Source organism: Streptomyces violens, from assembly GCF_000717745.1.
Classification (GTDB): domain Bacteria; phylum Actinomycetota; class Actinomycetes; order Streptomycetales; family Streptomycetaceae; genus Streptomyces; species Streptomyces violens.
The window spans coordinates 57,672-114,806 of sequence record NZ_JOBH01000002.1 but is presented as its reverse complement, the minus strand read 5'-3'; the positions used below and the strand labels follow the sequence as shown (position 1 = coordinate 114,806).

Here is a 57,135-nt window from a genome sequence, read left to right as displayed (position 1 = left end):
GCCCGGTCGACGACCTTGGGCGCGGCTGCGGTCGGATCGATGATCATGAGATTCTCCTTCGTCCCTGTGGACTGTCACCCCACCGACGAAGGGCGCCGCCCGGAATCGACATGGCGGCACGGAAATTCTCCGGATTTTTCAGAGGGCGCGGAGGCGGTTGGTCAGATACCGGCGCTCGGGCTCGGTCGGCGCCAGCTTCAGGGCCTCCTCGTACGCCGCCTTGGCCTCGGCGACCCGGCCGGCTCGGCGGAGCAGGTCGGCCCGGGTCGCGGGCAGCAGGTGGTACCGGTCGAGCCGGCCCGACGCCGTCAGCTCGTCGACCAGTGCCAGGCCGGCCGGAATCCCGTGCGCCATCGCGACCGCGACGGCACGGTTGAGCTCCACGACCGGGGAGGACACCAGCCGGCTGAGCTGCGCGTACAGCGTGGCGATCCCCGGCCAGTCCGTGCTCGCCGCGTCCGGTGCGGTGGCGTGGCAGGCGGCGATCGCAGCCTGCACCTGGTACGGCCCGGCACGCCGCATCGCCAGCGCCTCGTCGAGCGTCGCCACGCCCTCGGCGATCAGCGCCCGGTCCCACCGGGAACGGTCCTGGTCCTCCAGCGCGACCAGCACGCCGTCGACCGTACGCGTCGCGCGCCGGGCCTCGTGCAGCAGCATCAGCGCGAGCAGTCCGCGCGGCTCGGGTTCGGATGGCATCAGCCGGACCAGGACCCGGGTCAGCCGGATGGCCTCGGCGGCCGGTCCCCGGCGTAGGTCGCCCTCCCCGTCACTCTCGTGGAAGTCCTCGTCGTAGCCCTCGTTGAAGATCAGGTAGAGCACCGCGAGGACGGCGGCGAGCCGTTCCGGGAGGAGCTCGGCGGGCGGGACCCGGTAAGGGATTCCGGCCTCCTGGATCTTGCGCTTGGCGCGGACCAGGCGCTGCGCCATCGTGGGCTCGGTGGTCAGAAAGGCCCTGGCGATCTCGGCGGTGCTCAGGCCGGCCAGCGTACGCAGGGTGAGCGCGACCCGCGCCGGGAACGGCAGCGCCGGGTGGCAGCACGTGAAGATCAGCCGCAGCCGCTCGTCCGGGACGTCCGCCGTCGGCGCGCCTGTCGACGGATCCTGCGGGTCGCGGTCGCGTGCCAGCACGGCGAGTTGGCGCAGCTTGGCCGCGCCTGCCGCGTCGCGGCGCAGCCGGTCGAGCGCGCGGTTGCGGGCCGTCGTGGTGAGCCAGGCGCCCGGCCGGCGCGGCACGCCGTCGCGCGGCCAGCTCCCCAGCGCGGCGGCGAACGCGTCCTGCGCGCAGTCCTCGGCCAGGTCCCAGTCCCCTGTGAGCCCGATCAGGGTCGCGACGACTTGGCCCCACTCCTCCCGGTAGGCCGCCTCGACCGCCGCTCGTACCGGGTCGCCGGGCGCGGTCATTCCCAGACGGGGCGGATCTCGACCCCGCCCCACCGCGCGTACGGATGACCCGCGGCGATCTCGATCGCCTCGTCCAGGTCCGCGCACTCGACGATCACCACACCGCCGACGAAGTCCTTGGTCTCGGCGAACGGCCCGTCAGAAACCAGGGTTTCGCCCTCCCGGACCCGGACCGTGGTCGCGTCCACCACCGGACGCAACCGCGCGCCGACGAGCGCGCCACCACGCCGTTCCAGGTCGGCCAGCCACGCCTGATGTACGGGGTCCGCCGCAAGCTCCTCGTTGCTGGGGGAGACCGTCTCGCCGTCGCAGATCAGCAACACGTACTTCATGCGGTGGATTCTGCCGGACCGGATGGCTGCCCGGCGGCCCACGCGCGGGAGAACCCGCCGGAGGGCCACCGGGCGCCGGGCGACTCAGAGCCGGTCGAGGATCTTCTTCAGCTGCTCGACCTCGGTGGACTGGCCCTTGACCACGTCCGCCGCGAGCTTCTTGGCCGTGGCGTTCTTGCCGTTCTGCTGCTCGTCCTTGGCCATGTCGATCGCACCGTCGTGGTGGCCGATCATCATCTCCGCGAACTTCTTGTCGAAGTCCGTGCCCTTGGCGGCCTTCAGCTCCTTCATGTCCTTGGCGGTCATCATCCCGGACATCTCATGCGTCCCGCCGGAGCCGTGCTCCATGCCGCCGGAGCCGTGGTCCATGCCGGGCATGCTGCTGGGGGACTCGGGCTTGCCCCACGCCTTGAGCCAGGAGCGCATCTTCTCGATCTCCGGGCCCTGGGCCTTCGCGATCTCCGCGGCCAGTTCCTTGATCTCCGCGTCCTCGGCGCGCCCGTCGACCAGCTCGGACATCTCCATGGCCTGCTGGTGGTGGGGGATCATCATCTGCGCGAACATCACGTCCGCGTCGTTGAACTGCCCGGGGGCGGGGTTCTCACCCTTGTTCGGGGTGGCCGTTGCCGATGCCTTGCCGTCGTGGTGCTGCGAGTTGCCCGTGTCGCTGCCGCTGCCGCAGGCGGTGAGTACCAGCCCGGCGGTGACGGCTGTGGTCACCAGGGCGATACGGCGGAGCTGGGCACGGCGGCGCACACTGCGCTTGATGGTGGTCATGCGAAAACCTCGTGTGTCTGTTCTGCGGAGTGGTGTGACTCTGTACCGAACGGTGCGCGGGCAGCGAGAAGCGCGCCCGCGGTGGCGGTTCGGCCTATATCCGCAGGATCGACAGTTGGGCGAGGTCGGGTCGGGGCGGCGGGGCGTTCGGGCGGAGGGCGGCGACGAGGCCGGCGCGGAGTCGCACCAGCCAGTCGGCCCGGCTGCCGAGCGCGGCCCGGAGCAGCCCGATGAGGACGCCCGCGCCGAGGATCGCCACGCACAGGGAGGTCATGTCCATCCCCGTACCCGGCTTGTGCGACGACGGCTTCGTGCCGTCGTCATGGGAGGAGGGCGCTGCGTGCGCGACGGCCTGGACGTGTACCGATTCCGGCATCGATGCCGGTTCCGATACCGAGACCATGTCGTCGCGCGCGTGCGCGTCGTGCGAGGAGCCCTCGGGATGGCCCAGCGTGTGCATGACGAAGATGCCGAGCGCGAGCACCACGACCAGCAGCAGGTGCGCCCAGGCACCCGCTGCCCGGGTCCGCCGCCGCGCAGTCACAGTCATAACCTCCGTGACCGACCTTACCGAAGCCCGTTCACTGCCCGGCAGCCGCATATGCCTCGCTCTCGATCGGCGGGGCGCCGTCCCTACGGGGTCTTCGCGCCGACGATGCCGGTCTTCACGAGAGATTGACGGATGGCGATCGCATGCAGTGCCGTGGCCATGTCCGAGCGCTTCGGCAGGGTCGTGGTCACTTCCGAGCGCCTCCGGATACCGCCGCGCCGGATGGCGAGGGGGAGCCGCGGGGCCGCGGCGAGCGCGCTCGGTGCCGCGGTGGAGGCCGCGAGCGAGGGGTTCAGCAGGAGACGGGTGATGCCCAGCGGGGTGGTCAGGGCCCGTAGGGCCGGCTCGGAGAGCTTGATCCACGCCTGGCCGGGGCCGAGCGTGCTGACCAGCTGGGGCAGGGTGGTGAAGCCGACGGCGGTACGTTCGCCGAGCGGCGTACGGAACAGGCGGGCCGCATATCCGGCAGGCCCGGGCCGGACGGGTACGTACAGTGCTCCCGCCCGGCCCCGGCCACGCGTTTCCGGCTCTTCGGCCGGTGAGACGACGTCTGTCATGGCATTTCCTCCTTGAGGAGCAGGGGTCCTCCGGGGCGCGCCAGAAACCATGTGCCCGCTGGAGCGGAAAAACGTACGCGTCCTGACGTGTTGCTGACGGAAATCCGGCGTTCGGTGACGGGACGTCGACGAACGGCTGCGATGCGTGAACCCAAGGGGAGAGCTTGTGGCCTCTTCTGAGCGGCCTCGGGCACGTTCGCGTACGGTGGGAGAGCGGCAGCCCGTCCATGGCCCGGCACTGTCAACCCCCGGCAGTCGGCCAGAATTCGGGCGGAATCAGCCCTGCCGTATTGTCCGGTTCATGACAAGAGCGCGCGCGTGATCTCCTCGCGGCATGAGACCAGCCGGAAGCATCAGGATCACCGTCGCTGCCATGGCCGCCTCAGCCTTACTGGGCGCCCTCGGCAGCACCGCACAGGCCGCCGGGCCCGGTGCCGGCGAGGGCAGCCGCCTTCCCGGAGTACAGGTCGACCGTGACACCGCGAAGTCCAGTACGGTACGCGCCTACTGGACCCCCGAGCGCAGAGCCGAGGCCATGGCCAACCCCGCCGACGCGGGCACCGCCCACGCGCCCTCCGCGCAGCAGCAGAGAACCCCGAAGCAGAGAACCCCGGAGCGGAGCACCCCGACCGGCCGCGCCGACCTGCCCGACGTGTCGATGTCCGCCGGCCCGACGCCCCCGAAGGGCGCCACCGGGAGCGCGGACCGCAACGCGCGGCCGGCCGCCGACCCCGAGCTGTCCCGGTCGCTGCGCACGCCGTTCCCGCACCGGTGGCCGTGGCGGCAGACCGGACTCCTCCTGTTCCAGCAGGCCAACGGGAAGCCCGCACAGTGCACGGCGTCCGTCATCACGCACGAGAACCGCTCCACGCTGTGGACCGCCGCGCACTGCCTCTACGACAAGGAGAGCGGCGGCTGGACCAAGAACAGCATCTTCCTGCCGGGTTCCAAGGGCGGTGACGCCCCGTACGGCGTGTGGGTCAAGGACTACTCCGTCGTCCCCCAGCAGTGGATCGACGAACCCGACTACCGCTACGCGGACATGGGCGCGATGGTCGTCAAGAAGGACGAGCAGCGCGGTTACCTTCAGGACGAGGTCGGCGCCTACGGGTACGAGTTCCGCTCCAACTCCCCGGAGAACGACCTGGTCTTCTCCCTCGGCTACCCCGGCCGCGGCTACAACCGGCCGGACAGCGACTTCAGCGGCGAGGACCAGATGTACTGCGCCGGCGACACCGTGGATGCCTCCGAGTGGAATCCGCTGGACGATCGGCTCCGGATGGACTGCGACATGGGCGGCGGCGCGTCCGGCGGTCCGATGGTCAAGAACCTGGTCAGCGCGCCGCAGATCGTCGGCACCAACAGCCACCGCAACGTGGACTCGGACGGCAACTACACGGACAACCACCTGTACTCCTCCGAACACGGCGCACCGGCCGTCGCCGTGTACCAGGCAGTCGAGTAACACCCTTTCGGGTTCGGTGAGTTGAAGTGCTGTCCTCAGCCCTCCGTCAGGGCCCGTAGCCCCACGTTCAGTTGGAGGACGTTGACCCGCGGTTCACCCATGAAGCCCGCGACGCGGCCCTCGGTGTGCTTCTTCACCAGCTCGGCCACCTGCGCGACGGGGAGGTGGTTGCGCTCCGCGACGCGGTGGATCTGGAGGCGGGCGTACTGCGGGGAGATGTCCGGGTCCAGGCCGGAGCCGGAGGAGGTGACCGCGTCGGCGGGTACCTGGGAGGGCCGTACCCGGTAACCGGGCACGCTGTTGTCCTTGATGACGGCGGCCTTGGCGTCCTCGACCCAGGTCAGCAGCTCCGGGCTGTCGGCGGAGCGGTTGGTCGCGCCGGAGACGAGGAGCCTGTACTGGGTGTTGACGGTGTTGGTGCCGAGGCCGTTGGCGGGGCGGGGCTGGAACCACTTCAGGTCCGGCCGCGGGGTCTGCTCGCCCTTCAGCGGCAAGTCGTAGCGCTGTCCGATCAGTTCGGAGCCGACCACCTTGCCGTCGGCCTCGATCTCCGAGCCGTTGGCCTGGTGGGGGAAGAGGCTCTGGGCGATGCCGGTGACCGCGAGCGGGTAGAGCACGCCGCACACGACGGTCAGGAGCAGCAGGGCGCGCAGGCCCGCGCCGACGAGCCGGGCGGTGTGGAGGACCGAGTTGTTCATGACCGTGATCAGCCGATTCCGGGGATGAGGGAGAGAAGCAGGTCGATGAGTTTGATGCCGAGGAAGGGGGCGACGAGGCCGCCGAGCCCGTAGAGCCCGAGGTTGCGGCGGAGCATCTTGTCCGCGCTGGTCGGCCGGTACTGGACGCCTTTCAGGGCCAGCGGTACCAGCGCGATGATGATCAGCGCGTTGAAGATGACCGCGGCGAGGATCGCGGAGTCGGGAGAGGACAGCCGCATGATGTTGAGCTTGTCCAGGCCCGGATAGACCGCGGCGAACAGCGCCGGGATGATCGCGAAGTACTTGGCGACGTCATTGGCGATCGAGAAGGTCGTCAACGCGCCCCGGGTGATGAGCAGTTGCTTGCCGATCTCGACGATCTCGATCAGCTTGGTGGGGTTGGAGTCGAGGTCGACCATGTTGCCGGCCTCCTTGGCGGCGGAGGTGCCGGTGTTCATGGCCACGCCCACGTCCGCCTGGGCCAGCGCCGGAGCGTCGTTCGTGCCGTCGCCCGTCATCGCGACCAGCTTGCCGCCGGCCTGCTCCCGCTTGATGAGCGCCATCTTGTCCTCGGGCGTGGCCTCGGCGAGGAAGTCGTCCACGCCCGCCTCGTCCGCGATGGCCTTGGCGGTCAGCGGGTTGTCACCCGTGATCATGACGGTCTTGATGCCCATCCGGCGCAGCTCCTCGAACCGCTCCCGCATCCCCTCCTTCACCACGTCCTTGAGGTGGATGACGCCCAGCACCCGTGCCCCGTCGGCGTCCTCGACGGCGACCAGCAGGGGCGTGCCGCCTTGTTGCGAGATGGCGTTGACGATCTCGCCGGCGTCCTCGGGGACCGTGCCACCCTCTTCCCTGACCCAGGCGAGGACCGAACCGGCCGCGCCCTTACGGATGCTGCGCCCGTCGACGTCGACGCCCGACATCCGGGTCTGCGCGGTGAAGGCGATCCACTCCGCGTGCGCGAGCTCCCCCTGAGTGCGCTCGCGCAGCCCGTACTTCTCCTTGGCCAGCACGACGACGGAGCGGCCTTCGGGGGTCTCGTCGGCCAGCGAGGAGAGTTGGGCGGCGCTCGCGACATCGGAGGCGGTGGTGCCGCGTACGGGGACGAACTCGGCGGCCTGCCGGTTGCCGAGGGTGATCGTGCCGGTCTTGTCCAGCAGGAGGGTGGAGACGTCGCCCGCGGCCTCGACGGCACGTCCGGACATCGCCAGGACGTTGCGCTGGACGAGGCGGTCCATGCCGGCGATGCCGATCGCGGAGAGCAGCGCGCCGATCGTGGTCGGGATGAGGCAGACCAGCAGGGCCACCAGGACGACCAGGGTCAGATGCCTGCCCGCGTACGACGCGAACGGCGGCAGGGTGGTCACGGCGAGCAGGAAGACGATCGTGAGGGACGCGAGCAGGATGTTCAGCGCGATCTCGTTGGGTGTCTTCTGCCGGGCCGCGCCCTCGACCAGGTTGATCATCCGGTCGATGAACGTCTCGCCGGGCTTGGCCGTGATCCTGATGACGATGCGGTCGGACAGCACCTTGGTACCGCCGGTGACCGCGGAACGGTCGCCGCCGGACTCCCGGATGACCGGCGCCGATTCGCCCGTGATCGCGGACTCGTCGACCGACGCCACGCCCTCGACGACGTCGCCGTCACCGGGGATGACGTCGCCCGCCTCGCACACCACCCGGTCGCCGACGCGCAGTGCGGTACCGGGAGCGTGCTCCTCCGTGTCACCGGCGAGGCGGCGGGCCACGGTGTCGGTCTTGGCCTTGCGCAGGGTGTCCGCCTGGGCCTTGCCGCGGCCCTCGGCCACGGCCTCCGCCAGGTTCGCGAAGAGGACGGTCAGCCAGAGCCAGGCACTGATCGTCCAGCCGAACCAGTCACCCGGGTCCGTGAAGGAGAACGCGGTGGTCAGCGCCGAGCCGACCAGGACCACGAACATCACGGGTGACTTCACCATGACGCGCGGGTCGAGCTTGCGTACCGCGTCCGGCAGCGACTTCACCAACTGCCCGGGAGCGAACAGGCCGGCGCCGACGCGCCCTTGACTCTCGTGTCCGGTCGGCAGGTCCTGGTGCGGGGCGCGGGTGGGCGGAGCGGTGGGCAGCACGTGTTCTTGCTTCACGGTGTCGGCTTTTTGCTTCGTGGTGTCGATGGTCATGACGCCAGTCCTTCGGCGAGCGGGCCCAGCGCGAGGGCGGGGAAGTAGGTCAGGCCGGTGATGATCAGGATCGAGCCGACCAGCAGGCCGGTGAACAGCGGTTTCTCCGTACGGAGGGTGCCCGCGGTGACCGGCGTAGGCGCCTGCTCGGCGAGAGAGCCGGCCAGCGCGAGGACGAAGATCATCGGCAGGAAGCGGCCGAGCAGCATGGCCAGCCCGATGGTGGTGTTGAACCACGGGGTGTCGGCGTTGAGCCCGGCGAAGGCCGAACCGTTGTTGTTGGCGCCGGAGGTGTAGGCGTACAGGATCTCCGAGAAGCCGTGCGCACCGGAGTTGGCCATCGAGTGCGGCGGTGTGGGCAGGGCCATCGCGGCGGCGGTGAAACACAGCACCAGCGCCGGGGTGATGAGGATGTAGCAGGCGGCGAGCTTGATCTGCCGCGTGCCGATCTTCTTGCCCAGGTACTCGGGCGTCCGCCCGACCATCAGCCCGGCGAGGAACACCGCGATGATCGCCATGATCAGCATCCCGTACAGCCCGGAGCCCACGCCGCCGGGCGCGATCTCGCCCAACTGCATGCCCAGCAGCGTGAGACCGCCGCCGAAGCCGGTGAGGGAGGAGTGGAAGGCATCGACCGCGCCGGTCGAGGTGAGGGTGGTGGCGACGGCGAAGATCGAGGAGCCGCCGATGCCGAAGCGGGTCTCCTTGCCCTCCATCGCGCCGCCCGCGGCCTGCAGCGCGGGCCCGCCGTGGTGGAACTCGGTCCACATCATCAGGGCGGTGAAGCCCACCCAGATCACGGCCATCGTGCCGAGCAGCGCATAGCCCTGCTTGAGCGAGCCGACCATCCGGCCGAAGGTCCGGGTCATCGCGAAGGGGATGAGCAGGATCAGGAAGACCTCGAAGAGGTTGGTGAAGCCGTTGGGGTTCTCGAAGGGGTGGGCGCTGTTGGCGTTGGCGAGACCGCCACCGTTGGTGCCCAGCTCCTTGATGACCTCCTGCGAGGCATAGGCGCCGCCCTGCCACTGCTGCTGACCGCCCAGGAACTGGCCGACCTCGTGAATGCCGGCGAAGTTCTGGATCGCGCCGCAGGCGACCAGGATGATCGCGCCGATGACGGATATCGGCAGCAGGATGCGGACGGTGCCGCGTACCAAGTCGGCCCAGAAGTTGCCCAGTTCGCCGGTACGAGACCTGGCGAAGCCGCGTACGAGAGCGACCGCGACGGCCATGCCGACCGCCGCCGAGACGAAGTTCTGTACCGCCAGGCCGCCGGTCTGCACGACGTGGCCCATGGCCTGTTCGCCCGCGTACGACTGCCAGTTGGTGTTGGAGACGAAGGAGGCGGCGGTGTTGAACGCCTGGTCCGGGTCGATCGAGGCGAAGCCGAGCGAGCCGGGCAGGGAGCCCTGGAGCCGCTGCAGCAGGTACAGGAAGAGCACGCCGGCCGCGGAGAAGACCAGCACCCCGCGCAGGTACGCGGGCCAGCGCATCCCCGTGTCCGGGTGGGCGCCGATGCCCTTGTAGATCCACTTCTCCACTCGCAGGTGGCGCGGCGAGGAGTAGACCCGGGCCATGTAGTCACCGAGCGGGCGGTACGCGAGCGCCAGCGCGGCCATCAGTGCCAGCAGCTGGAGCACGCCGGCAAGTACGGGGCTCATGTCGCGCTCAGAACCTCTCGGGGTCGATGAGGGCGAGGACGAGATAGCCCAGCAGGGCGGCGGCCACGACGAGGCCGACGATGTTTTCGGTGGTCACAGCTTCGTGACCCCCTTGGCGACGAGGGCCACCAGCGCGAAGACCGCGAGCGTGGTGACGACGAAGGCCACGTCGGCCATCGAGAGCTCCTGAACGAGTGGAGGGGTGAACTGACAGTCAGAGCAAACCGCCGTTCCGAGCCCTTGCCCTCGCCGTTGACGGCTCCCTTACGGGGGCGGCCCCGCGCTTGATGGCTTTCTAACGGGTGTACGCAGGCTCTCCGGGGCTGTCACCCTCCGCGAGCGCCTTGATGCCCTTCAGGGTCGCCTCCATGCCCGTACGCAGCTCGGCGAGGCGGGCCTCGATCAGCTGCTCCTCCCGGTCGGGCATGCGGGCGATGATGACGCTGAGCCCGGAGGCGCCGGGGCCGATGCGCACGGAGTGCCGTACGAGGACGTGCCCGGGGGCGGGCTCCAGGACGAAACGCCAGGTCGCGAGGGCTTGTGCGGGGTCCTCCACCGGTGCGCCGAACCGGCCGCCGGTGTCCAGGACGGCCCAGCCGAGCTCGCGCTCGGCGGCGACCGTCATGATCTGCGAGACGGTCTGCCACTCGCCGATCTTCGGGTGGCGGTTGTGCCCGGTGAAGCGTGCGTCCGGCGCGGGCGCGGTGGCGCCGTCGAGCCATTCCACGCGGTGCAGTTCAGGGCTCAGCCGGACGGGCAGGCCGATGTCGCCGACCAGCTCCCAGACCCGCGGCGCGGCCGCCGCGATCCGTATCTCGCACTCGGCCACCGGGCCGTCGGCGTAACGCATCGTGTGCCCCTGTCTCCCTCGGTCCCCTCGGTCGAGGAGAAGGTACTGACCGCCGGGACGGGCGGCAGCGGCGGGGTGGCCCCGGCGGTGGCCTTCGGCGGACTGCCGCGATGCGGGCACCGCGGGCTTGCCGCGAGCGTTGCGGGACGCCTCCGGGCGCGTGATGATGGCTGCCTGGGAGCGGCTGCGCCGGGCGCGGCGCGCCGGCCACAAGGGAGCGAGCCATGGCCGAACCGGGTGACATGCGGCAGACGTACGCATTCAGCTGCACCGGATGCGGACACGCCTGGAAGCAGAGCTACGAGATCGCGATCGTCACCGACGTCGCGGGCCAGCGCTCACAGGAGTACCGCATCGAAGGGCGCAGGGTGCGCTCCCCGCTGACCTCACCGGTCTGCCCGCACTGCGAGAGCCGGCGGGTGCACGCGGTGCCGGTCGGGCTGGCCGAGCGGGCCCTCCAGGCGGAGACCGCGCCGCAGTCCCGCCCCGAGCGCCATGAGCACACCCCGCACATCCCGCACGGCCCCCATTTCCACCTGCGGCGCCACTCCGGCCGGACGCGCGACGAGAACGGCTAGCGGCTGCAGGACGGCTGGACGCGCGACGAGGACGGCTGGAGGCTGCAGGACAGCTAGGGGCTGACCGCCAGCACCAGATACGCCGCCAGCAGCGCCAGGTGGACGCCGCCCTGAAGGGGCGTGGCGCGCCCCGGGATGACCGTCAGGGTGCCGACGACCACGGTGAGGGCGAGCAGCACCATGTGCGTCGCACCGAGGCCGAGGACGAGCGGGCCGCTCAGCCAGATGGACGCCGCCGCGACCGCGGGAATGGTCAGACCGATGCTCGCCATGGCCGATCCGAGCCCGAGGTTCAGGCTCGTCTGCACGCGGTCGCGGGTGGCCGCCCGTACCGCCGCGATGGTCTCCGGCAGCAGGACCAGCAGCGCGATCACCACGCCGACCACGGAGGACGGCAGCCCCGCCGCGGCCACCCCGGCCTCGATCGTCGGCGACACCGCCTTGGCCAGCCCGACCACGCCGACCAGCGCCAGGGCCAGCAGGCCCAGGCTGGTCAGGGCCGTCCGCCGGGTGGGCGGATCGGCGTGGTCGTCCTCGTCGATCACCTTGCCGGACGAGGACACCGGGAGGAAGTAGTCCCGGTGCCGCACGGTCTGGGTGGCGACGAAGAGCCCGTAGAGCACCACGGCCGCGAGCGCGGCGAAGATCAGCTGTGCGGGTGCGAACTCCGGCCCCGGCTTGCTCGTGGTGAAGGTCGGCAGGACGAGGCTGAGGCCCGCCAGCGTGGCCACGGTCGCGAACGCCGCGCCCGTACCCTCCGGATTGAACACCGCGACCCGCCGCCGCAACGCCCCCACCAGCAGACACAGCCCGACGATGCCGTTGCAGGTGATCATCACGGCGGCGAAGACGGTGTCCCGGGCGAGCGAGGCGGACTTGTCCCCGCCGTCGGTCATCAGGGTGAGGATGAGCGCGACCTCGATGATGGTCACCGCGACGGCGAGCACGAGCGACCCGAACGGCTCGCCCACCCGGTGGGCCACCACCTCGGCGTGGTGCACCGCCGCGAGCACCGCGCCGGCGAGGAAGCACGCCACTAGGGCCACGACCGGGCCGGGCAGCGAACGGCCCCAGGCGAGCGCGAGCAGGACGACGGCGAGCACGGGAAGGGCGGCGGTCCAGTGACCGGCGACCGCCCGGACGGTACGCAGCATGGCTCGACCTTCTCAGATCGCCCGGCGGGCTGCGCGCGCAAGAGGTGCGCGTCCGCCCCTTCCGTATTACTGGAACACGTTCTACCGTGCGGGCGACCCTACGGACCGTCAGCCCACGGCAGCGACGGGCCGTCAGACCGGTACAGGGAGGGGCCGTGCACCTCGAATACACGCCCGAACAGCAGCGGCTGCGCGCCGAGCTGCGGACCTACTTCGCCCAACTGGTGCCGGACAACGCGTACGCGCGGTACGCGGCACCCGCCGAACGGAAGCGGTTCTACCGCGAGACGGTCCGCCGCCTCGGCGCCGACGGCTGGCTCGGCGTCGGCTGGCCGAAGGAGTACGGCGGCCGCGGCCTCACGCCGATGGAGCAGTTCGTCTTCTTCGACGAGGCGGCCCAGGCAGGCGTGCCGCTGCCCCTGATGGCGCTGAACACCGTCGGCCCGACGATCATGAAGTACGGCAGCAACGAGCAGAAGGCGCACTTCCTGCCGAAGATCCTCTCCGGCGAGATCGACTTCGCGATCGGGTACAGCGAACCCGACGCGGGCACCGATCTGGCGGCCCTGAAAACCCGTGCGGTGCGGGATGGGGACTCCTACGTCGTCAACGGGCAGAAGATCTGGACCACCAACGGGGACACCGCCGACTGGGTGTGGCTGGCCGTCCGTACCGACCCCGAAGCACCGGCCCACAAGGGCATCAGCATGCTCCTCGTCCCCACCAGTGACCCTGGCTACTCCTGCACCCTCATCAACACCCTCGCCGGCCACGACACCACCGCGAGCTACTACGAGAACGTCCGCGTCCCCGTGAGCCGCCGGGTCGGCGCGGAGAACGAGGGCTGGCGCATCATCACCAACCAGCTCAACCACGAGCGCGTCACCCTCGCCGCGCACGGCACGATGGCCATCCGCGCGCTGCACGACGTCCAGCGCTGGGCCGTGGAGACCAAGCTCGCCGACGGCCGGCGCGTCATCGACCTGGGCTGGGTCCGCACCCGGCTGGCCCGCACGCACACGAAACTGGACGCCCTGAAGCTCCTGAACTGGCGGATGGTCGACGCGCTCCAGCGCGCCGCCCTCACCCCGCAGGACGCCTCCGCCGTCAAGGTGTACGGCTCGGAGGCGCGCCGGGACGCCTACGCCTGGCTGCTGGAGGTGGTCGGCGCCGCCGGGCCGCTGAAGGAGGGCTCGGCGGGCGCGGTGCTCCACGGCGAGCTGGAGCGCGGCTACCGCTCGGCCGTCATCTTCACCTTCGGCGGCGGGAACAACGAGATCCAGCGGGAGATCATCTCCTGGATCGGCCTGGGGATGCCCCGCGTGCGCAGATGATCTCCGGTGGGGCCGGCCCCCGGCCGACCCTCCCGCCGGTCCCCGTACGCGCGCTGCTGTGGCGGCGGGTGGCCTCACTGGCGTACGAGGCGCCCCCTCCGTACGCGCACGAGCTGTACGGCAGGCCGGTGCCGTCCCCTGCGGCCGTCGACCGGCGGCTGCGCGCCGCGGGACGCGTACCGCGGGCGGTCCCGCCGACCGGGCGCCGGCAGCTGCCGCCGAAACACCTCCTGCGCGCGGTGGCCGGACTCGGACCCGGCACCCGCCCGTCGGCCTACAAGCTGTGCCGCCCGGCCGCCATACTGAGGGCTCACGGTGCTCAGGGGGAGCCACAGGAGTGACGACGGCGACGGGGGGCGGCAGCAGGCGATGGGGGAGAGCAGGCTGATCCACGGCCGTTACCGGCTGATCGATCTGATCGGCCGCGGAGGCATGGGCGAGGTGTGGCGGGCCCGGGACGAGTCCCTGGGCCGTCAGGTCGCGGTGAAGTGCCTCAAGCCGCTGGGGCAGCAGCAGGACCCGTCGTTCATGCGGGTGCTGCGCGAGCGGTTCCGGCGCGAGGCGCGGGTGGCCGCGGGGCTGCAGCACCGCGGCATCACCGTCGTGCACGACTTCGGCGAGGACGACGACATTCTGTACATCGTCATGGAGCTGCTGGACGGGCGCAATCTCAGCCAGCTTCTGGAGGACAACCGAAAGGACCCGCTGCCCGTACCGGACTTCGTCGACATCGCCGACCAGGTGTCAGCGGCGCTCGCGTATACGCACGAGCAAGCGGTCGTGCACCGGGACCTGAAGCCCGCGAACATCGTCCGGATAGCGGACGGCACGGTGAAGATCTGCGACTTCGGCATCGCCCGGCTCGGCCACGACATCGGTTTCACCGCTCGCCTCACCGGTACCGGCATCGCCATGGGTACCCCGCACTACATGTCACCCGAGCAGATCGCGGGCGGCACCATCGACCACCGCAGCGACCTGTACTCGCTGGGCTGCGTGCTGTACGAACTGGCCACGGGCGTCCCGCCGTTCGAATTCGACGACGCCTGGGCCGTGCTCGTCGGCCACCGCGACACCGCGCCCGAACCGCTCCGCAAGCGCCGCCCCGACCTCCCCGAGCCGTACGAGCGCATCGTCCTCGACCTGCTCGCCAAGGACCCCGACGACCGCCCGCGCGACGCCGCCGAGCTGGGCAAGCGCATCGCCACCGCCCGCACCCCGCAGTCGGCCGGCGCGGGGCTGCCCTCCTGGGCCGCCGGTATGCGGGTCGGCGCCGGCGCGCGGCGGGCCCGCACGCCCGGCACACCGTCCCGAGGCGCCGTCGGCGAGCTCACCGGCGCCTGGACCGCGGGCTTCGAGCCGTGCCGCCCCGAGGAGGGCGCTCCGCCCGCCCGGGAACGCCCCACCCCTTCGCCCGCGACGCTCGCCGCGCTCGCCGGCCGGCACAACGCCGGGCTGAGCCTGGGCCGGCTCGGGCGCTGGGAGGAGGCGGGCGAGGTGCACCGCGCGGTCGCCGCCGAACGGGACCACCTGCTCGGCCCCGACCACCGCGACACCCTCGCCAGCCGCTTCGAAGTGGCCTTCACCCTCTCGCGCTCGGGCCGCTTCGCCGACGCGCTGCGCGAGTACGAGGCGGTCGCGGCGGGCCGCGAGCGGACGCTCGGCCCCGAGCACGCCGACACGCTCGCGGCGCGCCAGGAGACCGCGTACGTACTCGGCCGGCTGGGCCGCCACTTCGAGGCGCACCAGGTCTACACGGCGGTACTGGCGGACCGTGACCGCTCCATGGGCGCCGACCACCCCGACACCCTGCGCTGCCGCCACAACCTCGCCTTCAACCTCAGCCGCCTCGGCCGCCTGGAGGACTCGTACGAGATGGCGCGGGAGGTCGCGGCGGCGCGCGCCCGGGTGCTCGGCGAACGCCACCCCGACACCCTTGTGACGCGCTGCGAGGTGGCCTACACGCTCGGCCGCCTGGGCCGCTGGCCCGAAGCGCTGCGCACCTACCAGGACGTGGCCGCGGCGCGCGCACAGGCGCTCGGCCCCGACCACCCCGACACGCTCGCCGCGACGTACGAGGTGGGGATAAGCCTCGGCCGGCTCGGCCGCAGCGCGGAGGCCCTGGCGCTCTACCGGGACCTGGTGGCGGCCCGTACGGAGGCGCAGGGGGCGGAGGACCCGGAGACGCTGCGCGCCCGGCACGGCCTCGGCGTCAACCTCGGGCGGCTCGGCCGTTGGGAGGAGGCGCTGGCCGAGGCCCGTGAGGTGTGCGCGCTGCGCGAGAAGGTGCTCGGTGCCGACCACCCGGACACGCTCGTCAGCCGCCGCGAGGTCGCGGTGGGGCTGGGCTGGCTGACCCGCTGGGCCGAGGCGCTGTCGGTCTACCGGCAGGTCGCCGAGGCCCGCGAGCGGGTGTTCGGGCCCGACCACCCCGACGCGCTGGCCAGCCGCACCGATGAGGCGCACTGCCTGGAGCAGCTCGGCCGCGCCGCCGAGGCGGTCGGGCTGTACCGCCGGGTGGCGGCACTGCGGCAGCAGCGAGGGACGCAGGGGCACTGAGGAGGTGCTGATCGAACAGGACTGGAAGTGACCGTTCCTGTTCGTTGTCGACCGGAGGAGTACCCACCTCTGGCCGGTACTGATCGCTCCGTGCTACCAAGAGACATGCCGGAACGGACGTCCTATGACGTGATCATTGTCGGCGGCGGGCACAACGGGCTCGTCGCCGCCGCCTATCTCGCCCGCGCCGGGCGCAGCGTGCTCGTACTCGAACGGCTGGACCACACGGGTGGCGCCGCCGTTTCCACCAGGGCCTTCGCCGGAATCGACGCCCGGCTCTCCCGCTACTCCTACCTCGTCAGCCTGCTGCCCCCGAAGATCGTGCAGGACCTTGGGCTGCGCTTCGCCGTCCGTAAACGCACCGTCTCCTCCTACACGCCCACCGACCGCGACGGCCACCCCGGCGGCCTCCTCGTGGGCGGCGGACCGGCCCGCACCCGTGCCGCGTTCGAAGCACTGACCGGCTCCGACCGCGAGTACGAGGCGTGGGAACGCTTTTACGGGACCACCGCCCGGCTCGCGGAGCGCGTCTTCCCCACCCTCACCGAACCGCTCCCCACCCGCGCCGAGCTGCGCGCCCGGATCGACGACGAGGACGCCTGGCAGGCGCTGTTCGAGCAGCCGGTCGGCGAGACGATCGAGAAGAACTTCGCCGACGACCTCGTACGCGGCGTCGTCCTCACCGACGGACTGATCGGCACGTTCGCCTCCGCACACGATCCGTCCCTGCGGCAGAACCGCTGCTTCCTGTACCACGTCATCGGCGGCGGCACCGGCGACTGGGACGTGCCCATCGGCGGCATGGGCGCGCTCACCGACGCGCTGGCCCGTGCCGCCCGGCAGGCGGGCGCGGAGATCGCCACCGGGCACGAGGTGACCGGCCTGGCCACCGACGGCAAGGCGGCCGAAGTGACGTGTGCACAGGGCACGTTCGCCGCCCGCCACGTCCTGGTGAACGCCGCCCCCCAGACGCTGGCCGCCCTCCTCGGAGAGCAGCCGCCCGAGCCCCCCGAAGGCGCCCAGCTCAAGGTCAACATGTTGCTGACGCGGCTGCCCCGGCTGCGGGACGAGACCGTCGACCCGCGCGAGGCGTTCTCCGGCACTTTCCACATCGCCGAGGGCTACGAGCAGTTGGAGACCGCCTACCAGCAGGCCGCGGCCGGCCAACTGCCCACCGCACCGCCCAGCGAGATCTACTGCCACTCGCTGACCGATCCCTCCATCCTCGCCCCCGACCTGGTGCGCCAGGGCTACCAGACCCTCACCCTGTTCGGGCTGCACACCCCGGCGCGGCTCTTCGCGGCCGACAACGACGCGGCCCGGGAACGCCTCTTGCAGGCCACCGTCGAACAGCTCGACGCGCACCTCGCCGAGCCATTGGCCGACTGCCTGGCCCATGACGCCGACAGCCGCCCCTGCATCGAGGCGAAGTCCCCACTGGACCTGGAACGCGACCTGCGCCTCCCGGGCGGCAACATCTTCCACGGCGATCTGTCCTTCCCGTACGCGGAGGACGCCACGGAGGACGCTGGGGAGGACACCCCCGCCGCCCGCTGGGGCGTCGCCACCGCGCACCCGAATGTCCTGCTGTGCGGCGCGGGCGCCCTCAGGGGCGGCGGCGTCAGCGGCATCCCGGGGCACAACGCGGCGATGGCGGTACTGGAGGGCTGAGGGCCTGCTGCTCTCTAGGGACCGGCTGCGCATACGAGGCGCAGCACCGCGTCCAGCCCGCGCACCGCCCCCGGGGCGGCGCCGGCCGGCAGCACGTAGGACCGCAGACCGCTGCCCGCCGCGCCGCCGTCCTTGGCCGGGTGGTCGCCCACCATCAGGGTCTCGGCGGACGCGACACCCAGCTGTCGGCAGGCGTACCCGAACAGCGCCGGATCGGGCTTCTCCGTGTCGTGCTCGAAGGAGTGCACCCACGCGGAGAAGTACCGGTCGAGCCCGTGATGCGCGAACGTCGGGCGCAGGTCCCAGCCGACGTCACTGACCACACCGAGCGCGATACCGCGCCCAGCGAGGGCCTCCAGCGTCTCCGCGGCGTCCGCGTACGGGCGCCAGTGCTCCGGCGAGCGCAACTGCTCGTACAGCGCCTCCGCGACCGGCACGAGGCCCGGCACGGACGCGTACCACGTCGTGAACGCGTGCCTGTGGGCCGCCGCGGAGACGTCGCGGCCCCGCTGCGCCGCGACGACCGCGGGCTCCGCCAGACCGGCTTCCAGGCCCGCCAGGAGGGCGTCCATCGCCGCCTCGCTCACGGGGGAGCCGATCGCGGCACGTATGCGGTCGGCGTACGACGCGATCTGGAAGAGCGTGCCGGAGAAGTCGAAGAGCACGGCGCGTACAGGGGGCGGGCGCAGCGGGCTGTCCGGGGCGCGCAGCGGGCCCTCGGGGCCGCAGACGGGGAGAGGTCTCATGGCAGGGATCTTCCTATGGCCCTCGATAAAACTGACGTGGCGTCAGAAAATCTCTTCCCTCGTGCGGCGCGCTGCGGCATCCTGCGCGCATGCAGACGGAGTTGAGCAGCACACTGGGTGTCGAGCACGCCGTCTTCGGGTTCACGCCGTTCCCCGCCGTGGCCGCGGCGATCTCCCGGGCCGGCGGGTTCGGCGTGCTCGGCGCGGTACGGTACGCGGCCGCCGACGACCTCGCGCGCGATCTGGACTGGATGCAGGAGCACACCGATGGCCTGCCGTACGGCCTGGACGTCGTGATGCCCGCCAAGAAGGTCGAGGGTGTCACCGAGGCGGACATCGAGGCGATGATCCCGGAGGAGCATCGTGCCTTCGTCGAGCGGACACTCGACAAACACGGGGTGCCGCCGCTTCCCGAAGGCGCGGCGCCCGGGTGGCGGATCACCGGCTGGATGGAGCAGGTCGCCCGCTCCCAGCTGGACGTCGCCTTCGACTACCCGATCAAACTGCTGGCCAACGCACTGGGATCGCCGCCCGGCGACATCGTTCAACGAGCCCACGAGCACGGCATCCTGGTCGCCGCGCTGGCCGGCAGCCCAAGGCACGCCCGGCACCACCAGGAAGCCGGCATCGACATCATCGTCGCCCAGGGGTACGAGGCGGGCGGGCACACCGGCGAGATCGCCACGATGGTGCTGACCCCCGAAGTCGTGCGCGCCGTCGACCCGCTCCCCGTACTGGCCGCGGGCGGCATCGGCACCGGCGAGCAGATCGCCGCCGGCCTCGCCCTCGGGGCGCAGGGCGTCTGGCTCGGCTCGGTCTGGCTGACCACCGAGGAGGCCGAGCTGCACTCGCCGCGGCTCACCCGGAAGCTGCTCGCGGCCGGCCCCGGTGACACCGTCCGCTCGCGCGCCCTCACGGGCAAGCCCGCGCGCCAGCTCCGTACGGAGTGGACCGACGCCTGGGACGACCCGGCGGGTCCAGGGCCGCTGCCCATGCCCCTGCAGGGCCTGCTGGTCGCCGACGCGCTCTCGCGCATCCAGAAGTACGAGACCGAGCCGCTGCTCGGCACCCCCGTCGGCCAGATCGTCGGACAAATGAACAGCACCCGCAGCGTGCAGGCCGTCTTCGACGACCTCACCCGCGGCTTCGAACGCGCCATCGACCGCATCAACCGGATCGCGGGTCGCGCCTGATCCGCCCGAAGGGAGCTCGGCCATGTCGCAACCCCCCAACGGCTTCTGGGCCCAGGCCGCCGCGGACCCGGACCGTACGGTCCTGATCGCGCCGGACGGCGAGGAGTGGACCGCGGGCCGGCTGCTCGCCGCCTGCAACCGGCTCGTCCACGGGCTGCGCGCCGCGGGCCTCGAACGGGGCGACGCGTTCGCCGCCGTGCTGCCCAACGGCGTGGAGTTCTTCACCGCCCACCTCGCCGCCACCCAGGCGGGCTTCTACCTCGTCCCGGTCAACCACCACCTTGTCGGCCCGGAGATCGCCTGGATCGTGGCCGACTCCGGGGCGAAGGTGCTGATCGCCCACGAGCGGTTCGCCGCCGCGGCGCGCGCCGCCGCGGACGAGGCCGGAGTGCCCGCTGAGCGCCGCTACGCGGTCGGTACGGCCGACGGCTTCCGCCCGTACCCGGAACTCCTCGCCGGACAGCCGGAGACGGCTCCTGAGGGCCGCACGCTCGGCTGGGTCATGAACTACACCTCGGGCACCACCGGACGCCCGCGCGGCATCCGCCGCCCGCTGCCCGGCAAGCGCCCCGAAGAGACTCACCTCGGCGGCTTCCTCGGGATCTTCGGCATCAAGCCGTTCGACGACAACGTGCATCTGGTGTGCTCACCGCTGTACCACACCGCCGTCCTGCAGTTCTCCGCCGCCGCCCTGCACATCGGCCACCGGCTCGTCCTGATGGACCGCTGGACACCCGAAGAGATGCTGCGCCTCATCGACACCTACAGGTGCACGCACACCCACATGGTCCCCACCCAGTTCCACCGGCTGCTCGCCCTCCCGGAGGAGACCAGGAAGCGGTACGACGTCTCCTCGATGCGGCACGCCATCCACGGCGCCGCGCCCTGCCCCGACCACGTCAAACGCGCCATGATCGACTGGTGGGGACGGTGCGTGGAGGAGTACTACGCGGCCAGCGAGGGCGGCGGCGCGTTCGCCACCGCCGAGGACTGGCTCAAGAAGCCCGGCACGGTCGGCAGGCCCTGGCCCATCAGCGAACTGGCCGTCTTCGACGACGACGGCCGCTGCCTCCCGGCCGGCGAGCTGGGCACCGTCTACATGAAGATGGCCACCGGCGGCTTCCGCTACCACAAGGACGACGGCAAGACCGAGCAGAACCGTATCGGCGACTTCTTCACCGTCGGCGACCTCGGCTACCTCGACGAGGACGGCTACCTCTTCCTCCGCGACCGCAAGATCGACATGATCATCTCCGGCGGCGTCAACATCTACCCCGCCGAGATCGAGGCCGCGCTGCTCGGCCACCCCGCCGTCGCCGACGCCGCCGCCTTCGGCATCCCGCACGACGACTGGGGCGAGGAGGTCAAGGCCGTCGTCGAGCCGGCGGACGGCCACGTGCCGGACGAAGCGCTGGCCGCCGACATCCTGGCCCACTGCGCCACCCGGCTGGCCGGCTACAAGCGCCCCAAGAGCGTCGACTTCATCCCCACCATGCCCCGCGACCCGAACGGCAAGCTCTACAAGAGGCGACTGCGCGCGCTGTACTGGGAGGGCCGGGAACGCGCGCTCTGAGGTACGGCGCGGAGGCGCGCTTTGAGGTACGGCGCCGATGGGCGCTCTGAGGAGCGGTGCGGCGGGCGTTTCTGAGGTGCAGCGCGGCGGCTGGGGTTCCGGGGGCCGGCGCGTCCCGGTGCCGTCTCCCTTGACCCGGGCGGAGGCTGGGCACAGGATCGCGCCATGGCAGGAGTGCGGAGCAGTACGGTCGACGGAATGCTGCGGCGGAGCGCGCGGCGGGTGCCGGAGCGCACGGCGGTGCGGTACGCCGAGCGGTCCTGGACCTACCGGCAACTGGACGAGGCGGTCACCGCCGCGGCCCGGCTGCTCCTCGGGGAAGGACTGCACCCCGGCGACCGGGTCGGATCATACGGGCACAACTCCGACGCCTACCTGATCGGATTCCTCGCCTGCGCCCGCGCCGGCCTCGTCCACGTCCCCATCAACCACCACCTCACCGGCGACGACCTCCAGTACATCGTCGACCAATCCGGCAGCTCTCTGGTCCTCACCGACCCGGCCATCGCCCACGAACTCCCGGACGGCGTACGGGCCCTGCCCCTCCGCGACGCCGAGGACGCGCTGCTCGCCCGGCTGGCACGGCTGCGCAAGGACCCCGCGGGCCTCGCCGCCCTCCCGCCGCTCACGGACGTCGACGCCGAAACTCTCGTCCAGCTGCTCTACACCTCCGGCACCACCGCGCTCCCCAAGGGCGCGATGATGACCCACCGCGCGCTCGTCCACGAGTACGTCAGCGCCATCACCGCACTGGACCTGGCCGAAACCGACCGGCCGCTGCACTCCCTCCCGCTCTACCACTCCGCCCAGATGCACGTCTTCCTGCTGCCCTACCTGGCCGTGGGCGCGCAGAACACCATCCTGGACGCACCCGTGGCCGAGACGATCTTCGAACTGGTGGGCGCAGGGCGTGCGGACAGCCTCTTCGCGCCGCCCACGGTATGGATCGGCCTGTCCCACCACCCCGACTTCACCGCGCGTGACCTCACCGGGCTGCGCAAGGCGTACTACGGCGCGTCGATCATGCCTGTGCCGGTACTGGAACGGCTCCGCGGCCGCCTCCCCGGGCTCGCCTTCTACAACTGCTTCGGGCAGAGCGAGATCGGCCCGCTGGCGACCGTGCTGGGACCGGGCGAGCACGCGGGGCGGATGGACTCCTGCGGGCGGCCCGTGCTCTTCGTGGAGGCGCGGGTGGTCGACGAGGAGGGCCGGGACGTGCCCGACGGCACGGCGGGCGAGGTCGTCTACCGCTCGCCGCAGCTGTGCGAGGGCTACTGGGAGAAGCCGGAGGAGACCGCCGCTGCCTTCAGGGACGGCTGGTTCCGCTCCGGCGACCTCGCCGTACGCGACTCCGAGGGGTACCTCACGGTCGTCGACCGGGTGAAGGACGTCATCAACTCCGGCGGCGTGCTGGTCGCTTCCCGGCAGGTCGAGGACGTGCTGTACGAGCACCCGAAGGTCGCCGAGGTCGCGGTGATCGGACTGCCGGACGACCGGTGGATCGAGGCGGTGACGGCGGTGGTCGTACGGACGGAGGACGCGGGCGACCTCGGCGAGCAGGAACTGATCGACGCCGCCCGCACCCGGCTGCCCGCCTTCAAGGCACCCAAGCGGGTCGTCTTCGTCCCCGAGCTGCCGCGCAACGCCAGCGGCAAGATCCTCAAGCGGGAGCTGCGGGAGCGGTTCGGCCGACGGCGGTGAGCGGCAGGCCGCCTGACCTGCGGTGACGTGTCGCTGCGGGGCGATTGTCAGTGGTGCCTGCCATGCTGAGAACCGCTCAGAAAAATGGGCGGTGCGGTCCGTACCCGGCCGGCGGGCGCACACCGTCACGACAGCAGTTCACACGCTTCGCCTCACACCGAAGGATCTGCTCATGCTTTCGACCCAGTACGAACCGGGCGCGCCGAACTGGCTCGACCTCGGCGTCCCCGACGTGGACGCGGCCGTCGCCTTCTACAGCGAGGTGTTCGGCTGGACCTTCGAGTCCGCCGGTCCGGACGCCGGCGGCTACGGCTTCTTCCGGCTGGACGGCAGGACCGTCGCCGCGATCGGCCCGCTGGTCGAGGAGGGCGCCGCCTCCTCCTGGACGGTGTACTTCCACACGCCGGACGCGGACGGCACGGCCAAGGCGGTGACGGACGCCGGCGGCACGGTCCGCGCCGAGCCGATGGACGTCTTCACGGCCGGGCGGCTGGCCGCGTTCACCGACCCGGCCGGCGCCCAGTTCGCGGTCTGGCAGCCCGGCGACATCAAGGGGCTGGAGGCCGTGATGGAGTCCAACGCCCTGTGCTGGACGGAGCTGTACACCACCGACAGCCCCACGGTGAAGGACTTCTACCGCAAGGTCTTCTCCTGGCAGTACCAGGACCTGCCGATGGGCGAGGCGGGCGCGTACACCATCGTCGTACCGGCCGGCTCCGAGGCCTCGCCCGCGTTCGGCCAGGGCGGCATCATGCAGCTGCCCCAGGAGAACCTCGACCGCGGCTCCACGTCCGAGTGGCACCCGTACTTCGGCGTGGACGACTGCGACGCGACGGCCGCGGCGGCGACCGAGCGCGGCGCGGTCGCCCTCATCCCGCCGGTGGACGCGGAGGGAGTCGGCCGCCTGGCGATGTTCCGCGACCCGTACGGCGCCACGTTCGCCATCATCAAGGGAGAACCGCCTACGAGCTGACGAGCTGACGGAGACGGGGGGCGGAGGATGGGGACAGGGGTGGGGTGCGGCGAGGGGGAGGGGTGGGAGGGGGCGGGGGGGGGGAAGCCCCCAGAGGCTCGGGTCACGCGTCCCGGAGGTCGACGATGCGCTTGATCTTGCCGACCGAGCGCTCCAGCGTCTCCGGGGCGACGATCTCGACCGCCACGGTGACCCCGATGCCGTCCTTCATGGCGCGGGCGATCCGGTCCACCGCGGCCGTGCGCTGCTCGGGGGTCGCGTCGGGGCGGGCCTCGGCGCGTACGGTCAGCTCGTCCAGCCGGGCCTCACGGGTCAGCCGCAACTGGAAGTGCGGCGCGATCCCCGGAGTACGCAGCACGATCTCCTCGATCTGGGCGGGGAAGAGGTTCACCCCGCGCAGGATGATCATGTCGTCGCAGCGCCCGGTGACCTTGGCCATCCGGCGGAAGGCGGGGCGCGCGGTGCCCGGCAGCAGCCGGGTGAGGTCGCGCGTCCGGTAGCGGACGACCGGCATGGCCTCCTTGGTGAGGGAGGTGAACACCAGCTCGCCTTCCTCACCTTCCGGGAGCACCGCGCCGGTGACCGGGTCGACGACCTCGGGGAAGAAGTGGTCCTCCCAGACGTGCAGCCCGTCCTTGGTCTCCACGCACTCCTGCGCAACGCCCGGCCCCATCACCTCGGACAGGCCGTATATGTCGACCGCATGGATGTCCATCCGCTCTTCGATCTCGCGGCGCATCTCCTCGGTCCACGGCTCGGCACCGAAGAGGCCCACCTGGAGGGAGGTCGTCCGCGGATCGATGCCCTGCCGCTCGAACTCGTCCAGGAGGGTGAGCATGTAGGACGGCGTCACCATGATGATCTCGGGCCGGAAGTCCTGAATGAGCTGCACCTGGCGGGCCGTCATGCCGCCGGACGCCGGGATGACCGTGCAGCCCAACCGCTCGGCACCGTAGTGCGCGCCGAGCCCGCCGGTGAACAGCCCGTATCCGTACGCCACATGCACCTTGTGGCCGGGGCGTGCGCCGGCGGCACGCAGCGACCGGGCCACCACATCGGCCCAGACGGACAGGTCGTGCTCGGTGTACCCGACGACGGTGGGGCGGCCCGTCGTCCCGCTGGACGCGTGGATGCGCCGCACGGCGGACTCCGGCACCGCGAACATCCCGAAGGGGTAGCCGGCGCGCAGGTCGTCCTTGCAGGTGAAGGGGAAGTGCGCGAGGTCGGCGAGGGTGCGACAGTCCTCGGGGCGCACGCCGGCCTTGTCGAACGACGCGCGGTGGAACGGTACGTGGTCGTACGCGCGCCGCAGCGTGGCCCGCAGCCGCTCGAGCTGGAGCGCCCCCAGCTCCTCACGCGTCAGCCGCTCCGCGTCGTCGTACGCCGTCGCGGCCTTCAGCCTGTCCGGTGTTCCTGCCATCCGCATGCACCGCCCGTGTCCCGTACCGGTCACCCGGACGCCGACCGATCATTCGGTGGCCGGTGTCGAAATCAAGTAATCAGCGGGCGGCGAACACGTCAAGGGTCTCGAACCGTGCCGCCGCGGGTACCTTCGGCCCATGGCGGACGTACAGAAGGTGCAGGTGGACGGGGTCGAGCTGGCGTACCGGGCGTGGGGCGAGGCGGACGCGCCCCCGGCCGTACTGCTGCACTGCCTCGGCGAGGACGGTGAGGACTGGCGCGGGGTGGTCGGCCAGCTGGCGACCACCCACCGGGTGTACGCGCTGGACCAGCGGGGACACGGCCAGAGCGACTGGCCCGGCGAGTACGGCTTCGAGCGGTGGCGGGACGACGCGATCGGCTTTCTCCGCGAGCTGCGGCTCGACGAGGTCACGCTGATCGGTCATTCCCTGGGCGCGGTGGCCGCGTTGCTGCTGGCCGCCGAGCGACCCGAACTGGTGGCCCACCTCGTGCTGGAGGAGGCGGCGCCCCCGCTGCCCGCCGAGCCGCCGCAGGAGGTACCGGAAGCCCCGCCCGGCCCGGCGGCGTTCGACTGGGCGGCGAAGACGGCGGTGGTGGCGGAGCGGAACGCGCCGGACCCGCGCTGGTGGGACGGCCTCCCGCGGATCACCGCGCCGACCCTGGTGATCGGCGGCGGCGCCGACAGCCACATCCCGCAGGAGCACCTGGCCCGTATGGCGGAGCTGATCCCGCACGCCGAACTGGTCACGATCGACGGCGCCGGCCATCTCGTCCACGAGGAGCGGCCGCGCGAATTCCTCGACGCGGTACGGGGGTTCCTGGCGCGGGAGGGGTGAGCTGCGGAGCCTTGCCCCGGTAGCCCTGACGGCCGTTGATCGAGTAGAACAAGGCGACAAGAACAAGGTGACACGCAAGACCGACCGAGAAGGGCAATCCGTGCCTCTCAGCGCCCCTGTCCGCCGTGGTGCACCGCGGCGCGTCCTCATCCGCCGCGCGGTGGTCACCGCCGCTGCCGCGACCGTCCTGTGCACCGGAGCGCCCGGCGCGGTCGCGGCCCCGGCGGCCCCCGCGGCCCACGCCGCTCCGTCCGCAGCGATCACGGACCGGGACGCCGCGCCTCCGCACCGGGACGCCGCGCACCCGGGCCCGCACGCCGTGCTGCGCCCGATCGCCGCGCTGTCCGCCGAGCGACTGGCCACCGCCGACCTGGTCGCGGCGGCGAAGTGGGGCACCGACAGTCCCATCGACGACCCGGCGCGCGAGCAGCAGGTGCTCGACGCGGTGGCGCAGCGGGCCCGCGAACTGGGTGCCGACCCCGACCGCACGGTGGCCGTCTTCCGCGACCAGATCGAGGCGAACAAGATCGTGCAGCGGGGTCTGCACCGCCGCTGGGCCGCCGACCCAGCTCAGGCCCCCACCACGCGCCCCGACCTCAACGAGGTCCGCAAGGAGATCAACCGCATCAACGAGGGCCTCGTACGCGCCCTCGCCGACTCCGAGCCCGCTCGCAAGTCACCGTCCTGTACCCCCGCCCTAGCTGTCGCCTCGGCACACGTCGTACGGGACGAACACCTGGATCCGCTGCACACGGTCGCCCTGGCCCGCGCCGTGCGCTCCGTCTGCGGCTGAGAGCCTGCGGCTGAACCCGGCGTCAGGGAATGAGGCCGCTCTCGGGCGTCGGGATGCGCAGTTGGGCGGCCTGGACCGCGGCGGCGTAGCGCGGGTCGGGCCGCAGGCCGTTCTCGCGCAGGCACGCCTCGGTGAACTTGATGACGTGCTCGTCCTTGTGCTCCACGGCGCGAGCGATCAGCTCGGCGAAAGGCGGGGTCTCGGTTTCCAGCGCGGCCTCGCGCGCCGTCTCCTCGCCTCGGCGACCGCCGGTGAAGGAGAGGAGGAGCGCCACATGGAGCTGCCAGACGGCGGCAACCGTCGGCAGCCGCATTTCCAGCGGAAGGTGGGGCAGGACGATCCGGACGGCGGCGGGCAGCGTCACTCCGTGCAGCAGCGGAATGGGATAGATCTCGGTGTGGACGAGATAGAGACCGGCGAACTCGGCCGTCATCTCGCTCAGTATCAGTTGGGGGTCCTTCGGAGCGACGGCGTGCAGCGCTTCGGTGTATCCGGGAATCTCGGAGATTCGGTCGAGCCTGTCCCGTGAGATCACCCTCGCCTTCGGCGGGGCCAGGAACTCCGCCATTTGCTCGCGAGGAATTTCCGCCACGGCCTGGGCCAGGCCGGCCTTTCCGCGGAAGTCCGCCTCTCCTGGAAGGGTGCGGTAACGGGCCGCCCAGTAGGCGAGCCCGCGCGCGAGTTCGGTCAGTTGTGCCCGGCTCGGATGCGGAGTGCCGGACAGGCTGCGCACGGCGTGCGCCGTTCGGATCGCGCCGTGCGTAATTCCCGCCAGCAGCCCGGAGATGAGGCGCGGCCACCATCGGACGAGTACGTCGCGCCAGGGAGCGTCGGTCAGTTCCCGGAAGAACAGCTGCTCCCAGTCCCCGGCCCGGCTGAAATCGCCCAGGGCGGATCGCCAGGAGCCTTCGTCCGATGCATCGAGGGGAAGGAAAGGCGCGGGCCTGTCGTGGTGCGGCTTGGCGCGGTAGACCTCGACCCAGGTGCCGATCTGATCACCGTGCCCGAGGGTGGCCAGCGTTTCGGAAGCCATCGGACCGTGATTGACCAATTCGTTGCGGTCGCCGCGCTCGTATCCCAGATCGTCCAGGCGCTCCAGCGCTTCGTTGACGGCATCGACATAGGTAACCACGGGATCTCCTCTTCTGCGCTTTCTCGAATATCGGTGACGTATCGGTGGCGTGTGGGTCTTGTCAGGAGAGCAGGGGAGCAAGCTCTTCGGTGAGGAGTTCCATGTGGCGGACCACCAGGTCGTCGGGCATGCCGGCGATGCTCGACCAGAAGATGAGGTGTTCCACGGGCAGCCCCTGCGTCATCGCTCTGATGCGCTGTGCGGCCTGTTCCGGAGTAAGGACATCGAGCAGTTCGCGCAGCTCGTCGGAGGCCGGATTCGGATCCAGCCACGGCAGCTTCGGCCGGCCGCTGCCCTCCGACCAGCCCTGCCGATAGGTATTTTTCTGATGGGCCAGATGAGGTGCGATCCGCACCCAGGCGGCCTCGGGATCGTCCGCCAGCACAATGGGCACGAGGTCTGCGACGCGTGCCGTGCTCACATCGCGTCCGGCCTCTTGGATTCCGGCCAGGTAGTGCTCGAACATGGGGCGGGATATGTGGAGGTACCCCATGCCCAGTCTGCCTGCCATTCGCGCTCCGCGTGGACCGTAGAACCCGCCCCATATCGGTACGGGATCCTGCAGCGGCAGCGGGGTCACCACGTGTTCACTCCACAACCGGCGTACTTCCGCGACGGCCTCCCCGGCACGCGTGGTGCGGCGCTGGTGCGGGACATGGAAAAGCTGGAATTCCGGGACTCGGTATCCGGCGCCGATGCCGAGCTCCAGACGGCCGCCGCTGATCAGATCGACAACTGCTGCTTCCTCGGCCAGATGAGCGGGTGCACGCAGCGCCGGAATGACCACCGAGGTGCCGATGCGTGCATGCTTCGTGCGCGCCGCGGCGGCCGCCGCGAAGGTGAGCGGCTGCGGCAGATAACCGTCCTCGAAGCGATGATGCTCGGTGAACCAAAGCCCCCCGATGCCGCGTCGATCGGCTTCCTCGCAGAATTCCAGCGTACGCGCATAGTGGTCGGCCCACGGCCGCTCCCATTGCGCCGGATTACGCAGATCAAAGAGGAGCCCGATCCTCATTATCGTTCTCACCTTCCGTGGAACACGGCGCGCGTGAACTTCGCTCGAACAGCCTCTGTTGGTCAGGGCGCGGGGGTCAAGGTTTCCTGTGTCAGGTCTCGGTGAGGGAATGTCATATCGGCGTTAATCACCAGGTGAATCGCGCCGGTTGCCTGCCGTCGCGGGGCCGCGGGCGCCACCGGCCTCGGCTAGTCTCGACTTGCGCGATGTGCGCAACTTCGAGACCGATCCGAAGAGGGAAGGGCAGTTGATGAACGGGGAGCGGGCGGGGACGCGGGAGCGCCGGCGGCGCATGGTGGAGCTGCTGGCGGACGGTGACGTCAGCGTGCACCGGCTGGCGGCCGAGTTCGGCGTCTCGCTGTCGACCGTACGGAGGGACCTGGCCAGCCTCGCGGACCGGGGACGCATCACGCGTACGTACGGTGGCGCGGTCGACCACCGCCTCCCGGAGCGGTCCTGGCGCGACAAGGAAGGCGTGCAGCGCGCCGAGAAGGCCGCGATCGCGCGGGCGGCGGCGGAGCTGGTGCGGCCGGGCGACGTCGTGCTGCTGGACGCGGGAACGACCGTCGCGGGGGTCGCCCACGAGCTGCGCGACCGCACCGACGTCACGCTGGTCACGAACGGGCTCTCCACGCTGCTCGAACTGGCCGACGCGGACGTGGAGCTGGTCGTCCTGGGCGGGCGGCTGCGCCGGCCCAACGAAGCGCTGCTGGGCGCCCGTACGCTGCGCGAGCTGCGCGGCATCACGCCGGATCTGGTCTTCCTCGGCGTCGACGGGCTGGACGCGCGGCGCGGCATCAACTGCCCCGACCACGAACAGGCCGCGCTGAAGGAGGCGATGGCGGAGTGCGCGCGGGCCCCGTGGGTCCTCGCCGACCACTCCAAGCTCGGCAGCGCGCCTTTGGGGGGCGAGGACGTCGGGCTCCTGGGGCCCGCCTTCCCCTACTGGGCGGCGATGCCTCCCGGTACCGGACTGATGACCACGACCAGTAGCGCAGCGCTCGCGGCATACGAAGAGGAGCGCTGGAACGTCTCGGCGGTGCACGCGTATTGACGCGCCCGCGACCGGTGGCCAAGGCTGAAGTGACACAAACGCGCATCTCCGAATGCGTGGTTCGCTCGTTTCGGGAGGCGCCGTGCCGCAGGTCCTCGTCGTCGGAGACGATCTCACCGGGAGCAACGCCACCGGCGCGCTGTACGCCAGACTGGGACTGCGCGCGGTCACCGTCAGCACGCTGGACCAGGTACGCCGCTTCGCCGGCCGCGCCGACGTCCTCGTCGTCAACACCGGGTCCCGGCACTGGCCGGCAGGGCGCGCCTACGACGCGGTACGGGCGGTGGTCGCGGCCGCCGGGCCGGTCCCGCTCGTCGCCAAGCGGGTGGACACCACGCTGCGCGGCAACCCGGGGCGGGAGCTGGACGCGGTACTCGACGCCCTGGCGGCGGCAGCCGCCGAGCAGCCGGCACCAGCCCCCACGGTCTCCGCAGCCCCCACAGCCCCCACCCGCGTCCTCGCCGTCCCCGCCTTCCCCGACGCCGGCCGGACCACCGTCGGCGGGCTGCACCTCGTCGACGGCGTGCCGCTCACCCGTACCGCCGTCGCCTGTGACCCCTTCGACCCGGTACGGCACTCCCGGGTGGCCGCGCTGCTCGGCGAGCAGACGAGCCGGTCCACCGCCGAACTCCCGCTGGACGTCGTGGAGTCGGGCATCGAGCAGGTCGTCACGGCGCTGCGCGCGGCCACCGCCGACATCGTGATCGGCGACGCCACGGAGAACGCCCATCTGCACACGATCGCCGCGGCCGCGGCCCGGATCGCCGCCGAGGACGGGGTGCGGTGGACCGTACTGGACTCGGGTCCCTTCGGCGCCGCGTACAGTGCCGCGCTCGGCATCCGGCCGCAGGGCGCCGAGCCGCCGCGCGTCCTCGCCGTGGTCGGCAGTATCACCGAGCGCACCGGCGAGCAACTCGACCGCGCCGCGTCGGAACTGGGCGCCGTCTGGACCGAGCTCGACCCCGAGCGTCCCGAACCCGGGGCGGTACTGCGTGCGTTGCGGGCCGCGGCCGACGAAGGGGCGACCGTACTCGGGGTACGGGTCGCGACAGGCACCACGCGCCCTGTACCGAACGCGCGCGCCGCCGAACGCATCCTCCACGCCCTGTCCGAGACCGCCCGTCGCGCGGTCACCGAACTGCGCCCGGGCGGGCTGTACGCGTCGGGCGGCGACGTCGCGGCCGCCGTGACCGCGGCGCTGGGCGCGGAGGGGTTCGCCATCGAGACCGAGGTGCTGCCGCTCGCCGTCGCCGGGCACCTCGTCGGCGGGCCGCACGACGGCCTGCACTTCGCTACGAAGGGCGGCCTGATCGGCGGCCCGGACGCGGCCCGCGACTGCCTCGACCACCTCCGCGTGGCCTGTACGCGCGACGCGCTGCGGGGGTGGGAGCGGGGTGAGGAGGAGGGCGGGGGGAGGGAATCGAACGGAACGCTGCGCCCGATTGCGCGCGGTGGTAGCTCCCCATCCCGGGCATACCCGGAAGCGGCCGCGCCGTAACTCTCCGTGTTCGCAAACTGTCCGTCTTCACGAACTGCCCGTGTTCACGAACTGTGCGTGTTCACGCTCTCGTATCTCCCGCTGTGAGGTCATCTTCATGAGTGCATCCGCCGCTTCTTCCACGACCGCATCTGCCGGCTCCTCCGTCCTCCCCGTACTCGCCGTCACCCTCGGCGATCCCGCCGGTATCGGGCCGGAGATCGTTGCCCGTACGCTCGCCGATCCGGAGACCGCAGCCGTCGGGCGCGGGATCGCGGTCGGGGATGCCGCCGTACTGCGGCGTGCCCTCGCCGTTTGCGGGCTGGACGGCGTGCGGGTCAACGCGATCGGCGCGCCGGGGGACGCCCGCTTCGAGCCGGGGAGCATCGACGTGCTCGACCTCGGGATCGTCACCGGGGACCTGGCGTGGGGCAAGGTAAGCCCCGAGGCCGGGCGGTCGGCCGTCGCGGCGATCGAGACGGCGACCCGTGTGGCGCTCGACGGCGAGGTCGACGGCATCGTCACCGCGCCGATCAACAAGGAGGCCATCTGGGCGGCGGGTTCGCAGCACCTCGGGCACACCGAGATGCTCGGCGAGCTGACCGGCGCGGCACACTTCGACACCATGTTCGTCGTGCGGGGACTGAAGATCTTCTTCACCACCCGGCACGTCGCGCTGCGCAAGGCGCTGGACCAGATCACCGAGGAGCGGGTCGCGGCGAGCATCCGGCACGCCGTCACCGCGCTGCGCGTCTTCGGACACGACGAGCCCCGGCTGGCCGTCGCCGCGATCAACCCGCACGGCGGCGAGGGCGGACACTTCGGGGACGAGGAGATCACCGCGCTGCGGCCCGCGGTGGAGAAGGCGGCCGCCGAGGGGCACGGAGTGTTCGGACCGGTCCCCGCCGACTCGGTCTTCCACCAGGGGCTGGCGGGCCGGTACGACGGCGTGCTGTCGCACTTCCACGACCAGGGGCACATCCCCGCCAAGACCGTCGACTTCGACGGCACGGTGTCGGTGACGGTCGGGCTGCCGATCCTGCGCACCTCCGTCGATCACGGGACCGCGTTCGACATCGCCGGTACCGGCAAGGCGTCGCCCGGCACCATGGCCGCCGCCTTCCGTGCCGCCGCGGACTTCAGCCGCTTCACCGACCGGATCCGCGCCGCGTACGGGACGGGGGGCCGCCCATGACAGCCCCGGCGCCGGCACCGGCGCAGGCGCCGGCCAAGCGCTGGGTGTACGTGATCCCCGTCGCCGCGTTCATGTACATGCTGGCCTACCTGGACCGGAACAACGTCTCGGTCGTGCTGCCCTACATGCACGGCGATCTCCAGCTGTCCAACGCCGACAAGGGCCTGGTCAGCGGCATCTTCTTCCTCGGGTACGTCTTCCTGCAGATCCCGGCGGCGGTGCTGGCGCAGCGCTGGAGCGCACGGAAGACCGTACTGATCCTGATGGTCGCCTGGGGACTGGCGGCGATGGCCTGCGCCTTCGTGCAGACCAAGGAGCAGTTCTACGTGGCGCGCTTCGCCCTCGGCTTCTTCGAGGGCGGCGTGTGGCCCGCCGTACTGATACTGCTCGCCTCCTGGTTCCCGCTGCGCGAGCGGGCCCGCGCCAACGCCCTGTGGATGGCCTGTCTGCCGCTGTCGTCGATCATCATGGCTCCGTTGTCCGGCCTGATGCTCGACCACGCGAGCTGGCGGTGGGTGCTCTTCCTCCAGGGCGTGCCGCCGCTGGTGTGGGCCGTGGTGTGGTGGTTCGCCGTCGCGGACCGGCCTGCGCAGGCCCGCTGGATCTCCCGGGCCGAGGCCGACCACCTGGAGAGCGCGCTGGCCGCCGACGAGGCCGCGAAGCCCGCGCCGGCGGGCGGGGGTTCGTATCTGAAGGCGGTACGCAAGCCGCAGGTACTGCTGCTGATCGGGGTGTACTTCTGCTGGATGACCGGCTTCTACGGGTTCAGCCTGTGGCTGCCCTCGGTCGTCAAGGAGCTGACGCACGGGGGCTCGTCGACGGAGGTCGGGCTGCTCACGGCGGTTCCGTTCGCCCTCGCGCTCGCCGCGATGATCGGTAACGCCGCCTGGTCGGACCGTACGCGGCGGCGGCGCGCCGCGGTCGCCGGGCCCCTGGTCGTCGGCATCGCCGCGCTGCTGCTCGGCCAGGTGGTGGACAGCGGGTTCCTGCAGATGGTGCTGCTGTGCGTGACGGCCGCGGCGGTGTACGCGCCGTACGGGCCCTTCTGGGCGATCCCCGGTGAGCTGCTGCGGTTCGAGGTGGTCGCGGTGGCCATGGGGCTGGTCAACGCGCTCGGCAACCTGGGCGGCTTCGCCGGGCCGTACCTGGTCGGCTGGCTGACCGATGTGACGGGCACGCAGCTCACCGGGTTCGCGGTGCTCGCGGGCTTCCTGGCGGTGGCCGCCGGGCTGGTGACCTTCGGGCTGCGCCCGGCGGCCACGGCGCCCCTCGGCAGTCAGCCGCCCGCCGCCACCCGCTTCGCCCAGCGGTAGTCCGCCTTGCCGCTGGGGGAGCGCTGGATGCGGTCGGTGACCACGACCGTGCGGGGGATCTTGTAACCGGCCAGCCGGGTGCGGCAGTGGGCCTGGACGGCGGCCAGGTCCACCGGGCCCGCGCCCGGCCGCAGCTGCACCACGGCCGCCACCCGGCTGCCCCAGCGGTCGTCCGGCACGCCCGCGACCAGCGCGTCGTATACGTCCGGGTGGGCTTTGAGCGCCTGCTCGACCTCCTCCGGGTACACCTTCTCGCCACCGGAGTTGATGCACTGCGAGCCGCGCCCCAGGACCGTGACCACGCCCTCCTCGTCGACCGTCGCCATGTCGCCCAGGAGTACCCAGCGCTCGCCGTCCGCCTCGAAGAACGTTTCGGCGGTCTTCGCCGGGTCGTTGTAGTAGCCCAGTGGTACGTGGCCGCGCTGCGCCAGCCGGCCGGGCTCACCGGGCCGTACCGGGGCGTGCGTGACCGGGTCGACCACCGCCGTACGGCCGTTGACGTGCAGCCGGAAGCCGGTGTCCGGGCCCGCGTCCTCCGTCGCGGTGCCGTTGAAACCGGACTCCGAGGAGCCGAAGTTGTTGAGCAGCATCGCGTGCGGGACCAGGGCGGTGAACTGCGCGCGTACGGTGTCGGAGAGGATCGCGCCGGAGCTGGAGACGGCGAACAGTGAGGAACAGTCGGTACCTTTCAGGGGGCCGGCCAAGGCATCCGTCAGAGGGCGCAGCATCGCGTCGCCTACGAGGGAGACGCTGGTGACCCGCTCGCGTTCGATCGTCCGCAGTACCTCTTCGGGCACGTACTTGCGGTGTACGACCACTTTCTGGCCGAAGTGGAAGCCTATGAACGCGGTGAGGGTGGATGTGCCGTGCATGAGCGGGGGAGTGGGGAAGAAGACCAGGCCCTCACCGCTCGCGGCGGCCCGTTCGGCCAGCTCCTCGGGGCGGGAGACCGGTTCGCCGGTGGGGGCGCCCCCGCCCGTCCCGGAGAAGAACAGGTCCTCGTGGCGCCAGACCACGCCCTTGGGCATGCCGGTGGTGCCGCCGGTGTAGATGATGACGCGGTCGTCGGCGCTGCGCGGGCCGAAGCCGCGGTCGGGTGAGCCGGCGGCCTCCGCGTCCGTGAACGGCACTACGGGGAGGGCAGGTTCGCGGCACCCCGGGGGCGGCGTACCGACGCGTACGAGGTGCCGCAGGCGCGGCGCTTCGGGTGCGGCCGCCGCCACTCGCCCGGTGAACTCCGCGTCGAAGACCAGCGCCACCAGGTCCGCGTCCCGGTAGAGGTAGACCAGCTCCTCCTCGACGTACCGGTAGTTGACGTTGACGGGAACGGCGCGGATCTTCAGGCAGGCGTAGAGGGCCTGGAGGTACTCGACGCCGTTGTAGAGGTGCAGGCCGACGTGGTCGCCGGGGCGTACGCCGGAGTCCGCGAGGTGGTGGGCGAGGCGGTTGGCCGCCCGGTCCAACTGTGCGTAGGTGAGGCGGCGTTCGGCGCCGGTGCCCGGGTGCTCGGCGTACACCAGCGCCTCGCGGTCCGGTACCGCGTCGACGATCGACTCGAAGAGGTCGGCAAGGTTGTACTCCACGTCTCCTCCTGATCGCGCGGCGGCCGGTCCGGCGCTCATTAGAGCGTCCGAGGGAGGAAGGGGGAAGAGCCGCGGCCAAGAAAACTGACTGGGCGTCAGAAAACCCTTGAAGTCGCAGTGGCGTTCCTGCAACCTGTTCTCGTTCCGGAGACGGGAGGACGTCCATGGGCGGCACCGAACATGTGCTCACCGAGCGCGTGGGGGCTTCGCTGGTACTCACGCTCAACCGGCCCGAGGCGAAGAACGCGTTCTCGCCCGCCATGCTCGTGGGCCTCTACGACGGCTGGCTGGCCGCCGATGACGACGACGGCATCCGGTCCGTCGTCCTCACCGGCGCGGGCGGCGTCTTCTGCGCCGGCATGGACCTCAAGGCGCTGGCCGGCGACGGCATGGCCGACGACGCGTACCGCGATCGGATGAAGGCCGACCCCGACCTGCACTGGAAGGCACTGCTGCGGCACCACCGCCCGCGCAAGCCCGTCATCGCCGCCGTCGAGGGTCCCTGCGTCGCGGGCGGCACCGAGATCCTGCAGGGTACCGACATCCGGGTCGCGGGCGAGAGCGCCACCTTCGGCCTCTTCGAAGTGCGGCGCGGACTCTTCCCCCTGGGCGGCTCGACCGTACGGCTGCAGCGCCAGATACCGCGCACGCACGCCCTGGAGATGCTGCTCACCGGCCGCCCGTACAGCGCGCACGAGGCCGAGCGCATCGGGCTGATCGGCCATGTCGTGCCCGATGGCGGCGCCCGCGCCAGGGCCCTGGAGATCGCCGAGCAGATCAACGCCTGCGGGCCGCTCGCCGTCGAGGCGATCAAGGCATCGGTGTACGAGACCGCGGAGCTGACCGAAACGGACGGGTTGGCGTACGAACTCGCCCACGGCTGGCCGCTCTTCGCCACCGAAGACGCCAAGGAAGGCGCGAAAGCCTTCGCCGAGAAGCGCCCGCCCGTCTACCGGCGCGCCTGATCGTCCACCGGCGCACCTGATGAGGAGCAGCCCGTGACCACCGAAACCCTCTCCGCCCCGCTCGTCGTCGAATTCCCCTTCACCCGCTCCCTGGGTCCCGTACAGAGCGCCTTCCTCACCGGGCTCCGCGAACGCACCGTCCTCGGGGTGCGCGCCACCGACGGCACGGTGCTGGTGCCGCCCGTCGAGTACGACCCGGCCACCGCTGAGGAGCTGCGCGAGCTGGTCCAGGTGGCGGAGACCGGCACGGTCACCACCTGGGCCTGGAACCCGCACCCCACCGGCAAGCACCCCCTCGACCGGCCCTTCGCCTGGGTGCTCGTCCGGCTGGACGGCGCGGACAGCTCCCTGCTGCACGTACTGGACGTGCCCTCGGCGGAGGCCGTCAGCACCGGGACGCGGGTCCGCATCCGGTGGGCGGCGGAACGTACCGGGGCCATCACCGACATCGCCTGCTTCGAGCCGTACGACGGCGCCCCCGGGGACGCGCCCCGGGACCACAGTGGCGACTTCGCCGACGCCGTCACCCTCGTCACCCTCCCCGCCCGCCTCGACTACACCTACAGCCCCGGCCGCGCTCAGACCGCCCACCTACGGGCGCTCGGCGAGCGGCGCATCGTGGGCGAGCGCTGCCCCGAGTGCCGCAAGGTGTACGTGCCGCCGCGCGGCGCCTGCCCCACCTGCGGCGTCCCCACCGGGGAACGCGTCGAGGTGGGCCCGAAGGGCACCGTCACCACCTACTGCGTCGTCAACATCAAGGCCAAGGGGCTGGACATCGAAGTGCCCTACGTCTACGCCCACATCGCCCTGGACGGTGCAGGGCTCGCCCTCCACGGCCGCCTCGCCGGCATCCCGTACGACCAGGTCCGGATGGGGATGCGGGTCGAGCCGGTGTGGAAGGAAGGGCAGCGCTGGCCCGACCACTACCGCCCCACCGGAGAGCCGGACGCCGACTACGACACGTACAAGGAGCTGGTCTGATGCGAGAGGTGGCGATCGTCGCCTTCGGACAGTCCGACCACGTGCCCGACAGCGCCGCGGTCTCCGAGGTGGAGATGCTGATGCCGGTGCTGAACGACGTGCTCGGCCAGGCCGCCCTGAAGGCCGGCGAGATCGACTTCGTCTGCTCCGGCTCCAGCGACTACCTCGCCGGGCGCGCCTTCTCCTTCACGATGGCGCTGGACGGCGTGGGAGCCTGGCCGCCGGTCTCCGAGTCGCACGTGGAGATGGACGGCGCCTGGGCGCTGTACGAGGCGTGGGTGAAGCTCCTCACCGGCGAGGCCGACACCGCTCTCGTCTACTCCTACGGCAAGTCCTCGCCCGGCGACCTCCGCGAGGTCCTCACGCGCCAGCTCGACCCGTACTACATGGCGCCGCTGTGGCCCGACTCCGTGGCGCTCGCCGCCCTCCAGGCGCAGGCCCTGTTCGACGCGGGCGCCGCCGACGAGCGTGCGCTGGCGGGGGTCGCGGCCCGCAGCCGTACCGACGCGGCCGCCAACCCCCACGCCCAGCTGCGCGGCGAGCACCCCATGGGCGAGCACGTCGTGGCGCCCCTGAGGCGCGGCGACTGCCCGCCCATCGGGGACGGCGCCGCCGCCGTCATCCTGGCCGCCGGGGACACCGCCCGAGGGCTGTGCGACCGGCCCGCCTGGATACGCGGCATCGACCACCGCATCGAAGCGCACGCCCTCGGCGTCCGTGACCTCACCGACTCCCCGTCGACCCGGCTCGCCGCCGAACGCGCCGGAGCGTTCGAACGCCCCGTGGACACCGCCGAACTGCACGCGCCCTTCACCTCCCAGGAGATCGTGCTCCGCCGCGCCCTGCGGCTCGGCGACGAGGTGACGATCAACCCCTCGGGCGGCGCGCTCGCCGCCAACCCGATGATGGCCGCGGGCCTCATCAGGCTCGGCGAGGCGGCCGCCCGCATCCAGCGCGGCGAGTCCCGGCGCGCCCTCGCGCACGCCACCTCCGGCCCGTGCCTGCAGCAGAACCTGGTCGCCGTCCTGGAAGGGGAGTGAGGCCGTCATGAGCAAGGAGCCCGTGGCCGTCGTCGGCATCGGCCAGACCCGGCACGTAGCGGCCCGCAAGGACGTCTCGATCGCCGGACTCGTCCGCGAGGCCGCCCTGCGCGCCCTGGAGGACGCCCAGCTCACCTGGGCCGACATCGACGCCGTCGTCATCGGCAAGGCCCCGGACTTCTTCGAGGGCGTGATGATGCCGGAGCTGTACCTCGCCGACGCGCTCGGCGCCGTCGGCAAGCCCATGCTCCGGGTGCACACCGCGGGGTCCGTAGGCGGGTCCACCGCCCTTGTAGCGGCCAACCTCATCGCCGCACGAGTGCACGGCACCGTCCTCACCCTCGCCTTCGAGAAGCAGTCCGAGTCCAACGCCATGTGGGGCCTGTCCCTGCCCGTCCCCTTCCAGCAGCCGCTGCTCGCCGGGGCCGGCGGCTTCTTCGCCCCGCACGTCCGCGCATACATCCGGCGCACCGGCGCACCCGACACGATCGGCTCCCTCGTCGCCTACAAGGACCGCCGGAACGCGCTCAAGAACCCGTACGCGCATCTGCACGAGCACGACCTCACCCTGGAGAAGGTGCAGGCGTCCCCGATGCTGTGGGACCCCGTCCGGTACTCCGAGACCTGTCCCTCCTCGGACGGCGCGTGCGCGATGGTCCTCACCGGGCGCGCCGGTGCGGACCGTGCGCCGCATCCGCCCGCGTGGGTGCACGGCGGTGCGATGCGCAGCGAACCGACGCTCTTCGCCGGCAAGGACGCGGTCTCCCCGCGCGCCGGGCGGGACTGCGCCGCCGACGTCTACCGGCAGGCCGGCATCACCGACCCGCGCCGGGAGATCGACGTGGTCGAGATGTACGTGCCGTTCAGCTGGTACGAACCGATGTGGCTGGAGAACCTGGGCTTCGCGGAGGAGGGCGGGGGCTGGAAGCTCACCGAGTCCGGTGTGACGGAACTGGACGGTGACCTCCCGGTGAATCCTTCGGGCGGCGTGCTCTCCACCAATCCGATCGGCGCCTCGGGCATGCTCCGCTTCGCGGAGGCGGCACTCCAGGTGCGCGGGCAGGCGGGTGAGCACCAAGTGGCGGGCGCACGGCGGGCGTTGGGGCACGCATACGGAGGAGGGTCGCAGTTCTTCGCGATGTGGCTGGTCGGCGCGGAGCCGCCCGCGACCTGACCGGTCCGGCACGGGCCGCGGTACGGGGCGCCGTCGCGGCCTGTCCGTCGCCGGGCGCGGTGGCTAGGCTGGCACGGACCGACGGAGCCGACCGGGTGAGGAGCGGGAAACGTGGCCGAAAGCACCACCACCGAGCAGCGGATCACCGGCGAGAAGCAGCCCGAACTGGATCTCACACACGCCCAGTGGCAGCCCAGCGCACAAGGCATGGGCGACGTCCAGATCGCCTTCGTCGACGGCTTCATCGCCATGCGCGACCGGCGCAGCCCCAACGGCCCGGCCGTCGTCTTCGGCCCCGGCGAATGGCGCGGCTTCGTACGCCGCGCCCGCGACGGCGAGTTCGACCTGACCTGACGAGGGGGCCGGACGGCACGGCCCGGCGGCACAGTCCGATGTGGTGTCCGCCCGGCCGGCCGGCGGTTCAGGTGAGGGCCACACACCCACGTGCCCGCAGTGCACGCAGCGTCGGCGCGTCGTCGTCGACGGCGTTCCAGCGCAGGTCCAGCTTCTCCAGTGCAGGCCATTCCGGCAGCCAGTGCGGGAGCGTGCGCAGCCGATTGCCGCGCAGGTCCACCCGACGCAGCAGCGGCAGTCCGCGCAGCGCCGCGGGGACGTCGCACAGCGCGTTCTCGCGCAGTTCCAGTTCGCGCAGCTCCCGGAGGCCGGCGAAGGTGCCGGGCAGCGCGGTGAGGCGATTGCCGCGCAGCCACAGTTCCCGCAGCCGGGCGAGCCGGCCGAGCGCGGGCGGCAGGGCGGTCAGCCCGCAGCGCTGGGCCCGCAGCTCGTGCAGGCCCGCCAGCCCGCCCAGCGCGTCCGGGAGGCGGCGCAGCGGGTTGTCGCCGACGTTGAGGTAGCCGAGGCGGGTCAGCCGGCCGAGGGCCGCGGGCAGTTCGGTGAGCCGGTTGTCGTGGACGTACAGGCAGCGGGACAGGCCGGTCAGCCCGCCGAGCGCGGCAGGCAGCCGGGTGAGCGCGTTGTGCCCGAGGTCGAGGGTGTGCAGCGTCGTGAGCTCCCCGATGCGGTCGGGGAGCTCGGTGAGGGAGTTGTCGGCGAGGATCAGCACCCGCGGCCCCGGCGAGGCCTCCCACACCTCCTCCGGCACGGAACCCAGCCCCGCCTTCCAGTAGTTGTACTCGTCGGACACAGGGGCAGCCCAATCGTTTGTGCGCGCCAGGAGCGGCGCGCGCGGTCAGGACTCGACGGGCGGGCGGGGTGCCGGTACTCCCGGACCGGCCGCCGGTACTCCCGTGTCTGCCGCCGCGAAGAGGTCGGCCCATGGGCGGCTGCGGACTGCCGCGGTGCCGTTGTCGTCGTAGCGCGGGGTTTCCCGGGACCACACGAGATTGCCGCTGATCAGGTGGCGCATGCTCGCGACGTAGTGCGACACGTGGTCGTGCACGTCGGCGGGCATGCCCAGCTCCTTGAGCGTTGCTGGCAGGGTCGCGGTGAGCTCCTGGAACTGTTCCACGCGGGCGCTCGCCGTGCGGGCGATCCGGCGCACCGCCTGGTCCAGCGTGCAGCCGGTCGAACGGTGCAGGATGATCACGCTGTTGTTGACGTCGCCGGCCGCCAGCTCCTTGTCCACGGACACGATGTCGTTGACGAAGATGACCGCTTCGGCGGTGAGCCGGCGCAGCTCCGCCAGGGGTGGTCGGCCGTGCAGCTCACGTGGCAGGACGTAACCGCCGCAGCGCTCCGCGAAGTCCAGGCAGGGCTGCACCCCGATGGAGTCGCGCCGCCCCTTGAGGTACTGCTCGAGCGGCAGTACCCCCTTTCGGGTACGGTTCTGGGCCTCCCAGTGGTACGCGGCGAGGTACCGCTCCCAGTGGCCCTTGAAGCGCAGCTGCCAGGCGCGCGGCGCGCCCTCGGTGATCCGCCGCCAGATGTCGCGGTAACCGGCGACCAGGGGACTGTCGGGCTCTTCGGGCAGCAGCTCCGGCGCGTCGTCCATCGTGCGCACCACCCGGTCCACGAGGTGCGCCACCGCCTCCGGGCACTGGCCCAGCGGGCCGTCGAACTGGTCGTCGAAGAGGAAGAACCAGGCGTTGAAATCCGTGGCCAGGGCCAACTCGTCGGCGTCGGCGTCGGGGTAGAAGTACGCCATGAGCCGGTCCAGCCGCAGCGCGTCGTACTCGGCGGTCGCCGCCTCCCCGCAGAGCATGCCGTACCCGTGCAGCCAGCCGAGCGTGTGCCGGCGGGCCGTCTCCACACCGGGGTTGAGCCGGGCCCGGAAAGGGATGCTGAGGGGCGCGGTACGCCGGGGGACGGGCGGCAGCGGGGCCGCCTCCGCGATGATCGGGTCGTTCATGGTCCGCCTCCTTCGCCGCTGCGCCGCGTGACGCAGTCAGGGGAGCCTGGGGCTCGTGCAATGACGAGTCAAGAAGGGAGTCGGTTTATTGGTCAATGAGTTCGTGCACGACGCCCGCTCGCGCCACCCGCGCAGGCAAGGGGCCGCGCGCCGCGTGCCGCCGCGGACGGCGCGGAACCGTGCGGCGCGCTCCAGCGGTCCATGGTCGAAAGTCGCCGAGGACCATTCCGGCAGCCCCCGTCGGCGCTAGGCTCATCGCTGTATGCAGGAGGGGAAGGTCATGGCGGAGATGATCGGGCGATCGGGCCGGGTGCGCAGGCCGATGCTCGAGCGCGAGACGGAACTGAGCGCGCTGGACGGGATGTTGACCGACCTGTGCGGCTCAGGGGACGGCGCCGAGGGCGTGCGCACGGGCGGCCTGCTCGCGTTCGCCGGGCCGCCGGGCATGGGCAAGACCGCGCTGATCACCGAGACCCGCCGGCGCGCCATCGCGCGCGGCTGCACGGTGCTGCTCGCCCGCGGCGGCGAGCAGGAGCAGGAGGTGGCCTTCCACGTCGTACGCCAGCTGGTGCAGCCGGTGTTCGCCGCCGAGTCCCCCGAGGAGCACCGCCGCATCCTCGGCACCTGGTACGACATCGTCGCGCCCGCCGTCGGGCTGGTCGCCGCAGAGGGCGACGCCTCGCCCGACCCGCAGGGCGTCCGGGACGGCCTGGACTGGGTCGTCACCCGCTTCGCCGTGCACTTCTCGCCCGTCGTCCTCATCCTCGACGACGCGCACTGGGCCGACCCCGAATCCCTCGCCTGGCTCACCGCGTTCGCCGCCCGCGCCGAAGAGCTCCCCATACTGATCGTCGTCGGGTACCGCCCCGACGAGCTGCCGGCCGGCGCCGGCCCGCTGCGCCGGATCGCCGAGCGCAGCGGCTCCCGCCCCTTCGAGCTGACCCCGCTCACCCCCACCGCCGTCCAACGCGTCGTGAACCACATGGTCGGGGAGGGCGCCGACGAGGCGTTCTGCCGCGAGTGCTGGGCCGTCACGGGCGGCAATCCGTACGAGGTCGTCGAGCTGAGCGCCAAGATCCGCGAGCGCGGCATCAAGCCCCAGCAGGCCAACGTCTCCCAGCTGCGCGAGCTGATCACCGCCATCAAGGACAGCGGCCTCGTCGAGCGCCTGGAGCGGCTCGGGACCGCCGCCGTCCGCTTCGCCTGGGCCGCCGCCGTGCTCGGCACGGAGGTCTCCCCGACGCTCGCCGCCAACGTCGCGGGCCTCGGCGCCGTCCAGGCCGCCGACGTCCTCGACCAGCTGCGCGGGGCGCGCATCCTCGCCCCGGCCCGCAAGTCCGACAACGGCAACCTCCGCTTCTTCCACCCCCTCGTCGCCAGCGCCGTCTACCAGGCCATCCCCGGCGCGCTGCGGGTCGCCCTGCACGGCCAGGCGGCCGCCGCGGTCGTCGACGCGGGCCTGGGCGCCACCGCCGCGGCGCGCCACCTGCTGGAGATGCACCCCGAGCACGACGACTGGGTCGTGCAGCGCTGCGGGAGGCCGCGGCCGAGTACTTCCGGGCCGGGGCGCCGGACGCCGCCCGCCGCTGCCTGGCCCGCGCGCTGCGCGAACCGCCCTCGCTCCAGGACCGCGCCCGGGTCCTGTTCGAGCTGGGCTGCTCCTCCCTGCTCAGCGAGCCGGCCACCACCGTGAACCACCTCCGCGCGGCCCTGGAGGAGCACGAGCTGGAGCCCGCCCTGCGGGAGACGATCACGTACAAGCTGGCGCAGGCGCTGGCCCACAGCGACCGCCTGGGGGAGGCCGCCCAGGTCGTCGCCGCCGAGGTCCAGCGCGCGACGAACGCACGCACGCGGCTGCGCATGCAGGCCGAGCAGTTCATGTACAACGCGTTCCGTGCCGACGAGCAGGACTCGCCCGCCCGCTCCCGGCTGCTCGCCAAGCTCGCCGACCACGTCACCGGGCGTGACATGGCCGAGCGGTACATCCTCGGGCTGCGCGCCTGGGACGCCATGGTGCGCGGCGAGAGCGCACAGACGGCGCTGCACTACGCCGAGCAGGCGCTGGGCGACGGGCTGCCGTGGACCGACGAGGAGTGGGGCTTCGAGGTCCCCGTGATCGTCGCGCTCACCTTCATGTACTGCGACCAGCCCGGCCGCGCCGAGGAGCTGTTCCACCAGGGCATCGCCGAGTGCGAGCGCAAGGGCTGGCGCGGCGCCCACCTCTCCTTCGGGTACACCCTCCTCGGCTACATCCGGTACCGCCGCGGCCGGCTCGCCGAAGCGGAGGACCTGGTCCACGGCGGCCTGCGGATCGCGCACCGGGTGGGCCAGCGAGTGCCCGCCCAGTGGTTCGCCATCGGCATCCTCATCGAGATCCTGCTCGCGCGCGGCCGCGTCAACGAGGCCCAGGAGCTGGCCGACACGTACAGCTACGGCGACGTCGTCCCGAACGCCGTCGTCTACCCCGACTCACAGACCGTCCACAGCGAGCTGCTGCTCGCCCGCGGCCTGCACCGCGATGCGGAACACCAGCTCACGGCCGTCGGCAGGCGCCTGGAGCCGCGCGGCATGCGCAACCCCGCCTGGTGCCCCTGGCAACTCCACCTCGCCCGCGCTATTGCCCTCACCGACCGGCCCAGGGCGATCGCCCTCGCCGACGAAGCACTCCAGCGCGCCCATGACTTCGGTACCGAGTCCGCCATCGGGCAGGCGCTGTTCTGCAAGGCCGAGGTGGTCGGCGGCGCGGAGGGCATGAAGCTGCTCGCCGAGGCGGTCCGCCATTTCGAGCGCTCCCCGTCCGCCTACGAGCTGGCCCAGGCGCTCGTCGAGCACGGCGCCGCGCTGCGCCGCGCCGGCCTGCCGCAGGACGCCGCCGACCGGCTCTACCGCGGCCTCGACAGCGCCCTGCACTGCGGCGCCGAGTCGCTGGTGGCGCGCGCCCGCGACGAGCTGTCCGCCGCCGGGCTGCGCCCCCTCCAGCTGCGCAGCTCCGGCACGGACACGCTCACCACCCAGGAGCGGGCGGTGGCCGAGTGGGTCGTGCAGGGCTGGACCAAGGACCGCATCGCCGTGGAGCTGGGCACGCAGCCCCCGGATGTCAGCCGGCTGCTGTCCGGGGTGTACCGCAAGATGGGCACGGACCGTAACGGCCTGGCGCGACTGCTGGGGAGTGAGGGCGTGGCCGCCGTCCTGCAGCCGCCCGCCGCGCCGGAAGGGTGACCCCACAGACCCCACGGCGGTGGCCGGGGTTTCCGGCCTGTCGGCGGCGCGGTACCGCAGGAAGGTGACCGGGCGGGCCACGTACGATGGCTGTATGTCGTTCCTCCGCCGCCGTAGCGCCGCGCCCGCAGGGCCCGATTTCGATGTGCTCGCCATGGACCCCGGTGACTGGCCGGGCAATCTCGGCGCCGGTCTGCTGCCCGCCCCCGACGGCAGCTGCCAGGGCGTCTTCCTGCGCTACGACCTCTTCGGCGGCCGCGGCCCCGCGATGATCATCGGTAACCTCCCGGAGGGCTCCCCGGCGCGCGAGCTCGGCGAGGGCGAGGTGCCCTTCGAGGTGGCGCAGCTGCTGGACGCGCTGGAGCACGACGAGGAGGTCACGGTCGTGGAGACCGAGGACCTCCCGGTCATGCACGACGACAACCTGCTGATCGTCAAGCGCATCAAGTGCTCCGAGGGCCGCGTCTCCTGTGTGCAGTTCGACCGGAGCGACGGCGTGCTGGTCACGATCGCGAGCTGGGACCGCCCGATCACCGACGATCTGTACGCGCTGCTGAAGCCGCTGCCTGCGGAGATGTTCCAGCAGGGCTGAGCGCCTGGGTGCACACCCCGGCCGGCTGTGTCCGCACCCGGCCGGCCCGGGACTCCAGGTAGCGCCGCTCGGCGAGGCTGGCGGTGGCCTTCGCGGCGCGCCGGTAGTGCTCGTAGGCCCCGGCCGTGTCGCCGGACCTCTCCAGCAGATGCGCCCGTACGGACAGCAGCCGGTGATGCACGGCCATCCGCGCGTCACCGTCCAACGTGGACAGCAGGGCCAGCCCGGCAGCCGGCCCCTCGGTCTCGGCGAGCGCGATCGCCCGGTTGAGGGTGACCATCGGATTGGGCGCGATCCGTTCCAGGATCAGGTAAAGGGCGTGCACCTGCGGCCAGTTGGTCTCCTCGGCCGTGGCCGCGTCGGCGTGCGTGGCGGCGATGGCGGCCTGCAGCTGGTAGGGGCCGAGGGCCGGGCCGGCCAGCGACGCCTTGACCAGGTCGAGGCCCTCGCCGATCAGCTCGCGGTCCCACCTCGTACGGTCCTGCTCATCCAGCGGCACCAGGTCGCCGGCCGCCGTCGTACGTGCCTCCCGGCGGGCGTGGGTCAGCAGCATCAGCGCGAGCAGCCCTGTCACCTCGCCGTCCTCGGGAAGCTGCGCGTGCACCGCCCTGACCAGCCGGATCGCCTCGCGCGCGAGGTCGGCGCGGTGCAATGTGCTGCCCGAGGAGGCCGTGTACCCCTCGTTGAAGATCAGGTAGAGCACGTGCAGGACGACCCGCAGCCGCTCCTCGCGCTCCACGCCCGCCGGCAGGCCGAAAGAGCTGCCGGCGGCCTTGATGCGCTGCTTGGCCCGGCTGATCCTGGCCGCCATCGTGGCCTCCGGCACCAGGAACGCGCGGGCGATCTCGGCCGTGGTCAGACCGCCGACCGCGCGCAGCGTCAGCGCGGTCTGGGAGGCCGCGGTCAGCGTCGGATGACAGCACAGGAACAGCAGGACCAGCGTGTCGTCGGTGTCCGGTACCTCCTCGGGCACCACCTCGGAGGCCGCCGCGGACTCCCGCTCGCGGCGCGCGTGATCGCTGCGCATCTGGTCGATGAGCCGCCGGGACGCGACCGTCATCAGCCAGCCGCGCGGATTGTCCGGCACGCCCTCGGCCGGCCACTGCACGGTGGCGGCGAGGACGGCCTCCTGTACGGCGTCCTCACACCCTTCGAACTGGCCGTGCCGCCTTACCAACGCGCCGAGGACCTGCGGCGTGAGCGCACGCAGCAGGTCCTCGAAGTCCGGTGCTGTCATGCCTCCAATTGTCCGTCAGCGAACATCACTTGACGCACCTCGACACCCAGCCCCTCGATCGCGGTGTCCGGAATCCGCGCCGCCAGCTCGATCGCCCGCTCCTTGTTCTCGCAGTCGATCAGGTAGAAGCCGCCCAGGTACTCCTTGGCCTCCAGGAACGGCCCGTCGGTGACCACCGGCTGGCCGTTGCGTACGGACACCACGGCGGCCTGTGACGGGTCGACCAGCGCCTGCGTGGTGATCAGCTCGCCGGACTCCTTCAGCGCTTCGATGAACTTGCCGTGGCCGTCGCCGATCGCGGCCTTCTCCTCGTCGGTCAGCGCGTCCAGCACCGCCGGGTTGATATGCATGCTGATCAAGAACTGCATCTCGTACTCCTCGTCGTTCGCGGGCCCCGGACGGGTCCTTCGCCGGTTGGTCGGAGCCGCCGCCGTCGTCTTGACATCCCCCGCCGGAAATTTCGCCTGAGATTTTGCCCGTACGGATGTCAAGAAGCGCGCGACCGCTCCGACCAACCGGCGAACAGCGACCTCTCCTCGCGCTTCCGCGGCTGAGCGCCGACCTGGGTGCCACCGGCGTCCAGCAGCTGTGGATCAGTGACAGTTACGGATTCATGGTCGCGGGCCTGGTCATCACGATGGGTACGCTCGGCGACCGGATCGGCCGCCGACGGCTCACCATGCGCCCGGCCTCCCGGACCACGGCCGCTACGCAGAGTGGTCCGGCCCGGTCGGCGGCGGTGCCGTAGTCGCGCGCGGCATCAGCCGGGTCGGCAGGACGATGTGCCGGGCCTGGTCCGCTTCCGGGTCGTTGATCAGGTCGCGGGCCAGCTCGCCCGCCGCCCGCCCGATCTCCTCCGGCGACTGGGCGATCGTGGTCAGATCCGACCACTCGGCCATCTGATGGTCGTCGAAGCCCAGTACGGAGATTCGCTCGGGCACGTCGATACGGGCCCTGCGCAGCGTCCAGAGCACCGAGACGGCGACCTCGTCCTGCTCGGCGAAGACCGCGGTGGGCGGTTCGCGCAGGGTCAGCAGCCGCCCGACCGCCTCGGCGGTGCGGCGCTTGTGTCCGGCCGGCGTGGCCACCACCAGCTCGTCGTCCCACGGCACGCCCGCCTCGGCCAGCGCCTGCCGGTGGCCGAGCAGCCGCTCGTGCGAGCTGAAGGTGAAGCCGCTGGCCCCGGTGGTCTGCACGAAGGCGATCCGGCGGTGGCCGAGGCCGAGCAGGTGGCGGGTGCCGGCGCGGGCGCCCGCCACGTCGTCCACGTACACGCTGGGCCGGCCCGCGGCGTGCTGGCTGATGTAGACGACCGGCATCTGGAGGTCGTCCAGGCGCGCGCTCTCCTCCTCGGAGAGGTCGAAGGAGAACACCAGCAGCGCGTCGGCGTTGCGCCGGGCCGGCAGCCGTTCGAAGAAGGCGGCCCGCTCCGTCAGGTCGGGGATGACGTAGACGAGCAGATCCAGGCCGGCGGCGCGCAGCACGGGGCCGAGGCTGGAGAGCGCCGAGCCGATGAACCACGAGTTGAGCGTGGGCGCGAGCACGGCGACCACGCCCGTGCGGCCGGTGACCAGGCTGGACGCCTGCCGGGACACCACGAAGTGCAGCTCGCGCGCGGCCTGTTCGACGCGGGCGCGCACGTCGGGCGAGACGGTCGACAGACCGCGCATGGTGCGGGAGACGGTGGAGGCGGACACCCCGGCCCGCTGGGCGACGTCGGCCAGCGTGGGGTGGTGCCGCTGGGCTGGTGGCATGAGCGGGACGGTAGCACCTGGCGCGTCGGTCGGAAACGGTTCCGAGACAGCGCTGTCACGGTGGCCCCGCACCCCTTCGGCCGCCAACTACCCGTAGAAAAACGGTCATAGCGCTTCGAGGTAGTCGACACATTACCTCGACGTAACGCGTTGACTTCCCCCACCCGCGCTCCTAGCGTGCAAGCGTTGTTACGGAATGACCGCCGTCCGCTGGCGCCTTTCGTCCCACTGCTCGTGATGCGGCTGACAGCGCAGTCACACGGTCGATCACCACCCCGTACAAGGAGACGCAGCCCATGACCAGCACCGCACCCTGGTGGCGCGACGCCGTCATCTATCAGGTCTACATCCGCAGCTTCGCCGACGCGAACGGCGACGGCATCGGCGACATCGCCGGCATCCGCTCGCGTCTGCCGTACCTGAAGTCGCTCGGCGTGGACGCGATCTGGATCAACCCCTGGTACAAGTCGCCGCAGGCCGACCACGGTTACGACGTGGCGGACTTCCGGGAGATCGACCCGCGGTTCGGCACCGTCGAGGAGGCCGAGGCGCTCATCGAGGAGGCGCACGCGGCCGGTATCCGCGTCATCCCCGACATCGTGCCCAACCACGTCTCCGACCAGCACGTATGGTTCCGGGCCGCGGTGGCCGCCGGGCAGGGCAGCCCCGAGCGGGAGCGCTTCGTCTTCCGGTCGGGGCGTGGCGCGGACGGCGCCGAGCCGCCCAACAACTGGCAGTCCTGCTTCGGCGGCCCGGCCTGGACCCGGCTGCCCGACGGCCAGTGGTACCTGCATCTCTTCGCCCCCGAGCAGCCGGACCTCAACTGGGCACACCCGGAGGTGCGCGCGGAGTTCGAGGACATCCTGCGGTTCTGGTTCCGCCGCGGCGTGGACGGCTTCCGCATCGACGTGGCGCACGGGCTGATCAAGCACCCCGAGCTGCCCGACCTGCCGCCCCGCGAGGACCCGCAAGCGCCGGCCCCGCACGGTGGGCTCGACCACCCCCACTGGGACCGCGACGAGGTGCACGAGATCTTCCGCGCCTGGCGCCGCGTGGCCGACGAATTCCCCGGCGACCGGAAGTTCGTCGCCGAAGCCTGGACGCAGGCCCCGGACCGGCTCGCCAACTACGTACGCCCGGACGGCCTGCACACGGCGTTCAACTTCGACTACCTGATGACCCCCTGGAACGCCAGGGAACTGCGCGAGGTCATCGACACCTCGCTCGCCACCCTCGGCTCGGTCGGCGCGCCGGCCACCTGGGTGCTCTCCAACCACGATGTGGTCCGCCACCCCAGCCGGTTCGGCCGCAAGGTGGTCAAGAAGTGGGTCGCCAACGAGGTCTACCGGCCCGAAGGCCCCCTCGACTCTGCACTCGGCACGCAACGGGCCCGTGCGGCCGCGCTGCTGATGCTCTCGCTGCCCGGCGGCGCCTACATCTACCAGGGCGAAGAACTGGGCCTGCCCGAGGTCGAGGACCTGCCCGAGGAGGTGCTCCAGGACCCCACGTGGGAGCGGTCCGGGCACACCGACCGGGGCCGGGACGGCTGCCGCGTACCGATCCCGTGGTCCGGTGAGCGATCGCCGTACGGCTTCAGCCCGGACGGCGCGACCGGCGAGCCCTGGCTGCCGCAGCCCCCGGAGTGGCGCGAGCTGAGCGTCGCCGCACAAGAGGGCGATGAGGGCTCCATGCTGGCCCTGTACCGCAGCGCCCTGCGCCTCCGCCGCGACCACCCGGCCCTCGGGGACGGGACGATGGCCTGGCTCGACGCCCCGGAGGGCGTGCTCGCCCTGCGCCGCGAGCCGGGCTTCGTGTGCGTCGTCAACCTCTCGGCCGAGCCGTACATCCTCCCGGACCACCAGGAGGTACTGCTGGCCAGCGGCCCGCTCGCGGACGGCCGGCTGGCACCGGACCAGGCGGTGTGGCTCGCGCTGTGACCACCTCGCGCACGGAAGGAGTTCCCGGCATGGAGTACCGCACCCTCGGAGCCAGCGGCTGCGCCGTCTCGGAGCTGGCACTGGGCACCATGACCTTCGGCCACGAGACCGACGAGGCGGGGGCGCACGCCCAGTTGGACCGCTTCGTCGAAGCCGGCGGCACCCTCGTGGACACCGCTGATGTCTACACCGCGGGCGCGTCCGAAGAGATCGTCGGGCGCTGGCTGGCATCCCGCCCCGCCGACGTCACCGACCGCGTCGTCCTCGCCACCAAGGGCCGCTTCCCCATGGGCGAGGACCCGAACGGCGCCGGGCTCTCCCGCCGCCACCTGCACCGCGCGCTGGACGCCTCGCTGCGCCGGCTCGGCGTCGAGACGGTCGATCTGTACCAGGCGCACGCCTGGGACCCGCTCACGCCCATCGAGGAGACGCTCCGCTTCCTCGACGACGCGGTACGCCAGGGGAAGATCCACTACATCGGGCTGTCCAACTTCACCGGCTGGCAGCTCCAGAAGACCGTCGACGTCGCCGACTTCCGGGGACTGGCCCGCCCGGTCACCCTCCAGCCGCAGTACAGCCTGCTCTCCCGAGAGATCGAATGGGAGATCACGCCGGCCTGCGCCTCCGAAGGGCTCGGGCTGCTCCCGTGGAGCCCGCTCGGCGGCGGCTGGCTGACCGGCAAGTACCGCCGGGACGCCCGGCCCGCCGGCGCCACCCGGCTCGGCGAGAACCCGGAGCGCGGCGTCGAGGCGTACGACCGGCGCGGCGGCGTCGCGCGCACCTGGGCCGTCGTCGACGAGGTGCGCGCGGTGGCCGAGGAACGCGGCGTCTCCATGGCGCAGGTCGCGCTGGCCTGGGTACGCGACCGCCCGGCCGTCACCTCGGTGATCCTCGGCGCGCGGACCGTTGAACAATTGGGGTGGCGGGGGCGCGAGGAGAGGCGGCCCGGGGGAACAGAAAACGGGCGGCGGGGGGCCCCAAAGGCCCCCGCGGCCCCCCGCGCCTCGTCTAGCGGCCCGACCTGCGGATGTCGACATCCGCCGCGCGGACGTAGCCGACCCGGTGGCCGACCTGGATCTCGTAGTACGCGTCCTTGCCGCGCACGACCGTGTGCTTGCTCGTGTCGAACGTCGGTGCGTAGAAGTACTCGCCGAGCGTCCGGTCGCCGACCGCGTAACGCTGGCCGGCCTTGAGGGCGTACGGGAGCGGCGAGACCGACTGGACCGGGACGCCGGCCGGGTAGGCGGTCTTCTCCGGGTAGGCCCGGCCGTAGACCGGGATCTCGGTCCTGCCCTCCTTCGGGACGGCCACCCAGCCCCTGGCGTGCACCGCCGTCGGCTCCGCGCCGGGGTTGTGGAACCACGCCTTCTGGCCGAGGTACCAGATCGCCGTCCAGTCGCCCTTCCGCTCCGCGACCGCGAACTGCTGTCCGGTACTGGCGCGGGCGCCCGTGTCGTTCACCCCGGTGGTGGAGTCAGCGCCCCCGGGGTGCAGCCCCTCGTCCTTGATCAGCGGAGCGTCCTCGCTGGGCGCCGAGTACAGGCGTACGGCGCCCGAGCCGTGCGCGGCGCACGGCTGGCCCGCCTTCTCGCAGCCGGTGTACGCGGGCTGGTTCTCCTCGTACTCCGGACGGATGGTGACCAGCCCGCCGTGCGGCCCCGCGGTCGGCACCAGCGGCCTGCCCAGCAGGATGAAGTAGTGGTCCCAGTCCCAGTACGGGCCCGGGTCGGTGTGCATGCCCTTGATCGAGGCGGTGGTCGTCCCCGGCACGTTGTCGTGCCCGAGGATGTGCTGCCGGTCGAGGGGGATGTCGTACTTCCGCGCCAGGTACCGCACCAGGCGCGCGGAGGTCTGGTACATCGCCTCCGTGTACCAGGCGTCCGGTGCCGCCAGGAAGCCCTCGTGCTCCAGGCCGATGGAGCGGGAGTTGACGTACCAGTTGCCCGCGTGCCAGCCGACGTCCTTGGTCGGGACGTGCTGGGCGATCAGCCCGTCGGCGGACCGGAGGCTGTAGTGCCAGGACACATACGTCGGGTCCTGCACCAGCTTCAGGGTCGTCTCCCACGTCGCTTCCGTGTCGTGGATGACGATGTAGTCGACGGACTGGTCCTCGGGGCGGTCCGCCAGGTCGTGGTTGCCGTAGTCGCCGTCGCCGAGCTCCTGGTACGGAGCGGGCACAGACTCGCACGCCACGTCCGGCGGGCACTCGGTCCTCCCGGACTGCGCCTTGCGCAGGCCCAGCACGCGGGTCTGCGCGCGGTCGGGGGTGAGGCCCGGGGACTTGGCGAGGGTGACGCGCTGGCCGGCGTCGGTCGTCCGGGACGCGCCGGCGCGCAGCACGTCGTACACCTGGTCGGCGAAGACGGTGGCGCTCTTCGCCTCGCTCGCGCCCGAGTAGCGGGCCACCGCGGCGTACCAGTCGGCGGGGTCGGCGCTCGCCTTCAGGCCGAGCCTGCGCTGCTGGTCGGCGAGGAGGGCCGCGCCGCCGCTGACGTTCGCCGCGGCGTTCTCGCGCAGCTCGCGCGCGGGCAGGCCGGTGAGCGCCGCGGCCTTCGGCAGGGTCCGCAGCCGCGCCGGCAGCTCCGAGGCCTTCGGCAGCTTCGCCTCGGCGGTCTTCCGGGGGCGCGCGTCGTCGCCGCGGGCGTCCTCGGTGCCCTCACTGTGGTGCGGCGCCTCACGGGCGAGCGCGGTCCGCGCGTCGGTGAGGTGCATCGGGCCGTAGCCGCCGGCCACGCTGGGCGCGCCCCGGTGCCCGTCCCAGCGGGACTCCAGATAGGCGACGCCCAGCAGGACACTCTGGGGCACGCCGTACCGGGCGGAGGCGTCGGCGAAGGCGCGCTGGAGGGAACCGGCGTCCGCGCCCGCGGTGGCGGTGGGCGCGGCCGAGACCAGTGGCAGAAGGAGGGCGGCCACCGCGACGGCGGTACCGGCCCTCCTCGTTGTCCTGCGGGATGTTCGGGGGGCGTCGCGTCTGGCGACGCCGACAGGTGCGGATCCTCGCAATGCAGCCTCCTCGGGCCGGCCCGTCCCGTACCGGGCGGTGTGGCGGATGGTGCGCCGTTGGGCGTGCGGGAACCCATCAAGAGGTATCGGTTCACCGACGATCCGTCAATCACCCCGTAATCGGTCGATTTCGCAGGTCGGCGCGGGGCCGGAGAAGTTTCGCGCACCGGGCGCCGGGCCTGGGACGCGTCAGTGGAATGGACCACTGCCGGAGGGAACGCCGGGCCGTGCACCACTCGGACTCCGCACCGCCACAGGGTGCGTGAGGGTGATGCCCCGGAGCGCGCCACCGTACGCCACCCCTGCACATACGAGGCGGCGCGCCTCGGCCTCGAAGCGCGCATACGAGAGCGGCGCGCCCCAGCACAGGCGCGCCGCTCCGTTTCCCCCGTCGGCGGATCAGCGGGTGCCGACCGCCGCCCGTACCGCACGCCGCGCCATCTGGGCGTCGTCGTGCAGCCGCCGCAGCAGCAGGCGCTGTTCCTCGCCCGCCGCGGGCGCCCCCGGCTGTCCCTGACCGGTGGAACCGGGCGGTACTTCCTCCCGCATGGTCCGCTGCACCGCGGTCTCGTAGCGCCGGATCTCCCGGGTCAGTACCAGCATCAGGTTGACCAGGAAGGAGTCCCGGGCGGCGGGGCCCGCGGCCTGCGCGAGCTGGCTGATCTGGCGGCGCGCGACCGGTGCGTCTCCCAGCACCGACCACAGGGTCGCCAGGTCGTAGCCCGGCAAGTACCAGCCGGCGTGCTCCCAGTCCAGCAGGACCGGGCCGGCGGGCGAGAGCAGGACGTTGTTCAGCAGCGCGTCGCCGTGGCAGAACTGACCGGGGGAGTGCGCGATGCCGTGCATCAGCTTCTGCAGGTCGCCCAGGTCCCGGTCGGTCAGCAGGCCGAGGTCGTGGTACCGCCCGATGCGGTTCCCGTAGTCCAGGGGGGCGTCGAACATCCCGGCCGGCGGGCGCCAGAGGTTGATCCGGCAGATCGCCCCGAGGGCGGCCCGGACGTCCGCACGCGGCGGCCCGTCCGTGGGGTGCCGCTGCACGGAGGCAACCCGGCCGGGCATGCGTTCGACGACCAGCGTGCAGTTGTCAGGGTCCGCGGCGACCAACCTCGGCACGCGCACCGGTGGACGGTGGCGTACGAAGGCGCGATACGCAGCTATTTCGTGCCGGAACCGCTCGACCCACGCCGGCGAGTGGTCCAGTAAACACTTCGCCACCGCGGTCGTGCGCCCGGTGGTGCCTACGAGAAGGACGGACTTACCACCCCGCCGCAGCACCTGGACGGGATTGAACTCCGGACAGATGCGCTGCACCGAGGCGACCGCCGCGCGCAACTGCGCGCCCTGGGGGCCGGACAAATCGAGTCTCCCGCTGAGCGGTTGTGGTGCTGCTCCCTGGGGGCGCCGGAGGCGGCCGCCCGGAGGCCCGGCGGCCATTCCCGAGGAGTGAGCGGGATCGAGGTACGGACCGCTGCCCGTGGGCTGCGGGCGGTACGGCCGGGGCGGGGCGGTCGCGGCGGACGATGCTGCGTACATGGGTGGATGAGGTCCCTTCGTGCGCCGACGAGTGGCGGTGCGCCACCGGCCCGGTGAGGGTTGCGACACCCTGGGGAATGCGTTTCCGCCACCGGGCCGGGGGCTGCGTCTCTACAGAACACGCGACTACGGGTGGCAGACCATCTGGCGCACCCTGGCGAACCCTGGCGAATGCTCGCCCGGCACATGACGGCCGGTTACTGTCAACTCAGTCGAGGAACCTGGGGGCTTGACGTGAACAGGGAGCCGAACACCCGTCTCGCGGACCTTTTCCAGCTCGCCGGCTGGTCGAAGGGCGAGCTGGCGAGGTTGGTCAACCGGCAGGCGGCGGCCATGGGCCACCCGCAGCTGGCGACCGACACGTCCCGAGTCCGGCGCTGGATCGACATGGGGGAGACCCCGCGCGATCCGGTACCGAAGGTCCTGGCATCCCTGTTCACCGAGCGCCTCGGCCGTGTCGTAACCACCGAGGACCTCGGCTTTGCACGCTCAGGGCGCGCGGGGAAGCGGCAGGCCGCCGACGGCCTGCCGTGGCCGCCCGACCGTACGGCTGCGGTCCTCACGGAATTCACGGGAATGGACCTCATGCTCAACCGACGCGGCTTGGTGGGCGCGGGCGCGGCGCTCGCCGCCGGTTCCGCGCTCAGCAGCGCCATGTACGACTGGCTGCACGCCGACCCGGCCCTGGCAGCCGACGCGCCCCGTACCGACAACCCCCTCGGCCCCCATACCCTCGACCAGGCCGGCCTGGACCGCTACGAAGCGGCCCCCGTCGGCTCCCAGGAGATCGACGCGCTGGAACGCTCGGTGGAGGTCTTCCGCGCCTGGGACGCGTCCCGCGGCGGCGGGCTGCAGCGCAAGGCCGTGGTGGGCCAGCTCAACGAGGTGGGCGGGATGCTCGCCTACCGCCATCCCGAGCACCTGCAGCGGCGGCTGTGGGGCGTGGCGGCCAACCTCGCCGTCCTGGCCGGCTGGATGTCCCACGACGTGGGCCTGGAGCCCACCGCCCAGAAGTACTTCGTCATCGCCGCGCACGCGGCCCGTGAGGGCGGCGACCGCCCCCGGGCCGGCGAGGCGCTGTCCCGGGCGGCGCGCCAGATGGTCCATCTGGGCCGCCCGGACGACGCTCTGGACCTGATGAAGCTCGCCCAGTCCGGCTCCGGCGAGGAGACCCTGCCGCGCACGCGTGCGATGCTGCACACGATCGAGGCGTGGGCGCAGGCGTCGAAGGGCCATGGGCAGGCGATGCGGCGCACCCTCGGCGAGGCCGAGGAGCTGTTCGTCTCGGACAAGCGGGACGTGCCGCCGCCCAGTTGGATGCAGAACTTCGACGAGGCCGACCTGCACGGCATGGAGGCCCTGGCGTACCGCACGCTCGCCGAGCACGACCCCAAGGCCGCCAAGGTCGCCCAGGGGCACGCGCGGCAGGCGCTGGCGCTGCGCAGGGACGGCTACCAGCGCTCGCAGATCTTCGACTATCTGTCGATGGCCTCCGCCCTGTTCATCGCCAACGATCCCGAACAGGCGGACCGGTACGCACGGCTGGCACTGATGTCGATCGGGGAGAACTCCTCGCACCGCACCTGGGACCGGCTGCGCGAGATGTACCGACTGACCGGGCAGTACTCCGACTACGCCAA

47 protein-coding genes and 3 pseudogenes (2 of these 50 running past the window's edge) are annotated in these 57,135 nt (G+C 71.9%); 26 read left to right on the top strand and 24 right to left on the bottom strand.

Going from position 1 to position 57,135, the window contains the following annotated elements:
- The 6 genes from IF04_RS0103795 to IF04_RS35465 all read right to left on the bottom strand — a co-directional run.
- A protein-coding gene (locus tag IF04_RS0103795) for a DUF899 family protein (RefSeq protein WP_030250812.1) crosses the window boundary here: on the bottom strand, positions 1-47 show its 5' portion. It extends 694 nt beyond the left edge of the window; only the first 47 of its 741 coding nucleotides appear in the window; the start codon lies at positions 45-47; its stop codon lies off the left edge, out of view.
- Positions 48-138: 91 nt separating this feature from the next.
- On the bottom strand, positions 139-1,401 hold the full coding sequence (locus IF04_RS0103790; RefSeq protein WP_030250809.1) for an RNA polymerase sigma factor: 1,263 nt from the start codon (positions 1,399-1,401) through the stop codon (positions 139-141).
- Positions 1,398-1,733, bottom strand: a complete 336-nt coding sequence (locus IF04_RS0103785) for a YciI family protein (RefSeq protein ID WP_030250806.1) — start codon at positions 1,731-1,733, stop codon at positions 1,398-1,400. The genes IF04_RS0103790 and IF04_RS0103785 overlap by 4 nt, the downstream gene beginning before the upstream one ends.
- An 84-nt stretch (positions 1,734-1,817) precedes the next feature.
- Complete coding sequence (locus tag IF04_RS0103780; protein ID WP_030250804.1) at positions 1,818-2,510, bottom strand: DUF305 domain-containing protein; 693 nt, start codon at positions 2,508-2,510, stop codon at positions 1,818-1,820.
- A gap of 94 nt (positions 2,511-2,604) precedes the next feature.
- Positions 2,605-3,060 (bottom strand): DUF6153 family protein, encoded by a 456-nt coding sequence (locus tag IF04_RS0103775; RefSeq protein WP_051830661.1) that lies wholly within the window; start codon positions 3,058-3,060, stop codon positions 2,605-2,607.
- A gap of 83 nt (positions 3,061-3,143) precedes the next feature.
- Positions 3,144-3,617, bottom strand: coding sequence for an SAV_915 family protein (locus IF04_RS35465; RefSeq protein ID WP_063829432.1), 474 nt, complete (start codon positions 3,615-3,617; stop codon positions 3,144-3,146).
- Positions 3,618-3,990: 373 nt separating this feature from the next.
- Between IF04_RS35465 and IF04_RS0103765 the strand changes: the two genes are divergently transcribed.
- Positions 3,991-5,082: a trypsin-like serine peptidase gene (locus IF04_RS0103765; RefSeq protein WP_030250801.1), complete on the top strand. Its 1,092-nt coding sequence runs from the start codon at positions 3,991-3,993 to the stop codon at positions 5,080-5,082.
- 35 nt (positions 5,083-5,117) lie between these two features.
- Here the strand turns inward: IF04_RS0103765 and IF04_RS0103760 are convergent, their stop codons facing one another.
- From IF04_RS0103760 to IF04_RS0103735, 5 genes are all read right to left on the bottom strand, one after another.
- Positions 5,118-5,780 (bottom strand): potassium-transporting ATPase subunit C, encoded by a 663-nt coding sequence (locus tag IF04_RS0103760; RefSeq protein ID WP_030250798.1) that lies wholly within the window; start codon positions 5,778-5,780, stop codon positions 5,118-5,120.
- An 8-nt stretch (positions 5,781-5,788) separates the two neighbouring features.
- Entirely contained in the window at positions 5,789-7,939 is a 2,151-nt protein-coding gene (gene kdpB, locus IF04_RS0103755) for a potassium-transporting ATPase subunit KdpB (protein WP_211259765.1), read from the bottom strand.
- Positions 7,936-9,600 (bottom strand): potassium-transporting ATPase subunit KdpA, encoded by a 1,665-nt coding sequence (gene kdpA / locus IF04_RS0103750; protein ID WP_030250792.1) that lies wholly within the window; start codon positions 9,598-9,600, stop codon positions 7,936-7,938. Before kdpA ends, kdpB begins: the two co-directional genes overlap by 4 nt.
- Before the next feature lie 7 nt (positions 9,601-9,607).
- On the bottom strand, positions 9,608-9,697 hold the full coding sequence (kdpF, locus tag IF04_RS36900; protein ID WP_037958241.1) for a K(+)-transporting ATPase subunit F: 90 nt from the start codon (positions 9,695-9,697) through the stop codon (positions 9,608-9,610).
- Between the two features lie 198 nt (positions 9,698-9,895).
- Positions 9,896-10,450, bottom strand: a complete 555-nt coding sequence (locus IF04_RS0103735) for an SRPBCC family protein (protein WP_030250790.1) — start codon at positions 10,448-10,450, stop codon at positions 9,896-9,898.
- A gap of 224 nt (positions 10,451-10,674) precedes the next feature.
- On the opposite strand from IF04_RS0103735, the gene IF04_RS36440 reads away from it, so the two are divergent.
- Entirely contained in the window at positions 10,675-11,028 is a 354-nt protein-coding gene (locus IF04_RS36440; protein WP_051830660.1) for a hypothetical protein, read from the top strand.
- Between the two features lie 53 nt (positions 11,029-11,081).
- On the opposite strand, the gene IF04_RS0103725 is transcribed toward IF04_RS36440, so the two are convergent.
- Positions 11,082-12,182 (bottom strand): calcium:cation antiporter, encoded by a 1,101-nt coding sequence (locus IF04_RS0103725; protein ID WP_030250785.1) that lies wholly within the window; start codon positions 12,180-12,182, stop codon positions 11,082-11,084.
- 155 nt (positions 12,183-12,337) lie between these two features.
- On the opposite strand from IF04_RS0103725, the gene IF04_RS0103720 reads away from it, so the two are divergent.
- From IF04_RS0103720 to IF04_RS0103705, 4 genes and pseudogenes are all read left to right on the top strand, one after another.
- Positions 12,338-13,516 carry an acyl-CoA dehydrogenase family protein gene (locus IF04_RS0103720; RefSeq protein ID WP_030250782.1) on the top strand — a complete coding sequence of 393 codons (1,179 nt, stop codon included), beginning with the start codon at positions 12,338-12,340 and terminating at the stop codon, positions 13,514-13,516.
- A 20-nt stretch (positions 13,517-13,536) separates the two neighbouring features.
- Positions 13,537-13,857, top strand: a pseudogene (locus IF04_RS0103715) (oxygenase MpaB family protein); the annotation flags it as partial.
- Positions 13,858-13,885: 28 nt separating this feature from the next.
- A complete protein-coding gene (locus IF04_RS0103710) occupies positions 13,886-16,075 on the top strand; it encodes a serine/threonine-protein kinase (protein WP_030250775.1) in 2,190 nt (729 codons plus the stop codon).
- A gap of 105 nt (positions 16,076-16,180) precedes the next feature.
- The gene (locus tag IF04_RS0103705) at positions 16,181-17,746 is read left to right on the top strand and encodes a phytoene desaturase family protein (RefSeq protein ID WP_030250770.1); all 1,566 of its coding nucleotides are present in this window, start codon (positions 16,181-16,183) and stop codon (positions 17,744-17,746) included.
- A gap of 14 nt (positions 17,747-17,760) precedes the next feature.
- Here IF04_RS0103705 and IF04_RS0103700 read toward each other — a convergent pair whose 3' ends face one another.
- Positions 17,761-18,492 (bottom strand): HAD family hydrolase, encoded by a 732-nt coding sequence (locus IF04_RS0103700; RefSeq protein ID WP_030250767.1) that lies wholly within the window; start codon positions 18,490-18,492, stop codon positions 17,761-17,763.
- 89 nt (positions 18,493-18,581) lie between these two features.
- Between IF04_RS0103700 and IF04_RS0103695 the strand changes: the two genes are divergently transcribed.
- The 4 genes from IF04_RS0103695 (at position 18,582) to IF04_RS0103680 (ending at position 23,932) form a co-directional block, all read left to right on the top strand.
- Positions 18,582-19,685: an NAD(P)H-dependent flavin oxidoreductase gene (locus IF04_RS0103695; RefSeq protein ID WP_030250763.1), complete on the top strand. Its 1,104-nt coding sequence runs from the start codon at positions 18,582-18,584 to the stop codon at positions 19,683-19,685.
- A 22-nt stretch (positions 19,686-19,707) separates the two neighbouring features.
- The gene (locus tag IF04_RS0103690) at positions 19,708-21,258 is read left to right on the top strand and encodes an acyl-CoA synthetase (protein ID WP_030250760.1); all 1,551 of its coding nucleotides are present in this window, start codon (positions 19,708-19,710) and stop codon (positions 21,256-21,258) included.
- Between the two features lie 165 nt (positions 21,259-21,423).
- Positions 21,424-22,959, top strand: coding sequence for a fatty acyl-CoA synthetase (locus IF04_RS0103685; RefSeq protein WP_030250757.1), 1,536 nt, complete (start codon positions 21,424-21,426; stop codon positions 22,957-22,959).
- 172 nt (positions 22,960-23,131) lie between these two features.
- Positions 23,132-23,932, top strand: a complete 801-nt coding sequence (locus IF04_RS0103680; protein ID WP_030250753.1) for a VOC family protein — start codon at positions 23,132-23,134, stop codon at positions 23,930-23,932.
- 103 nt (positions 23,933-24,035) lie between these two features.
- Here the strand turns inward: IF04_RS0103680 and paaK are convergent, their stop codons facing one another.
- Entirely contained in the window at positions 24,036-25,352 is a 1,317-nt protein-coding gene (gene paaK, locus IF04_RS0103675; protein WP_030250749.1) for a phenylacetate--CoA ligase PaaK, read from the bottom strand.
- A gap of 139 nt (positions 25,353-25,491) precedes the next feature.
- Here paaK and IF04_RS0103670 point away from each other — a divergent pair, with 139 nt between their 5' ends.
- On the top strand, positions 25,492-26,190 hold the full coding sequence (locus IF04_RS0103670) for an alpha/beta fold hydrolase (protein ID WP_030250746.1): 699 nt from the start codon (positions 25,492-25,494) through the stop codon (positions 26,188-26,190).
- 100 nt (positions 26,191-26,290) lie between these two features.
- On the top strand, positions 26,291-26,983 hold the full coding sequence (locus IF04_RS0103665; protein ID WP_245654262.1) for a chorismate mutase: 693 nt from the start codon (positions 26,291-26,293) through the stop codon (positions 26,981-26,983).
- A gap of 22 nt (positions 26,984-27,005) precedes the next feature.
- On the opposite strand, the gene IF04_RS0103660 is transcribed toward IF04_RS0103665, so the two are convergent.
- Together IF04_RS0103660 and IF04_RS0103655 are read right to left on the bottom strand one after the other, a co-directional pair.
- Positions 27,006-28,115 (bottom strand): questin oxidase family protein, encoded by a 1,110-nt coding sequence (locus IF04_RS0103660; RefSeq protein ID WP_030250738.1) that lies wholly within the window; start codon positions 28,113-28,115, stop codon positions 27,006-27,008.
- Positions 28,116-28,176: 61 nt separating this feature from the next.
- Positions 28,177-29,130, bottom strand: coding sequence for an LLM class flavin-dependent oxidoreductase (locus IF04_RS0103655; RefSeq protein WP_030250734.1), 954 nt, complete (start codon positions 29,128-29,130; stop codon positions 28,177-28,179).
- Positions 29,131-29,338: 208 nt separating this feature from the next.
- Here IF04_RS0103655 and IF04_RS0103650 point away from each other — a divergent pair, with 208 nt between their 5' ends.
- From IF04_RS0103650 to IF04_RS0103635, 4 genes are all read left to right on the top strand, one after another.
- A complete protein-coding gene (locus IF04_RS0103650) occupies positions 29,339-30,184 on the top strand; it encodes a DeoR/GlpR family DNA-binding transcription regulator (protein ID WP_245654297.1) in 846 nt (281 codons plus the stop codon).
- 82 nt (positions 30,185-30,266) lie between these two features.
- Entirely contained in the window at positions 30,267-31,682 is a 1,416-nt protein-coding gene (locus IF04_RS0103645) for a four-carbon acid sugar kinase family protein (protein ID WP_078599801.1), read from the top strand.
- Positions 31,683-31,779: 97 nt separating this feature from the next.
- On the top strand, positions 31,780-32,856 hold the full coding sequence (pdxA, locus tag IF04_RS0103640; RefSeq protein ID WP_037958236.1) for a 4-hydroxythreonine-4-phosphate dehydrogenase PdxA: 1,077 nt from the start codon (positions 31,780-31,782) through the stop codon (positions 32,854-32,856).
- Positions 32,853-34,169 carry an MFS transporter gene (locus IF04_RS0103635; RefSeq protein WP_030250724.1) on the top strand — a complete coding sequence of 439 codons (1,317 nt, stop codon included), beginning with the start codon at positions 32,853-32,855 and terminating at the stop codon, positions 34,167-34,169. Before pdxA ends, IF04_RS0103635 begins: the two co-directional genes overlap by 4 nt.
- On the opposite strand, the gene IF04_RS0103630 is transcribed toward IF04_RS0103635, so the two are convergent.
- Positions 34,133-35,752, bottom strand: a complete 1,620-nt coding sequence (locus tag IF04_RS0103630) for an acyl-CoA synthetase (protein WP_030250714.1) — start codon at positions 35,750-35,752, stop codon at positions 34,133-34,135. The two genes, IF04_RS0103635 and IF04_RS0103630, sit on opposite strands and share 37 nt — an antisense overlap.
- 164 nt (positions 35,753-35,916) lie before the next feature.
- Here IF04_RS0103630 and IF04_RS0103625 point away from each other — a divergent pair, with 164 nt between their 5' ends.
- The 5 genes from IF04_RS0103625 (at position 35,917) to IF04_RS0103605 (ending at position 40,266) form a co-directional block, all read left to right on the top strand.
- A complete protein-coding gene (locus tag IF04_RS0103625) occupies positions 35,917-36,717 on the top strand; it encodes a crotonase/enoyl-CoA hydratase family protein (RefSeq protein ID WP_030250712.1) in 801 nt (266 codons plus the stop codon).
- Positions 36,718-36,750: 33 nt separating this feature from the next.
- Positions 36,751-37,698 carry a Zn-ribbon domain-containing OB-fold protein gene (locus tag IF04_RS0103620; RefSeq protein WP_030250705.1) on the top strand — a complete coding sequence of 316 codons (948 nt, stop codon included), beginning with the start codon at positions 36,751-36,753 and terminating at the stop codon, positions 37,696-37,698.
- Entirely contained in the window at positions 37,698-38,738 is a 1,041-nt protein-coding gene (locus IF04_RS0103615) for a thiolase domain-containing protein (RefSeq protein WP_030250703.1), read from the top strand. The genes IF04_RS0103620 and IF04_RS0103615 overlap by 1 nt, the downstream gene beginning before the upstream one ends.
- Before the next feature lie 7 nt (positions 38,739-38,745).
- Positions 38,746-39,912 (top strand): thiolase domain-containing protein, encoded by a 1,167-nt coding sequence (locus IF04_RS0103610; protein WP_030250701.1) that lies wholly within the window; start codon positions 38,746-38,748, stop codon positions 39,910-39,912.
- A 111-nt stretch (positions 39,913-40,023) separates the two neighbouring features.
- Complete coding sequence (locus tag IF04_RS0103605) at positions 40,024-40,266, top strand: DUF397 domain-containing protein (protein ID WP_030250697.1); 243 nt, start codon at positions 40,024-40,026, stop codon at positions 40,264-40,266.
- Positions 40,267-40,333: 67 nt separating this feature from the next.
- Here IF04_RS0103605 and IF04_RS0103600 read toward each other — a convergent pair whose 3' ends face one another.
- Together IF04_RS0103600 and IF04_RS0103595 are read right to left on the bottom strand one after the other, a co-directional pair.
- Positions 40,334-41,056 carry a leucine-rich repeat domain-containing protein gene (locus tag IF04_RS0103600; RefSeq protein WP_030250694.1) on the bottom strand — a complete coding sequence of 241 codons (723 nt, stop codon included), beginning with the start codon at positions 41,054-41,056 and terminating at the stop codon, positions 40,334-40,336.
- Positions 41,057-41,101: 45 nt separating this feature from the next.
- Positions 41,102-42,220 (bottom strand): isoafricanol synthase, encoded by a 1,119-nt coding sequence (locus IF04_RS0103595; RefSeq protein ID WP_063829430.1) that lies wholly within the window; start codon positions 42,218-42,220, stop codon positions 41,102-41,104.
- 280 nt (positions 42,221-42,500) lie between these two features.
- Here IF04_RS0103595 and IF04_RS35450 point away from each other — a divergent pair.
- Together IF04_RS35450 and IF04_RS0103585 are read left to right on the top strand one after the other, a co-directional pair.
- A pseudogene (locus IF04_RS35450) lies at positions 42,501-45,439 on the top strand (ATP-binding protein).
- A 94-nt stretch (positions 45,440-45,533) separates the two neighbouring features.
- Entirely contained in the window at positions 45,534-46,031 is a 498-nt protein-coding gene (locus IF04_RS0103585; protein WP_030250687.1) for a glycosyltransferase family protein, read from the top strand.
- Here IF04_RS0103585 and IF04_RS0103580 read toward each other — a convergent pair.
- The 3 genes from IF04_RS0103580 to IF04_RS0103570 form a co-directional block, all read right to left on the bottom strand.
- Complete coding sequence (locus tag IF04_RS0103580; RefSeq protein WP_078599799.1) at positions 45,970-47,268, bottom strand: RNA polymerase sigma factor; 1,299 nt, start codon at positions 47,266-47,268, stop codon at positions 45,970-45,972. The two genes, IF04_RS0103585 and IF04_RS0103580, sit on opposite strands and share 62 nt — an antisense overlap.
- A complete protein-coding gene (locus IF04_RS0103575; protein WP_030250681.1) occupies positions 47,265-47,636 on the bottom strand; it encodes a YciI family protein in 372 nt (123 codons plus the stop codon). Before IF04_RS0103575 ends, IF04_RS0103580 begins: the two co-directional genes overlap by 4 nt.
- Before the next feature lie 339 nt (positions 47,637-47,975).
- Positions 47,976-49,022: a substrate-binding domain-containing protein gene (locus IF04_RS0103570; protein ID WP_030250680.1), complete on the bottom strand. Its 1,047-nt coding sequence runs from the start codon at positions 49,020-49,022 to the stop codon at positions 47,976-47,978.
- 296 nt (positions 49,023-49,318) lie between these two features.
- Between IF04_RS0103570 and IF04_RS0103565 the strand changes: the two genes are divergently transcribed.
- On the top strand, positions 49,319-50,959 hold the full coding sequence (locus tag IF04_RS0103565; protein WP_030250678.1) for a glycoside hydrolase family 13 protein: 1,641 nt from the start codon (positions 49,319-49,321) through the stop codon (positions 50,957-50,959).
- 29 nt (positions 50,960-50,988) lie between these two features.
- Positions 50,989-51,864, top strand: a pseudogene (locus IF04_RS39480) (aldo/keto reductase); the annotation flags it as partial.
- 103 nt (positions 51,865-51,967) lie between these two features.
- Here the strand turns inward: IF04_RS39480 and IF04_RS0103550 are convergent.
- Both IF04_RS0103550 and IF04_RS0103545 read right to left on the bottom strand, forming a co-directional pair.
- On the bottom strand, positions 51,968-53,962 hold the full coding sequence (locus IF04_RS0103550) for an N-acetylmuramoyl-L-alanine amidase (RefSeq protein WP_030250669.1): 1,995 nt from the start codon (positions 53,960-53,962) through the stop codon (positions 51,968-51,970).
- Positions 53,963-54,361: 399 nt separating this feature from the next.
- Positions 54,362-55,495, bottom strand: a complete 1,134-nt coding sequence (locus IF04_RS0103545) for an aminoglycoside phosphotransferase family protein (protein ID WP_030250667.1) — start codon at positions 55,493-55,495, stop codon at positions 54,362-54,364.
- Positions 55,496-55,729: 234 nt separating this feature from the next.
- Between IF04_RS0103545 and IF04_RS0103540 the strand changes: the two genes are divergently transcribed.
- On the top strand, positions 55,730-57,135 hold the 5' portion of the coding sequence (locus IF04_RS0103540; protein WP_030250664.1) for a DNA-binding protein NsdB. 79 nt of this gene lie beyond the right edge of the window; the window shows 1,406 of its 1,485 coding nt (coding positions 1-1,406); the start codon lies at positions 55,730-55,732; its stop codon lies off the right edge, out of view.

What these genes read in the sequence shown, in the direction of transcription:
- IF04_RS0103775 (WP_051830661.1), bottom strand. Translation starts at nt 3,060, where the DNA reads ATGACTGTGACTGCGCGGCGGCGGACCCGGGCAGCGGGTGCCTGGGCG.
- IF04_RS0103705 (WP_030250770.1), top strand. Translation starts at nt 16,181, where the DNA reads ATGCCGGAACGGACGTCCTATGACGTGATCATTGTCGGCGGCGGGCAC.
- IF04_RS0103585 (WP_030250687.1), top strand. Translation starts at nt 45,534, where the DNA reads ATGTCGTTCCTCCGCCGCCGTAGCGCCGCGCCCGCAGGGCCCGATTTC.
- IF04_RS0103570 (WP_030250680.1), bottom strand. Translation starts at nt 49,022, where the DNA reads ATGCCACCAGCCCAGCGGCACCACCCCACGCTGGCCGACGTCGCCCAG.
- IF04_RS35465 (WP_063829432.1), bottom strand. Translation starts at nt 3,617, where the DNA reads ATGACAGACGTCGTCTCACCGGCCGAAGAGCCGGAAACGCGTGGCCGG.
- IF04_RS0103610 (WP_030250701.1), top strand. Translation starts at nt 38,746, where the DNA reads ATGAGCAAGGAGCCCGTGGCCGTCGTCGGCATCGGCCAGACCCGGCAC.
- IF04_RS0103725 (WP_030250785.1), bottom strand. Translation starts at nt 12,182, where the DNA reads ATGCTGCGTACCGTCCGGGCGGTCGCCGGTCACTGGACCGCCGCCCTT.
- IF04_RS0103780 (WP_030250804.1), bottom strand. Translation starts at nt 2,510, where the DNA reads ATGACCACCATCAAGCGCAGTGTGCGCCGCCGTGCCCAGCTCCGCCGT.
- IF04_RS36440 (WP_051830660.1), top strand. Translation starts at nt 10,675, where the DNA reads ATGGCCGAACCGGGTGACATGCGGCAGACGTACGCATTCAGCTGCACC.
- paaK (WP_030250749.1), bottom strand. Translation starts at nt 25,352, where the DNA reads ATGGCAGGAACACCGGACAGGCTGAAGGCCGCGACGGCGTACGACGAC.
- IF04_RS0103580 (WP_078599799.1), bottom strand. Translation starts at nt 47,268, where the DNA reads ATGACAGCACCGGACTTCGAGGACCTGCTGCGTGCGCTCACGCCGCAG.
- IF04_RS0103615 (WP_030250703.1), top strand. Translation starts at nt 37,698, where the DNA reads ATGCGAGAGGTGGCGATCGTCGCCTTCGGACAGTCCGACCACGTGCCC.
- IF04_RS0103635 (WP_030250724.1), top strand. Translation starts at nt 32,853, where the DNA reads ATGACAGCCCCGGCGCCGGCACCGGCGCAGGCGCCGGCCAAGCGCTGG.
- kdpB (WP_211259765.1), bottom strand. Translation starts at nt 7,939, where the DNA reads ATGACCATCGACACCACGAAGCAAAAAGCCGACACCGTGAAGCAAGAA.
- IF04_RS0103685 (WP_030250757.1), top strand. Translation starts at nt 21,424, where the DNA reads ATGGCAGGAGTGCGGAGCAGTACGGTCGACGGAATGCTGCGGCGGAGC.
- kdpA (WP_030250792.1), bottom strand. Translation starts at nt 9,600, where the DNA reads ATGAGCCCCGTACTTGCCGGCGTGCTCCAGCTGCTGGCACTGATGGCC.
- IF04_RS0103695 (WP_030250763.1), top strand. Translation starts at nt 18,582, where the DNA reads ATGCAGACGGAGTTGAGCAGCACACTGGGTGTCGAGCACGCCGTCTTC.
- IF04_RS0103785 (WP_030250806.1), bottom strand. Translation starts at nt 1,733, where the DNA reads ATGAAGTACGTGTTGCTGATCTGCGACGGCGAGACGGTCTCCCCCAGC.
- IF04_RS0103565 (WP_030250678.1), top strand. Translation starts at nt 49,319, where the DNA reads ATGACCAGCACCGCACCCTGGTGGCGCGACGCCGTCATCTATCAGGTC.
- IF04_RS0103760 (WP_030250798.1), bottom strand. Translation starts at nt 5,780, where the DNA reads ATGAACAACTCGGTCCTCCACACCGCCCGGCTCGTCGGCGCGGGCCTG.
- IF04_RS0103670 (WP_030250746.1), top strand. Translation starts at nt 25,492, where the DNA reads ATGGCGGACGTACAGAAGGTGCAGGTGGACGGGGTCGAGCTGGCGTAC.
- IF04_RS0103765 (WP_030250801.1), top strand. Translation starts at nt 3,991, where the DNA reads ATGGCCGCCTCAGCCTTACTGGGCGCCCTCGGCAGCACCGCACAGGCC.
- IF04_RS0103690 (WP_030250760.1), top strand. Translation starts at nt 19,708, where the DNA reads ATGTCGCAACCCCCCAACGGCTTCTGGGCCCAGGCCGCCGCGGACCCG.
- IF04_RS0103735 (WP_030250790.1), bottom strand. Translation starts at nt 10,450, where the DNA reads ATGCGTTACGCCGACGGCCCGGTGGCCGAGTGCGAGATACGGATCGCG.
- IF04_RS0103700 (WP_030250767.1), bottom strand. Translation starts at nt 18,492, where the DNA reads ATGAGACCTCTCCCCGTCTGCGGCCCCGAGGGCCCGCTGCGCGCCCCG.
- IF04_RS0103545 (WP_030250667.1), bottom strand. Translation starts at nt 55,495, where the DNA reads ATGTACGCAGCATCGTCCGCCGCGACCGCCCCGCCCCGGCCGTACCGC.
- IF04_RS0103790 (WP_030250809.1), bottom strand. Translation starts at nt 1,401, where the DNA reads ATGACCGCGCCCGGCGACCCGGTACGAGCGGCGGTCGAGGCGGCCTAC.
- IF04_RS0103710 (WP_030250775.1), top strand. Translation starts at nt 13,886, where the DNA reads ATGGGGGAGAGCAGGCTGATCCACGGCCGTTACCGGCTGATCGATCTG.
- IF04_RS0103575 (WP_030250681.1), bottom strand. Translation starts at nt 47,636, where the DNA reads ATGCAGTTCTTGATCAGCATGCATATCAACCCGGCGGTGCTGGACGCG.
- pdxA (WP_037958236.1), top strand. Translation starts at nt 31,780, where the DNA reads ATGAGTGCATCCGCCGCTTCTTCCACGACCGCATCTGCCGGCTCCTCC.
- IF04_RS0103680 (WP_030250753.1), top strand. Translation starts at nt 23,132, where the DNA reads ATGCTTTCGACCCAGTACGAACCGGGCGCGCCGAACTGGCTCGACCTC.
- IF04_RS0103625 (WP_030250712.1), top strand. Translation starts at nt 35,917, where the DNA reads ATGGGCGGCACCGAACATGTGCTCACCGAGCGCGTGGGGGCTTCGCTG.
- IF04_RS0103595 (WP_063829430.1), bottom strand. Translation starts at nt 42,220, where the DNA reads ATGAACGACCCGATCATCGCGGAGGCGGCCCCGCTGCCGCCCGTCCCC.
- IF04_RS0103655 (WP_030250734.1), bottom strand. Translation starts at nt 29,130, where the DNA reads ATGAGGATCGGGCTCCTCTTTGATCTGCGTAATCCGGCGCAATGGGAG.